At 74.2% G+C, this 57,365-nt stretch carries 47 protein-coding genes (1 of these 47 running past the window's edge); 16 read left to right on the top strand and 31 right to left on the bottom strand.

What is annotated here, in order from left to right; all coding sequences use genetic code 11:
- The 3 genes in view from PSD17_RS32790 to PSD17_RS32780 are tightly spaced (at most 9 nt apart) and all read right to left on the bottom strand, a layout consistent with a single transcriptional unit that may run on beyond the window.
- On the bottom strand, nt 1-384 hold the start of the coding sequence (locus tag PSD17_RS32790) for a hypothetical protein (RefSeq protein ID WP_339126114.1). 558 nt of this gene lie to the left of the window's left edge; only the first 384 of its 942 coding nucleotides appear in the window; its start codon is at nt 382-384; its stop codon lies off the left edge, out of view.
- Nucleotides 385-393: 9 nt separating this feature from the next.
- Complete coding sequence (locus PSD17_RS32785; RefSeq protein ID WP_013674043.1) at nt 394-1,605, bottom strand: glycosyltransferase family 4 protein; 1,212 nt, start codon at nt 1,603-1,605, stop codon at nt 394-396.
- Nucleotides 1,598-3,073 carry a sugar transferase gene (locus PSD17_RS32780; protein WP_158511302.1) on the bottom strand — a complete coding sequence of 492 codons (1,476 nt, stop codon included), beginning with the start codon at nt 3,071-3,073 and terminating at the stop codon, nt 1,598-1,600. Before PSD17_RS32780 ends, PSD17_RS32785 begins: the two co-directional genes overlap by 8 nt.
- Nucleotides 3,074-3,599: 526 nt before the next feature.
- Between PSD17_RS32780 and PSD17_RS32775 the strand changes: the two genes are divergently transcribed.
- The 3 genes from PSD17_RS32775 (at nt 3,600) to PSD17_RS32765 (ending at nt 10,228) form a co-directional block, all read left to right on the top strand.
- Complete coding sequence (locus PSD17_RS32775) at nt 3,600-4,643, top strand: glycosyltransferase family 2 protein (RefSeq protein ID WP_013674045.1); 1,044 nt, start codon at nt 3,600-3,602, stop codon at nt 4,641-4,643.
- Nucleotides 4,644-4,793: 150 nt separating this feature from the next.
- On the top strand, nt 4,794-5,933 hold the full coding sequence (locus tag PSD17_RS32770; protein WP_013674046.1) for a glycosyltransferase family 4 protein: 1,140 nt from the start codon (nt 4,794-4,796) through the stop codon (nt 5,931-5,933).
- Between the two features lie 164 nt (nt 5,934-6,097).
- Nucleotides 6,098-10,228, top strand: a complete 4,131-nt coding sequence (locus PSD17_RS32765; protein ID WP_339126113.1) for an oligosaccharide flippase family protein — start codon at nt 6,098-6,100, stop codon at nt 10,226-10,228.
- A gap of 919 nt (nt 10,229-11,147) precedes the next feature.
- Here PSD17_RS32765 and PSD17_RS32760 read toward each other — a convergent pair.
- From PSD17_RS32760 to PSD17_RS32715, 10 genes are all read right to left on the bottom strand, one after another.
- Entirely contained in the window at nt 11,148-11,960 is an 813-nt protein-coding gene (locus PSD17_RS32760; protein WP_013674048.1) for a polysaccharide deacetylase family protein, read from the bottom strand.
- Nucleotides 11,961-11,992: 32 nt separating this feature from the next.
- Nucleotides 11,993-13,093, bottom strand: a complete 1,101-nt coding sequence (locus PSD17_RS32755; RefSeq protein WP_103383661.1) for a glycosyltransferase family 2 protein — start codon at nt 13,091-13,093, stop codon at nt 11,993-11,995.
- Nucleotides 13,090-13,659, bottom strand: a complete 570-nt coding sequence (locus PSD17_RS32750) for an acyltransferase (RefSeq protein WP_339126112.1) — start codon at nt 13,657-13,659, stop codon at nt 13,090-13,092. Before PSD17_RS32750 ends, PSD17_RS32755 begins: the two co-directional genes overlap by 4 nt.
- A gap of 191 nt (nt 13,660-13,850) precedes the next feature.
- Entirely contained in the window at nt 13,851-14,960 is a 1,110-nt protein-coding gene (locus PSD17_RS32745; RefSeq protein ID WP_013674051.1) for a DegT/DnrJ/EryC1/StrS family aminotransferase, read from the bottom strand.
- A complete protein-coding gene (locus PSD17_RS32740) occupies nt 14,957-16,117 on the bottom strand; it encodes a DegT/DnrJ/EryC1/StrS family aminotransferase (RefSeq protein WP_339126111.1) in 1,161 nt (386 codons plus the stop codon). The genes PSD17_RS32745 and PSD17_RS32740 overlap by 4 nt, the downstream gene beginning before the upstream one ends.
- Complete coding sequence (locus PSD17_RS32735; protein WP_013674053.1) at nt 16,114-17,232, bottom strand: Gfo/Idh/MocA family protein; 1,119 nt, start codon at nt 17,230-17,232, stop codon at nt 16,114-16,116. The genes PSD17_RS32740 and PSD17_RS32735 overlap by 4 nt, the downstream gene beginning before the upstream one ends.
- Before the next feature lie 176 nt (nt 17,233-17,408).
- Nucleotides 17,409-18,368 (bottom strand): NAD-dependent epimerase/dehydratase family protein, encoded by a 960-nt coding sequence (locus PSD17_RS32730; protein WP_013674054.1) that lies wholly within the window; start codon nt 18,366-18,368, stop codon nt 17,409-17,411.
- Between the two features lie 11 nt (nt 18,369-18,379).
- Nucleotides 18,380-19,072 (bottom strand): phosphatase PAP2 family protein, encoded by a 693-nt coding sequence (locus PSD17_RS32725; RefSeq protein WP_339126110.1) that lies wholly within the window; start codon nt 19,070-19,072, stop codon nt 18,380-18,382.
- Between the two features lie 14 nt (nt 19,073-19,086).
- Nucleotides 19,087-21,678: an aminopeptidase N gene (pepN, locus tag PSD17_RS32720; RefSeq protein WP_013674056.1), complete on the bottom strand. Its 2,592-nt coding sequence runs from the start codon at nt 21,676-21,678 to the stop codon at nt 19,087-19,089.
- A gap of 85 nt (nt 21,679-21,763) precedes the next feature.
- Entirely contained in the window at nt 21,764-22,915 is a 1,152-nt protein-coding gene (locus tag PSD17_RS32715) for a class I SAM-dependent methyltransferase (RefSeq protein ID WP_143770413.1), read from the bottom strand.
- Here PSD17_RS32715 and PSD17_RS32710 point away from each other — a divergent pair.
- Nucleotides 22,914-23,456, top strand: a complete 543-nt coding sequence (locus tag PSD17_RS32710) for a dTDP-4-dehydrorhamnose 3,5-epimerase family protein (protein WP_013674058.1) — start codon at nt 22,914-22,916, stop codon at nt 23,454-23,456. The two genes, PSD17_RS32715 and PSD17_RS32710, sit on opposite strands and share 2 nt — an antisense overlap.
- Nucleotides 23,457-23,466: 10 nt before the next feature.
- Here PSD17_RS32710 and PSD17_RS32705 read toward each other — a convergent pair whose 3' ends face one another.
- From PSD17_RS32705 to PSD17_RS32695, 3 genes are read right to left on the bottom strand one after another with little or no spacing between them, the layout of a single operon-like run.
- A complete protein-coding gene (locus tag PSD17_RS32705) occupies nt 23,467-24,492 on the bottom strand; it encodes an NAD-dependent epimerase/dehydratase family protein (RefSeq protein WP_103383654.1) in 1,026 nt (341 codons plus the stop codon).
- A 21-nt stretch (nt 24,493-24,513) separates the two neighbouring features.
- On the bottom strand, nt 24,514-25,179 hold the full coding sequence (locus PSD17_RS32700; protein ID WP_013674060.1) for a PIG-L deacetylase family protein: 666 nt from the start codon (nt 25,177-25,179) through the stop codon (nt 24,514-24,516).
- Nucleotides 25,179-26,474, bottom strand: coding sequence for a class I SAM-dependent methyltransferase (locus PSD17_RS32695; RefSeq protein ID WP_339126109.1), 1,296 nt, complete (start codon nt 26,472-26,474; stop codon nt 25,179-25,181). The genes PSD17_RS32700 and PSD17_RS32695 overlap by 1 nt, the downstream gene beginning before the upstream one ends.
- 214 nt (nt 26,475-26,688) lie before the next feature.
- Between PSD17_RS32695 and PSD17_RS32690 the strand changes: the two genes are divergently transcribed.
- Nucleotides 26,689-27,315 carry a mycothiol-dependent nitroreductase Rv2466c family protein gene (locus PSD17_RS32690; protein ID WP_013674062.1) on the top strand — a complete coding sequence of 209 codons (627 nt, stop codon included), beginning with the start codon at nt 26,689-26,691 and terminating at the stop codon, nt 27,313-27,315.
- A 95-nt stretch (nt 27,316-27,410) separates the two neighbouring features.
- Here the strand turns inward: PSD17_RS32690 and PSD17_RS32685 are convergent, their stop codons facing one another.
- Nucleotides 27,411-27,845, bottom strand: a complete 435-nt coding sequence (locus tag PSD17_RS32685) for a CBS domain-containing protein (RefSeq protein ID WP_339126108.1) — start codon at nt 27,843-27,845, stop codon at nt 27,411-27,413.
- Between the two features lie 241 nt (nt 27,846-28,086).
- On the opposite strand from PSD17_RS32685, the gene PSD17_RS32680 reads away from it, so the two are divergent.
- Nucleotides 28,087-29,511 (top strand): aldehyde dehydrogenase family protein, encoded by a 1,425-nt coding sequence (locus tag PSD17_RS32680; protein WP_013674064.1) that lies wholly within the window; start codon nt 28,087-28,089, stop codon nt 29,509-29,511.
- 150 nt (nt 29,512-29,661) lie between these two features.
- Entirely contained in the window at nt 29,662-31,200 is a 1,539-nt protein-coding gene (locus PSD17_RS32675; protein WP_013674065.1) for a serine/threonine-protein kinase, read from the top strand.
- Nucleotides 31,201-31,224: 24 nt separating this feature from the next.
- Here the strand turns inward: PSD17_RS32675 and PSD17_RS32670 are convergent, their stop codons facing one another.
- The 7 genes from PSD17_RS32670 to PSD17_RS32640 all read right to left on the bottom strand — a co-directional run bounded on the left by PSD17_RS32670 (nt 31,225) and on the right by PSD17_RS32640 (nt 42,282).
- Nucleotides 31,225-33,156, bottom strand: a complete 1,932-nt coding sequence (locus tag PSD17_RS32670; protein WP_339126107.1) for a S9 family peptidase — start codon at nt 33,154-33,156, stop codon at nt 31,225-31,227.
- Nucleotides 33,157-34,938: an N-acetylglutaminylglutamine amidotransferase gene (locus PSD17_RS32665; protein WP_339126106.1), complete on the bottom strand. Its 1,782-nt coding sequence runs from the start codon at nt 34,936-34,938 to the stop codon at nt 33,157-33,159.
- Between the two features lie 37 nt (nt 34,939-34,975).
- Entirely contained in the window at nt 34,976-37,537 is a 2,562-nt protein-coding gene (locus PSD17_RS32660; protein WP_339126105.1) for a carboxylate--amine ligase/circularly permuted type 2 ATP-grasp protein, read from the bottom strand.
- Nucleotides 37,538-37,682: 145 nt separating this feature from the next.
- Nucleotides 37,683-38,273, bottom strand: coding sequence for a haloacid dehalogenase type II (locus tag PSD17_RS32655; RefSeq protein WP_013674069.1), 591 nt, complete (start codon nt 38,271-38,273; stop codon nt 37,683-37,685).
- Complete coding sequence (locus PSD17_RS32650; RefSeq protein ID WP_339126104.1) at nt 38,177-38,515, bottom strand: acetamidase/formamidase family protein; 339 nt, start codon at nt 38,513-38,515, stop codon at nt 38,177-38,179. The genes PSD17_RS32655 and PSD17_RS32650 overlap by 97 nt, the downstream gene beginning before the upstream one ends.
- Nucleotides 38,516-38,927: 412 nt before the next feature.
- On the bottom strand, nt 38,928-39,701 hold the full coding sequence (locus tag PSD17_RS32645) for an MBL fold metallo-hydrolase (RefSeq protein ID WP_339126103.1): 774 nt from the start codon (nt 39,699-39,701) through the stop codon (nt 38,928-38,930).
- 754 nt (nt 39,702-40,455) lie between these two features.
- A complete protein-coding gene (locus tag PSD17_RS32640; RefSeq protein ID WP_339126102.1) occupies nt 40,456-42,282 on the bottom strand; it encodes a hypothetical protein in 1,827 nt (608 codons plus the stop codon).
- Nucleotides 42,283-42,638: 356 nt separating this feature from the next.
- Here PSD17_RS32640 and PSD17_RS32635 point away from each other — a divergent pair, with 356 nt between their 5' ends.
- A complete protein-coding gene (locus tag PSD17_RS32635; RefSeq protein WP_013674072.1) occupies nt 42,639-43,181 on the top strand; it encodes a DUF937 domain-containing protein in 543 nt (180 codons plus the stop codon).
- Nucleotides 43,182-43,302: 121 nt separating this feature from the next.
- On the opposite strand, the gene PSD17_RS32630 is transcribed toward PSD17_RS32635, so the two are convergent.
- Complete coding sequence (locus tag PSD17_RS32630) at nt 43,303-43,971, bottom strand: DUF429 domain-containing protein (protein ID WP_013674073.1); 669 nt, start codon at nt 43,969-43,971, stop codon at nt 43,303-43,305.
- A 16-nt stretch (nt 43,972-43,987) separates the two neighbouring features.
- On the opposite strand from PSD17_RS32630, the gene PSD17_RS32625 reads away from it, so the two are divergent.
- Together PSD17_RS32625 and PSD17_RS32620 are read left to right on the top strand one after the other, a co-directional pair.
- Entirely contained in the window at nt 43,988-44,461 is a 474-nt protein-coding gene (locus PSD17_RS32625; RefSeq protein WP_013674074.1) for a ribose-5-phosphate isomerase, read from the top strand.
- Between the two features lie 3 nt (nt 44,462-44,464).
- On the top strand, nt 44,465-45,301 hold the full coding sequence (locus PSD17_RS32620) for an Fpg/Nei family DNA glycosylase (protein WP_339126101.1): 837 nt from the start codon (nt 44,465-44,467) through the stop codon (nt 45,299-45,301).
- 144 nt (nt 45,302-45,445) lie between these two features.
- On the opposite strand, the gene PSD17_RS32615 is transcribed toward PSD17_RS32620, so the two are convergent.
- Together PSD17_RS32615 and PSD17_RS32610 are read right to left on the bottom strand one after the other, a co-directional pair.
- Nucleotides 45,446-46,234, bottom strand: a complete 789-nt coding sequence (locus PSD17_RS32615) for a hypothetical protein (protein ID WP_339126100.1) — start codon at nt 46,232-46,234, stop codon at nt 45,446-45,448.
- A gap of 366 nt (nt 46,235-46,600) precedes the next feature.
- Complete coding sequence (locus PSD17_RS32610) at nt 46,601-47,590, bottom strand: DUF6925 family protein (protein ID WP_132975354.1); 990 nt, start codon at nt 47,588-47,590, stop codon at nt 46,601-46,603.
- Nucleotides 47,591-47,713: 123 nt separating this feature from the next.
- On the opposite strand from PSD17_RS32610, the gene PSD17_RS32605 reads away from it, so the two are divergent.
- From PSD17_RS32605 to PSD17_RS32590, 4 genes are all read left to right on the top strand, one after another.
- On the top strand, nt 47,714-47,899 hold the full coding sequence (locus tag PSD17_RS32605) for a hypothetical protein (protein ID WP_013674078.1): 186 nt from the start codon (nt 47,714-47,716) through the stop codon (nt 47,897-47,899).
- Nucleotides 47,900-48,095: 196 nt separating this feature from the next.
- Nucleotides 48,096-48,959: a HalD/BesD family halogenase gene (locus PSD17_RS32600; RefSeq protein WP_339126099.1), complete on the top strand. Its 864-nt coding sequence runs from the start codon at nt 48,096-48,098 to the stop codon at nt 48,957-48,959.
- A 2-nt stretch (nt 48,960-48,961) separates the two neighbouring features.
- Nucleotides 48,962-50,728 carry a choline/carnitine O-acyltransferase gene (locus PSD17_RS32595; protein ID WP_339126098.1) on the top strand — a complete coding sequence of 589 codons (1,767 nt, stop codon included), beginning with the start codon at nt 48,962-48,964 and terminating at the stop codon, nt 50,726-50,728.
- The gene (locus PSD17_RS32590; protein ID WP_013674081.1) at nt 50,721-51,605 is read left to right on the top strand and encodes a hypothetical protein; all 885 of its coding nucleotides are present in this window, start codon (nt 50,721-50,723) and stop codon (nt 51,603-51,605) included. Before PSD17_RS32595 ends, PSD17_RS32590 begins: the two co-directional genes overlap by 8 nt.
- On the opposite strand, the gene PSD17_RS32585 is transcribed toward PSD17_RS32590, so the two are convergent.
- Both PSD17_RS32585 and PSD17_RS32580 read right to left on the bottom strand, forming a co-directional pair.
- Nucleotides 51,567-52,502 carry an RNA polymerase subunit sigma-70 gene (locus PSD17_RS32585; protein ID WP_103382308.1) on the bottom strand — a complete coding sequence of 312 codons (936 nt, stop codon included), beginning with the start codon at nt 52,500-52,502 and terminating at the stop codon, nt 51,567-51,569. The two genes, PSD17_RS32590 and PSD17_RS32585, sit on opposite strands and share 39 nt — an antisense overlap.
- Before the next feature lie 39 nt (nt 52,503-52,541).
- Nucleotides 52,542-53,276, bottom strand: coding sequence for a DUF899 domain-containing protein (locus PSD17_RS32580; protein ID WP_339126097.1), 735 nt, complete (start codon nt 53,274-53,276; stop codon nt 52,542-52,544).
- Between the two features lie 211 nt (nt 53,277-53,487).
- Here PSD17_RS32580 and PSD17_RS32575 point away from each other — a divergent pair, with 211 nt between their 5' ends.
- Nucleotides 53,488-54,312 (top strand): class II aldolase/adducin family protein, encoded by an 825-nt coding sequence (locus PSD17_RS32575; protein WP_339126096.1) that lies wholly within the window; start codon nt 53,488-53,490, stop codon nt 54,310-54,312.
- Here PSD17_RS32575 and PSD17_RS32570 read toward each other — a convergent pair.
- Nucleotides 54,309-55,079 (bottom strand): AraC family transcriptional regulator, encoded by a 771-nt coding sequence (locus PSD17_RS32570; protein WP_339126095.1) that lies wholly within the window; start codon nt 55,077-55,079, stop codon nt 54,309-54,311. The two genes, PSD17_RS32575 and PSD17_RS32570, sit on opposite strands and share 4 nt — an antisense overlap.
- A 53-nt stretch (nt 55,080-55,132) precedes the next feature.
- On the opposite strand from PSD17_RS32570, the gene PSD17_RS32565 reads away from it, so the two are divergent.
- Nucleotides 55,133-56,302, top strand: coding sequence for an MFS transporter (locus PSD17_RS32565; protein ID WP_339126094.1), 1,170 nt, complete (start codon nt 55,133-55,135; stop codon nt 56,300-56,302).
- A 10-nt stretch (nt 56,303-56,312) separates the two neighbouring features.
- Here the strand turns inward: PSD17_RS32565 and trpS are convergent, their stop codons facing one another.
- Complete coding sequence (gene trpS / locus PSD17_RS32560) at nt 56,313-57,353, bottom strand: tryptophan--tRNA ligase (RefSeq protein ID WP_339126093.1); 1,041 nt, start codon at nt 57,351-57,353, stop codon at nt 56,313-56,315.
- Nucleotides 57,354-57,365: the final 12 nt, after the last annotated feature.

The following is a 57,365-nucleotide window of genomic DNA, read 5'->3' as shown; positions in this document are numbered from 1 at the left end:
CGCGGCGGCCTCCGCGCCCTGGGGGCTCGTCGTCGTCGCCGTGACGGTGATCAGGCTGGTGCTGGCCGTCGCGGCGGCCGTGACCGTGACCTGGTCGGGGGTGACGTTGGCGGCCTGCGCGGCGGGCGCGAGCCACTGCGACTGCTTGAGGACCTCGGCGCCGATCGTGGCGGCCTGGCCGCCACCCAGCGACTCCCAGTACGACGGGACCTGCTCGGCCGGCACCGTCGGCGCCGGCACGAGGGCGACCTGTGCGGTAGCCCGGTACGTCGGCTGCTCCGAGCCGACGACGAGGTGGGTCACGAGCAGGGCGACCAGTGCAGTGACCAGCCCCGTCGCGGCGATGACGAGAAGTGCGCGGCGACTGAGTCCCTGGTCGTTCACGTCGCCTCCTTAAAGGTCGGCGGTTGTTCGGTCGGCGACCCCGTCGGACCGGAGCCGCTGGACGCGCATCCGGCGGGAACCGGCCGCCGTCCGGGCGGTGAGGGCGTCGTCGTACAGATCCGCCAGCCGTCCTGCCCACCGGCGCAGATCGAATCGATCCTCGGCGAGTCTACGGGCCGCCCCACCGAGCTCTGCACGGCGTGCGTGGTCGGTGAGCAGCTCGACGACGGCGTCCCCGAGGGCGGCGTCGTCACCTGGGGCGACGAGCAGGCCGGTCCGGCCGTGGTCGACGATCTCGGGGGTGCCGCCGACGGTCGTCGCGACGGCCGTCAGCCCGGTCGCCGCGGCCTCGATGACCGCGGTGGGCAGCGCCTCGGTGAGCGAGGGCAGCAGGGCGAGCGTCGAGCCGCGCAGGATCGCGGGGACGTCGTCGCGGGAGCCCGCGAACACGACGCCCTCGCCCGCGAGGGACTCCAGCGTCGCGCGGTGCTCGCCGTCGCCGACGATCAGCAGCGTCGCGCCGGGCACGCGCTCGCGGACCGACGGCCACGCCCGCAGCGCGACCTCGTGGCCCTTCGGCTTGCGCAGCGCGGCGACGATCGTCACGACCGGGCCGTCGCCGGTGACGGCGAGATCCGCCGGGAGCGGCTCGGGCACACCGTCGGCGGGCGGGCGGTAGGCGGACAGGTCCACGCCGTTGTGCAGCACCCGCCACGACGGGCGGGGCGAGCCGTGGATGCGCTCGGCGGCCGCGCGGGCGGCCTCGGAGACGAAGATCAGCGAGTGGCCCCGGCCCGCCGAGCGGATCGCGAGCTTCTCCTTCGTCCGGGCCGGCAGTGGCCGGCCGGGGGCGGGCAGGTGGTGCAGCGTGCTCAGCACCGGCACGCCGGCCAGCCGCGCGGCCAGCGGCACCAGCACCGACGAGGTCCCGAGGTGCGCGTGCACGACGTCGGCCCGCGACTCCCGGATCTTCTTCGCGATCAGCGGGACGGCGTTGCGCTGGCGCATCAGCCGGACCCCGATGTAGCTGGGATCGAGCCCGGCGTCCTGCAGGACCGGGAAGCTCAGCGAGCGTTCCGGGGTCGGCGGCGCGAGGGACGCCGCCGACATGTGGAGCCCGAGGTCGGGGGCGACCCCGTTGAGGGTGGCGAGCAGCCGCTCGGCACCCCCGTAGGCGAACGTGTCGATGACCTGCAGGACGCGCAGCGAACGATCAGTCACGGGGCAGGGTGATCTCGTGGGTGATCTCGAGCGACCCCGAGCTCGGCTGCTCGGTCTCGGCGTTCTCCTGGGTGGGCCGGGGCAGCCGCGGGATCACGGCCGTCGGGGCGTCGTCCATCGGGGCGGGCGGCGCCGGGACCTCCGCGGGCGGGGACGGGACCGGGAGGACGGCCTCCGGCGCACGCTTCGGCACCAGCTGGGAGATCGTCCAGAAGGCGATCTTCACGTCGAGCCACAGCGACCAGGACTCGGCGTACAGGTTGTCGAAGTGCGCGCGCTGGTGGATGGAGGTGTCCCCACGCAGGCCCTGCACGGCGGCGTAGCCGGTCAGGCCCACCGGGACGCGGTGGCGGTAGCGGTAGCCGGGGATCGTCTCGTTGAACCGCTCGACGAAGTAGCCGCGCTCCGGCCGCGGGCCGACCAGGCTCATGTCGCCCTTGAGCACGTTGACCAGCTGGGGGAGCTCGTCGAGGCTGGTGGCCCGGATGAACTTGCCGACGCGGCCGAGCCGCGTGTCGGTGTCGATGTTCCAGCGGACGTCGCCCTCGCCGCCGACGGGGATCAGCGAGCGGAACTTGTAGAGCGTGAACGGGACGCCGTGCTGGCCGATGCGCTCCTGCTTGAAGATGACGCCGGGGCCGGTCTCCTTGCGCACGGCGGCGGCGATCACCGCGAGCACCGGGCTGACCATCAGCAGCGCGACGGCCGAGACGACGACGTCGATCGCGCGCTTGACGCGCCACGCGCCGCGCGGGTGGGTGATCGAGCGCAGCCGCTGCAGCGGGATGCCGTCGACCATCTCCGAGACCTTGTTGCGCTGGTGCAGCTCGAACATCCGCGGCACCACGAACACCTCGGCGTTGCTGCCGGTGAGCTCGCGGACGGCGTCGACGACCGCGTCGTCGCGGTGCGCGCCGAAGGAGACGAGGACGACGTCGATGCGGTGCTCGTCGACCAGCTGCGGGAGGACGTCGACGGACCCGAGCTGCGGGCCGAGGTCGGCGAGCAGCGGGCGGTCGTCGTCGACGAAGCCGACGACGCGGATGCCGTACTGCAGACCGTGGTCGAGGCTGCTGCCCAGCCGGGTGCCCGCCTCGTCGGAGCCGACGATCAGTGCACGCAGGTGGTCGCGGCCGTCCTTGCGGCGGTGCCGGATGATCGCGAACGCGACGATGCGCGCCGCGACGAGGGCGACCAGCACGGCCGCCCCGGTGAACAGCGCGTCGAGCGGGTGCGCCAGGCCGGTCGGCACGAGGACGGCCTCGGCGAGCACGGTCGGCACGGCGACGAGCAGCGCCGTCGCGGGGAGGTCGTCGAGCACCGAGAGACCCAGCCGCCAGGCGTTGCGCCGGCTCGCGGCGACGCCCAGCAGGACCGCCACCGCGACCACGGCGGCGGGCAGCGGCGCGAGCAGCCACGCCGACAGCCCCCCGGCCACGACCAGCGCTCCCACCTCGAGCCCGGTCACGATCAGGCCGAACCTGTTGCGAGCCGCGCGGCCCCCACGCGCATGCCTGCCCATCGCCGATGTGCTCCCCCCGGCGGACGATGCCGTCGGCGAGGCCGTCGGACGATTCGCCGATTCGAATACGTCGGTCAACTACGTTCCTCCTCGAGAAGGCACCGGGCCCCCTTGCTGCAGGGGGGCGCGAGGCGCTCCCTGCGACCCGGGCACTCACGACGGCCATCGCCGCTATCCCTAAAGACGTTTCACCGCCGGGGATGTTGCCTCCGGACTTCGAGCACTCCGTCGGGGTAGCCGATGCCCCCGTCAGTGGAACCTCTGTGACGGTGTGTTTCTGCTGTCCGCCGTTCGGCGTACACGTTCGGGCGATCGGCCCTCTGGTGAGCACGCGCTTCGTCGCGAAGGAGAACTCCCAGGTCGCGAGGGGGTTCCGGGAATGAGTGCAGGTCGGTGACAGGCCGCGGGCCGGGGTGTCGGTGCTCCCGAGTACGGTCGGGCCGCCCCGACGAACGGCCGGAAGGTGGAGTCCGTGACAGACCCGGATACGGTCGCCGAGACCGTGACGGAGACCACACTTGACGAGGCCGGGGACCTGGTGACCGTCTTCGTCCCCGCGCGTGACGAGTCCGGTTTCATCGGCGCCTGCCTCGGGTCGGTCCGTGCCCAGGACCATCGCAACATGCAGATCGTGGTGGTGGTCGACGGCGGCAGCCGCGACGACACCGCGGAGCAGGTCGCCGCCATGGCCGCCGAGGACCCCCGCATCGAGCTGCTGCGCAACGACCGCGGCGGCATCCCCGTCTCGCTGAACATGGCGGTGGCGGCCGCGCGCGGCCGATGGCTGGTGCGGGTCGACGCACACTCCACCGTCCCGGCCGACTACGTCTCCACCGCCGTCGCGCTGCTGCGCGAGGGGGAGTGGGGCGGTGTCGGCGGCCGCAAGGACGGACGTGGCGTGACGCCCGTCGGCCGCGCGATCGCCGCGGCCCTCGCCAGCCCCTTCGGCGTCGGCGGCTCGGTCTACCACCACGGCACCGAGCGCCAGGAGGTCGACCACATCCCGTTCGGCGCCTACCCGACCGCGCTCGTGCGCGAGCTCGGCGGCTGGGACGAGAACCTCGTCGCGAACGAGGACTTCGAGTTCGACCACCGGGTGCGGCTGGCCGGTCACAGGCTGCTGTTCGACCCGGCGATGACGATCAGCTGGCACAGCCGGCAGACCATCCGCGACCTGTTCCTGCAGTACCGGCGCTACGGCCGCGGCAAGGTCGCCGTCGCACTGCTGCACCCGCGCTCGATGCGCCCGCGTCACCTCATGATCCCGGCGTTCGTCGCCTACCTGGCCGGCGCGCTGCTGGTCGCGCTCCGCCGCCCGTCGGCCGGGGCCGCGCTCGTCGCGCCCTACGCGGTGGCCGTCGCCGCCGCCTCCGCGCGCACCGCCCGCGACCTCGCGGCGGGGGAGCGGAAGTACGTGGCGCCCGCGTTCCTCGCCATGCACCTGGGCTGGGGGATCGGGTTCTGGCAGGGCGTCGGCGACGAGGCCGTCGCCCGGCTGCGTGGTGGGGCGCGATGAACGAGCGTCAGCGAGTGAATGATCGTCACAGCGCCCGCGCGCAGCGCCGACCGAGCCCCGGCGAGGGAGTGCGATGAACGAGCGTCGGCGAGTGAATGATCGTCACAGCGCCCGCGCGCAGCGCCGACCGAGCCCCGGCGAGGGAGTGCGATGAGTGCGCAGGAGACAGGGGCGGCGCCGGAGGCGGGCGTGGGGCCCACCGGGCACCGGCTCAAGGTTCTCCTCGTCGGGAAGTCCTATCCGGACCGCGGCGGCATCCCGACGTTCCTGGAGATGCTGCGCGGCGGCGCGCTCGCCGAGCGGCACGACGTCCGGCTGCTCAACGTCGCGCACTCCGGGGTCCGCGAGGGTGGCCGGTTCACGACCGGCAACATCGGCCGCACGATCAGTGACGCGCTCGCCGTGCGGCGCAACGCCCGGCGTGCCGACGTCGTGCACATCCATTCCGCGCTCGCGCCCGCGGTGACGGTGATCCGCGCCGGGCTGCTCGCGCTCGCCGGCCGCAGCCGGGGCTGCTCGGTCGTGGTGCACGCGCACGGCGGCAACATCCAGACCTGGCTGACGACGCCGGTCCGTCGCATGATCATGCGGCTGGCGATGGCGCCCGCGCACAGCGTCGTCGCCGTGTGGACGGCCGGCGAGGACGCGCTGCGCGCGGTGCTGCCCGCGGGCAAGGTCCGGCTGGTCGACAACGGGGTGCCGCTGGAGAACGTCCCGGAGCCCGAGGCCCCCCACGATCCGCCGCGGATCCTCTACGTCGGCCTGCTGACCCCGCGCAAGGGTGTGCTCGACCTCGTGGAGGCGTCCCGGATCCTGCGCGAACGCGGGGCGGAACACGAGCTGCGGCTGCTCGGCGGCGCCCCCGACGAGGGACCGGAGGCCGAAACGGCCGTCCGCGACAACCTGCCGCCGTGGGTCACGCTCCTGGGCACGCGCGATCCCGCCGACATGCCCGCCGAGTACGCGGCCGCCGACGTCTTCAGCCTCCCGTCGTGGTGGGAGGCCATGCCGCTGTCGGTGCTCGAGGCCATGGCGGGCGGGCTCCCGGTCGTCGCGACCGACGTGGGCGACGTGGCGCGCGCCGTCGACGACGGGGTCACCGGCCGGGTCGTGCCCGTGCAGGACCCGCAGCGGCTCGCCGACGCGCTCGAGCCGCTCGTCCGCGACGTCGCGGCGCGCCGGGCGATGGGTGCAGCCGGGCGTCGCCGCGTCGAGGAGCGCTTCGCGGCCGACGTCACGGCGCGCAACCTCGACCGCCTCTACCAGGAGCTCGATCACCGGAAGCGGTGACGGGAACGGTGAGTTGCTCCGGCCGGCGCACCGTCGTTCGGACACGCCGTTACCCTGCTCGGGGTAATACATCGCCGAGGCCATCCGAGGACGACCAGTTGACCAGAGCACGTGGCGAGGCGCTGCGCCGTCCCGTCCCCGCCCCGATCGCCGGGCGGTGCTGAGTGCCTCTCGGGAAGCATCGGGCGAGTGTCGCCACCACCCGTGAGGCGACGAGCGACCCCGACATCTCGACGCTGGGCAGCACGCTCAAGCGCGGCGCGATGCTCTCGGGACTCGCGCTGGGGGTCGTGCAGGTCGTCTCGTTCGTCCAGACGCTGATCCTCGCCCGCATCCTCGATCCCACCCAGATCGGCCTCTACGCGGCCGGCACGGTGATGATGGGGTTCCTCCTCGGCTTCACCGAGGGCGGCCTGCGCGGCGCGCTGATCCAGCGCGAGGGCGACGTCGAGGACGCCGCCGACACCGTCTTCTGGGTCACGTTCGTCACCGGGCTCGGGCTGGCCGTGCTGTCGCTGGCGTCCGCGCCGATCATCGGGCTCGTCTTCCGGAGCGAGCTCGCCGGGACGATCGCCGCGGTGTCGTCGGGCGCGGTGGTGCTGCACGCGCTGACCAACGTCCCCGACGGCCTCATGCAGCGCCGCTTCAACTTCAAGCGACGGCTGATCGTCGACCCCACACGCGTGCTCGGGTACGCGATCGTCACGATCACGCTGGCGCTGTGCGGCTTCGGCGTCTGGTCGATGGTGATCGGCAACTACGTCGGCATCGGGATCTGGCTGTTCCTGAGCTGGCGGTACGCGAAGTGGCGGCCGGGTGTCGGGAAGTTCCACTTCGGGCTCTGGCGCGAGATGGCCAGGTTCGCCGCGCCGCTGCTCATCGAAGGCATCGTCGAGCGCGTCCGGACCGCCGCCGAGACCGCGCTGATCGGCCGCAGGCTCGACGCCAACAACCTCGGCCAGTACCGCTACGGGTCGAGCCTCGCCCAGCTGCCGGCGATGGTGATCGTCCAGATCGGCTCGTACGTCCTCTTCCCGGCGTTCTCCCGGCTCCAGTCCGATCCGCCGCGCTTCACCCGTGCGTTCGAACGCGCCCTGCAGGTCACGTGGGTCATCGCCGCGCCGCTCGCCGGCCTGATGATCTGCCTCGGCGAGCCCGCGGTCGTCGTGCTGCTGGGGGAGAAGTGGCGGGCCGCGGGCGTCGCGCTGATGGTGATGTCGGGCTACGGCGTCGGCATCGCGCTGCAGGCCGTCGGCAGCGAGGTGATCAAGGCCGTCGGCGCGTCGAAGATGCTCAACTGGACGACGGCGACCAGCCTCGTCCTCGGCATCGGCTCGTTGCTCGCGCTGCTGCCGCTCGGCCTGATCGGCGTCGGCATCGCGATGTCGATCACCGAGATCGCCGTCGGGCTCGTCATCCTGGTGCTGTCGAGGCGGATCGTCACCTACTCCGTGCCGCGGCTCGTCGGCATGCTCGTCCCCCCGCTGGTCGCGGCGGGCGTCGCCACGGTTGCGACGTGGTGGGTCGACCGCAACGTCCTCAACGCCGACGAGCACGGTGTGCTGCTCGGCGTCGTGATGCTCGTCCTCGACGCGATCGTCTTCGTGGTGGTGTACCTCGCCGTGCTGACGGCGCTCGCGCCGTCGCTGGGCCGCTCGCTGCTCACCGCCGTCCGGTCCAAGCTCCGCCGCGGCGGTGCGGACGACGAGGAGGACGAGGGCGACGAGGACGAATCGCGCGTTCCGGCGTCCCCGACCGACCCGGACCGCGAGCTCGTCGGGGCCGGGGTACCCGCGCCGACCGCGGCCGAGCAGACCATCCGGCTGCCACCGCTCACCGCGAGCGGTGTGTTCGGCATCGCGCGCGCCGTCATCTCCGAGGGTCTCGACGATGCGACCGTCCAGATGCGACTCATCTCGCCGACGAGCTCGCCGGGTCTCGGCGCCCCCCGCCCGCGACCGCGTCCCCAGCCGCACCCGCGGCCGCGGCTCGCACCGCTGCCGCAGGTCACGCCCGTCGAAGGCACCGCGTCGCCGGCGGAGCGGACCGTGCTGCTGCACCCGGCGTCGCCGGGTGCCGGCGGGTCCGGTCCCGGGCCCACGGACGGTCCGGTCGACCTGTTCTCCGCGCCCGACGACGCTGCCCGCGACGTCACGACCACCTCCGACGGCCGCCGCTGGGATGCGCCGCTGGAGAGCCTGCGCCCGTCCGGGGCCGGGGGCCGTCCTGCCGGTGGGCCGCCGACGGACGAGCCTGCTGTGGGTGGCACGCCGGTGAGGGGCGCGGGCTCCCACGACGGTTCCGCGCCGGTCGACCGTGCCGGGGCGCAGGGCGCTTCGGGTCCCGACGCGGCAGGTCGTCCCGAGTCCAGGGGTGCAGCGCCGAGCGGCCCGCCGGCCGCTCGGTCGAGCCGCCCCGGTGACGCCGCGAACGCTCGCCCGGACGTCCCCGGCGCCCCACCACGACCGCGGCCCTCGCCCCGGCCACGACCGACGCCGTCGCCCCCGGGAGACGAGTCGAGCACCGCCAAGGTCCCCGCTCGACCGCCGTCCGGTGGCACATCCGCGGGTCGACCGACGGGCGGTCCGTCCGCCGGGCAGGCCGAGCCGGCTCCGCCGAAGCGTGGCGCCGACGGTGGTCCCGTGGCCGACGCGCGGCCCTCGGATTCCGACCGGGCCCCCGCCGGCCCGACGGGTGGCGGCGGCCGGAGCGGGCGCGGCGCGGTGCCCGGAAGCGCGCCGAGCCGCCCGGGTCAGCCGGCCGAGTCGTCGGCGCCCGCGGGTCGAGGGAGCGGTGGCCCCGCCGGCAACGGCAACCCGACACCCCCGGCGCATCCCGACCGCGGCGATACGCACGGCGGTGGGCCGACCGCGACGGACGTCCAGCGGCCCGGCCCGAACGGCCCACAACCCGCCCCGACGCGATCTGGTCCGACGGGGTCTGGTCCGACGCGATCCGCCGCAGCGGGGTCCGGTCCGACAGGGTCTGCTCCGACGGAGTCCGCTCCCGGTCGGTCCGCGGCGCAGGAGCCGAACTCCACGGGCCCGGGTACCAAGGGCGTAGGCCCGAAGGGTGCGGGCTCGAACGGTCTTGCCCCGGATGCACCGAGCCCGAACGGCTTGGGCACGACGGGTTCAGGTTCTCGGGGGCCCGGTTCTCAGGGGCCGGATTCCCCGGGATCGCGCTCGCACGCGCCGGACTCGTCGCGGTCGGGCTCGCAACGGGCGGGCTCGAACGGCCCGGCCCCGAGCGTTTCGGGCTCGAACGGTTCGGGCTTGCAGGGCCTGGGTTCGCCGGGGTCGGGGTCGCAAGGTGCGGTCTCGAATGGTCTCGCTTCGAACGCTCCGGTCTCGAACGGCCCGCGTTCGCAGGGTCCGGGCTCACGGAGGGCCAGCACGAACCGTCCCGATCCGGACGCTTCCCGCTCCGGCGTTGCCGGCTCGCAGACGCCGGGTTCTCGAGGCGCCTCCTCGGCCGGCGCCGCGCCGACGAGGGGCGCCGGGAGCTCCGGACCTCAGCAGGGAGCGCCGCCGAGCGGTCCGGCGCCGAGTGGTGAGGTTCCGAGCGGGGCAACCCCGAGTGGTCGGGAGCCGAGCGGTCCGGCTCCGAGCGGTCGGGAGTCGAGTGGGCGGGAGCCGAGCGGTCCCGCTCCGAGCAGTCGGGAGCCGAGTGGTCGCGAGCCGAGTCGCTCTGGTCCAGGTGGCTCGGTCCCGGGTGGCTCGGTCCTGGGTGGCTCGGTCCCGGATGGTGGCTCGGCCCTCGGCGTCCCCGGCGGTCGGGCGTCGAAGAGCGCGATCCCCGGCGACCCCGCCGGCCACGGTCCGGCCCGCAAGGGATCGGTCCCAACCGGCTCGGGCCTCGCCGCGAACAACGCGGGCGAGACGGGCTCGTCCGGCCCGCCTGTCGGCAGCCGGGGCAGCAACGGCGCCGGCCCGGAAGGTGCGGCTCCTGCGGGGTCGCGTCCTGCCACCGGCACCAAGGGCGACTCGGCGGGCACGGGATCGGGAAGCACCGGGTCGGAGGCAGCCGCCGGGCAGTCCGACGATCCGCGACGTGGAGCGCCGTCGGCGGGCGTCGAGCAGACCCGCCGCCTGACCCCGACCGCAGCCGCGGGATCGCGCAGCGAGCCGCACCGCGGGGCGACGAGGGCGGACGGTGCGCCCAGCCGACGTGGTGACACCGCGGCGGACGGCCCCCCGGCCGACAGCGCCCCGCGACGCCCGTCGCCCCGACCCCGCCCACGGCCGGTCGAATCCGACTCCGGCGCTTCGTCCTCCGACGACCGCCGCGGCTGACCCCGACGCCGGTTCGTGGTCGTCGTTTGCGGGACGTGAGCGTCGCTGGTTGCGCTCAGGTCCCTCGTTCGACGATCACCGGGCGTGCGCGTCGACGGTGAGGGTCGGCTGCACCTCGGCGTCGGGGCGCGGATGCCTCGACGCCGGTGGCGCGTCGCGCTTGGCGGGCGTCCGCGGCCACGCCCCCAGCCCGGCCGGTGATCGTCGTACGCGGGACATGGGCGCACGTGGTTGCACTCAGGTCCCTCGTTCGGCGATCACCGGGTCGTGCTGGGCGCGACCGCGCGGCCCGAACACCTCCCCGTCGGCGCCTGTTCCCGCCGGTCCGGCGACCATCGCGGCCGCGCCGCGCCCTTCGATGGTCGCCCTTTGCGGGACATGGGCGCGTGTGGTTGCGCTCTGGTCCCTGGTTCGGTGATCACCGGGCGGGGCGGCGATGGTCGCGTGGGCGCTGAGGCGCCCCGGGGCCCGACGGGCGGGGCGGGGAGTCGGGGTTGGGCGCCGCGGCTGCCTTCTGATCGTGGTCGTCGTTCGCGGGACATGGGCGCGTGTGGTTGCGCTCAGATCCCTCGTTCGACGATCACCGGGTCGTCGGGGCGACCACGCGGCCGCTCATCGTGCCCGCAGGGCTCACCGCGCCGACAACGCTCCTCGCACCCGCTGCGCTCCCAGCGTCGGCGACGCGGACCGCGTCCGCGCACCGCGGCCGCAGCGCTCACCGCGTCCGCTCACCGCGTCCGCTCACCGCGGCCGCAGCGCTCACCGCGGCCGCAGCGCTCACCGCGTCCGCGACGCTCACCGCGTCCGCGACGCTCACGCGTCCGCGGACCGCGTCCGTGACGCAACCCCGGTCGACCGCTGCACAGGACGGTGCTCGCCCTGCGGACGGGACGGGCAGGGGCGGCGGGCAGGGGACGGCTCAGTACCACTCTTCCCAGCGGTCGAAGGCGCCGCCGAGGGCGGCGCGGAAGACGCGGTCGTCGTCGAACCGGGTGACGAAGGTGCGGGGGACGGTGCCGGCGGGGCGCCGTTCCATCGACTGTGCGTAGACGGTGGTGTAGCCCGCCTCCGTCGCGGCCTTGCGGGCCACCTCCGGCCAGTCTTTCGACTGTCCGAACGGGATGGCGAACTCCGTCGTCTCGATGCCCAGTTTGTCCCGGAGGGCCGTCCGCGACTGTTCCAGCTCGTCGACGACCTGCCCGGGGGACAGGGTCGCGAAGTTGGGGTGCGTCACCGAATGGCTGGCGATCGTCACACCGCGCTCCGCGAGCCCCGCGACCTCGTCCCAGTCGAGGAAGTCCTCGTGGCCCTTCTTCCCGTCGGCGAACCCGCTGACGATGAACGCCGTCCACGGGATGTCCAGCTCACGCAGCAGCGGCTCGACGGTGGTGAGGATGCTGCGGAAGCCGTCGTCGAAGGTGAGGGCGAGGCGCCGGTCACCGGGGGCCGGGTCGGTCGGCTCGGCGACCAGTTCGGACGCGGGCACGAAGCGGTAGCCCGCGATGCGCGCCATTTCGAGCTGGCGACGGATCCGCTGCAGGGAGACGTCGTTGAGCCCCATCTTGGGCATGCCGACGGTGTGGTAGCAGAGGATCCGGCTGGTCGGCGGCTTGGGCGCCCGCGCCCGCGCGATGAGCTGCCGTTCGGCGTAGGCGCGGCCACGGGCCACCCGGTCGCGGGCGGCCTCGGTCCGCCACTCGGCGGAGTGGCGGACACGCTCGATGAGCGACACGTTCTCCCTTTCGGACGGGCGGGTCGGGGCCCTCAGGTGCCGACGCGGACCAGGCGGGCGGTGCGGCCCTCCTGGCGCAGGCGACGGCCGGCCTTGCTCAGCACGGGCGGGCGGACGACCTGGCCCAGCGGGCCCAGCCGGCGGCGCAGCCGCATGGTGCGCCACTCGGGGATCGTCGTGACGTCGCCGGTGATCTCGGCGGCCCAGTTGGCCAGCAGCCGCGCGGCGTCGCCCAGCTCCCAGCCCTTCTCGTCGGCGCGCTTGACCCGCAGCATCGCCTCGCGGGCGAGGGCACGACGCATGCGCTGGTCGAGGTCGTCGGTCTGGGCGTCGCCCAGGACGGTCCGGCCGCGCTCGAGCACCGCGTCGAACGCGAGCTTGCGCATCTCCAGGTCGGGCAGTCCGGCGTCCTTGTCGTAGTAGGCCTGCGACATGTTCGCGCCGTGCACGCGGTACCAGGCCTGGTCGACGCCGGAGACGAAGCCGACGTCGGAGTAGAGGGCGAGCTGGAGCCACATGTGCAGGTCGGAGGTCTGCAGCATGCGGGCGTCGTAGCCGCCGACCCGCTTCTGCAGGTCGGTGCGGATGACCACCGACGGGGAGAACACCGGGTTGGAGCCCCGGCTGTAGATGCGCCGCAGCCACGACTGGCTGCTGTGCACCACGGGCTTCCAACGGCCGGTGCGGACCTGCGGGCGGGGGTCGCCGGTCACCCAGCGCACGGAGTGGCCGTAGACGAAACCGACGCCGGGGTTGTCCTCCATGACCTGCGTCGCGCGCTGCAGGGCACCGGGGGTGAGCTCGTCGTCGGCCGAGATCAGCAGCGTGTAGGGCGCCTGCGCCCAGTCGAGGATGCCCTCGTTGAACGTGATGATGTGGCCCTTGTTGGTCTCGTGGACCAGCGCCTCGACGCGCTCGTGCTCCGCGGCGAGCTCGCGGGCGACGTCGGCGCTGCCGTCGCCGGACGCGTCCTCGATGACCAGGACCCGGACGTCGACGCCGTCCTGCGCGAGGACGCTGCGCACCGCCTCCGGGAGGAGATGGCCGTACTTGTAGCAGGGGATGACGACGTCGACGCGTGGACCGGCGTCGACCTTCGGACCTGCTGATGCTTCGGCCGTGAACTCGCTCATGCCGGGACGAGCCCCCTGTCGCTCTCGCGGTAGCGCTCGCCGCACTCGGTGCATGCGAGCTCGCTGTCGAGACGGGCGCCGCATCGGCAGACCCATCCCTTCTGGACGGCGGGGTTGCCGGCGACGAACGCATGTGCCGGCACGTCGCGGGTGACGACGGCCCCTGCGGCGGCGAACGCGAATTCACCGATCTCCGTTCCGCAGACAACGATCGTCCCGGCTCCGAGTGACGCCCCGCGGCGCACGAGGGTCGGGAGGAGGTCGTCAGGGGCGATCTTGTTGGCCGACCGCGGTCGCATGTCGTTGGTGAACAGCACGTTGGGCCCGAGGAAGACGTCGTCCTCGCAGGTCACCCCGCGGAACACGAGCGTGCCGTTCTTCACCGTGACGTTGTCGCCGAGGGTCGCGCCGTCCTCGACGAACGCGCAGTCGCAGATGTTGCAGTCGCGGCCGACCTTGGCGCCGGGCAGCACGTGGGCGAACGCCCACACGCGGGTGCCCGCGCCCACGTCCTCGCTCTCGCACAGTCCCTGCGGGTGCACCCGCACCCCGGCCACCGTCGTCATCGCACTCCCTCGCCGGGGCTCGGTCGGCGCTGCGCGGGGGCGCTGTGTCGACTGTTCGCTCGCTGCCGCTCGCTCATCGCACCCCCTCGCCGGGGCTCGGTCGGCGCTGCGCGGGGGCGCTGTGTCGACTGTTCGCTCGCTGCCGCTCGCTCACCGCACTCCCTCGCCGGGGGTCGCCCGCCGCCGCTCGATCACCGGGCGACGGCCTTGGCCAGCACCTCGACGACCCGCTCCTGCTGCGCCTGCGTGATGCCCGGGTAGAGCGGCAGCGACAGGATCTCCCCGGCGAGCGCCTCGGCGGCGGGGAACGCGCCCGAGCCGTGGCCGAGGTGGGCGAACGCACCGGTCAGGTGCACGGGCGTCGGGTAGTGGATGCCGGCGCCGATGCCGCCGGCGTGCAGGTCGGCCAGCACCCGGTCGCGCTCGGCGACGCGGACGACGTAGAGGTGCCAGACGTGCTCGTTGCCCTCGGCGGTGACCGGGGCGACGACGCCGTCGACCTCGGCGAGCATCGCGGCGTAGCGATCGGCGGCCGCGCGACGCTGCTGGTTCCACTCGTCGAGCCGGCGCAGCTTGGCCGACAGCACGACGGCCTGCAGCGCGTCCATCCGGCTGTTGAACCCGACGACGGTGTGCTCGTACTTGCGCGGGGACCCGTGCTCGCCGAGGAGGCGGACTGCCGTCGCGAGCTCGGGGTCGGAGGTCAGGACGGCGCCCGCGTCGCCGTAGGCGCCGAGGTTCTTGCCGGGGTAGAAGCTGGTCGCGGCGAGGACGCCGAGCGTGCCCGCGGCCTCCCCGTTGCGCCGGGCGCCCTGCGACTGTGCGGCGTCCTCGACGATCGGGACGTCGCCGACGGCGGCGCGGATCGCCTCGACGGGGGCGGCCTGGCCGTAGAGGTGCACCGGGAGGACGGCCTTCGTCCGCGGGGTGACGGCGGCACCGGCGGCGGCGGGGTCGAGCAGCGCGGTGGTCTCGTCGCAGTCGGCCAGCACGACGGTCGCGCCGGTCCGGGCCACGGCCTCGGCCGTCGCGATGAAGGTGTTGGCCGGCAGGACGCACTCGTCGCCCGCGCCCACGCCGAGCGCGCGCAGGGCCATCTCGATCGCGTCGGTGCCGTTGCCGACCCCGATGCAGTGCGCGGCGCCGATGTACTCGGCGTACGCGGTCTCGAAGTCCTTGACCGCCGCACCGCCGACGAACGCGGTCCGGGAGAGGATGGCGGCCCAGCCCTCGGCGACCTCGTCGGCCACCTGGGCGTGCTGCGCGCCGAGGTCGACGAGCGGGACGGGGGTGTCGGTCACGATGCTCCAGACGGGTCGGTGATCGCGGCGGCGAGCGTGTCGACGACGCGGCGCTGGTCGGACTCGGTCATGTCGTGGTACAGCGGCAGGATCAGCGAGCGCGTCGTGAGGTGCTCGGTGACCGGCAGCGGGACGTGCGGGTGGCCCGCGTAGGCGGGCTCGAGGTGCGCGGCCATGATCCCGCGACGACCGGAGACGCCGGCGCGGGCCATCGTCTGCAGCACGTCGGGGACCGGCGGGGCGGAGTCGGGCAGCTCGACCCAGTAGGACTGGAAGTTGCTGCGGCCGAACGGCGGGTCGGCGACGGGGCGCACCCCGAGGTCGGGCAGCAGCGACGCGTACCGGGCGGCCAGCTCGCGACGGCGGTCGACCATGCCGGGCAGCCGCCGCAGCTGGACGAGGCCCATCGCGGCCTGCAGGTCGGTGAGCCGGAAGTTGTAGGCCTGCTCGACGTAGGACTCGATGATGACCTTGTCGCCCGCGGCGTGCCGGTCGGCGGCCGAGACCGACATGCCGTGCTCACGCAGGCGGCGCAGCCGGACGGCCCACTCGGGGTCGTCGGTGGTGATCATCCCGCCCTCGCCGGTGGTGAGCACCTTGCGCGGATGGAACGACCAGGCGGCCAGCAGCGCACCGCTGCCGACGGGCCGCCCGTGGGCCTGTGAACCGGCCGCGCAGGCCGCGTCCTCGACGATCGGCAGGTCGCCGCAGACGGCGGCGATCGCGGACACGTCGCAGGGCAGGCCGCCCTGGTGGACGACGACGACGGCGCGGGTGCGCGGGGTGATCACGGCCGCCACCGACGCGGGGTCGAGGTTGCCGGAGTCGCGCTCGACGTCGGCGAACACGGGGGTGCCGCCGCAATGGCGCACGGTGTTCGCGGTCGCGATGAACGAGAAGGACGGGACGACGACCTCGTCGCCGGGCCCGATGCCGAGCAGGAGCAGGCTCAGGTGCAGTGCCGTCGTGCACGACGTGGTGGCGATGCCGTGGCCGGCGCCGACCGACGCGGCGAACTCGCGCTCGAACTCGGCCACCTTCGGACCCTGGGCGACCCAGCCGGACCGCACGACCTCGGCGACCGCCTCGGCCTCCTCCTCGCCCAGCAACGGCCGCATCACCGGGATGGTGGGCAGCCGGGTGGGCGAGGCGGTCACGTGGTCACCTCGCCCGGGCCGCGCCGCGCGGGCTCGGTCGTCGGGCGGCCCGCCCGGGCGGGGCGGTGGTGGCTCATCTCGGCCACCGGGACGAACTCGCCGTCCTTGGCCAGGCTGTGCGCGGCGGCCTCGAGCATCGCGAGGACCCGCAGGCCGGAGCGTCCGTCGGTGAGCGGGGGCCGCTTCTCGTTGATCGCGTCGGTGAACTCGAGCATCACCGAGCGCAGCGCCTCGGTGTTGGCCAGCGCGGGCGCGACGGTGTCGCCCGTGCGGTAGGAGACGATCGTCCGGGCGCGCGACTCCGGCCCGCCGTCGGCGGTGTCGACACCGCGGTCGTGGACCGACAGCCGCTGCGTCGGGTTCAGGTCGTCCCAGACGATCATCCGGTTCGACCCGCCGACGATCATCGTGCGGATCTTGGTCGGCGAGAGCCAGTTGACGTGCACGTGGGCGAGCGCGCCGTTGGACAGCTTGATCGTGAGGTGACCCACGCAGGCGTGCCCGGCGCCGACCGGGTCGGACCCGTGCGCGGAGATCGCGACGGGGACCACGTCGTCGGGCAGGATCGCGTCGAAGATCGACAGGTCGTGCGGGGCGAGGTCGTAGAGCACGTCGACGTCGGGCTGGACGAGCCCGAGGTTGATCCGCACCGAGTCGAGGTACTGCAGGTCGCCCAGCTCGCCGTTCGCGATCGAGTCGCGGATGTAGCGGACGGCCGAGGTGTAGCAGTAGGTGTGGTCGAGCATGAGCACGCGATCCATGCGGTCCGCGGTCTCGACGAGCTTGCGGCCCTCCTCGTAGGTGGGCGCGAGCGGCTTCTCGACGAGCACGTGCTTGCCGGCCTCCAGCGCGGCGCTGGCCACGGCGAAGTGGGTGGCTGCCGGCGTGGCGATCGCGACGGCGTCGACGCGCGGATCGGCCAGCACGTCGTCGAGCGACGGGGTCGTCGCGACGGTCGAATACCTACCGATCACGCTGCGTGCCCGATTTTCGTCGATGTCACACAGGTAGTGGAGCTGGAGGCCAGGGGTGGCCTGCGCGTTCCGAACGAGGTTCGGGCCCCAGTAACCGGCTCCGACGACAGCGATCCCGATCGGTGGATGTGGCGTGGTCACGGTGGTCCTTCCTACGCCAACCCCCGGTGCGGGCCGCACGGGGGGCCGGGGAGCGGCGAGCCGGGGGCGGCGGACGGCGTCCACGATAGGTCCCGGGGCGCTCGACCCCGACGCCGCCCCCCGGCGCCGACGGCCCGGTCCGACGGCCGGCCGCCGCGGCGCCGGAAACGGGACGATCAGGCCGTCGGAGTGACGGTCCGGACCCAGCCGAGGGTCGTCGCGATGCCGTCGCGCAGCGGCGTCGGCGCGCGCAACCCCAGGTCGGCGCGGGCGCGGCTGACGTCGAGGCAGCTGCGCAGCACCTCGCCGGCGCGGGCGGGGAGGAACTCCGGCGCGAACGCGTCGGCGCCCACCCCGGCGGCCTCGGCGATGGCCGCGGCCAGCTCGACGACGTCGACCTCGGTGCCCGTTCCGACGTTGTAGTGGTCGTGGGCGGGGGAGCCGGCGTCGGCCGCGGCGAGGTTCGCGGCCGCGATGTCGCCGACGAAGACGTAGTCGCGGGTCTGCGTGCCGTCGCCGAAGATCGTCGGGCGCCGTCCGGTGAGGACCCGGTCGCAGAAGATCGCGATGACGCCCGCGTCGCCCGTCGGGTCCTGCCGGGGCCCGTAGACGTTGCCGTAGCGCAGAGTCACCACGTCGAGGCCGTGCGCCCGGCGGAACCAGGCGCCGTACTCCTCGGCGGTGCGCTTGGACAGCCCGTACGCCGACAGCGGCCGGGCGGGCTCGGTCTCGGGTGTGGGGACGGTCGAGGTCTCGCCGTAGATCGCGCCGCCCGTCGAGGTGTTGACGACGCGGCGGGCGCCGGCGAGCCGGGCGGCGTCGAAGACGTTGACCGAGCCGAGGACGTTGGTCGCGGCGTCGAACGCGGGCTCGGTCATCGAGCGCCGGACGTCGATCTGCGCGGCGAGGTGGAACACGACGTCGGGCCGGAACGCGGTGAAGGCGGCCGCGACCCCGGCGCCGTCGCGCACATCGAGCCGCTCGAGCCGGGTCCCGGCGGCGAAGGCGGAGGTCAGGTTGGCCTCCGACCCGTGGCTGAGGTCGTCGACGACCAGGACGTCGTCGCCGCGGGCGACCAGTTCGTCGACGATCGTCGACCCGATGAACCCGGCTCCGCCGGTGACCACTGCGCGCACGGCGGTCGACCCTATCCGCCCGGCGGCACCCCGGGACGGGCACGGGCCGTGACCGCGGGCACGACCCGGTCGACCAGCAGCGCGACGACGAGGACGACGACGAGCGCCGTGCAGAACCCGCCGACGGTGTCGGTGGGGTAGTGCACGTGCTGCGCGACCAGCGCGACCGCCATGGGCGCCGCACTGAGCAGGGTCACCACGACGACGACCGCGATCCGGGCCGCCGTCGCGCGCACCGCGGGTGCCGACGCCAGCAGCAGGCCCGTGACCAGGGCGAGTGACGTCGCGGAGCCGGTGTGGCCGCTCGGGTAGGAGTCCGCGCCGTCGAGGGTGCGGCCGACCAGGGGCTTGAGCACGGTCGTCACGACGCCGGTCGCGGCGGGCGCGAGCAGCGCGAGCAGGGCGTGCCGCGGCCGGCCCGCCGCGAGGCACACCGCGACGAGCACGACGGCGAGCACCGCGGCGGACATGACGTCGCCCACCGCGACCAGCGCGGCGAACAGGACCTGGCCGCGCGGCGCCGCCAGCGTGATCCGCTCGTCCAGCGTGCTCGCGTAGTCGTGGCCGGCGACGAGCACGGCGCCGACGACGAGCACGACCGCCGCCAGGCCGGCGACGACCGCCGCGACCGGACCGAGCGGGCGGGCCAGCACGGCCCGGTCCCAGCGCAGGGCCAGCACGGCCTCCGGGAGGCGGTCGCGCACCTGCCCGGGACCTGTCACGACCGGTCGAACTCGCGGGCGGCCAGCGCCCGCACGATGCCGGCCCGGCCCTCGGACACCAGCCGGCGCAGCGCCGGCGGGTGCGACTCGTCGGCCAGCCAGGCGTCGGCGGCGTCGACCGTCGACTTCGAGACGGCCCACGACGGGAACAGCCCCAGCACCACCGACTGGGCCCGCTCCGACGTCCGCCGCTCCCACACGTCGGCGACCTCGGCGAAGTACCGCTCGACGTAGGGCGCGAGCAGCGACCGCTGGCCGGGGTGGCTGAAGCCGCTGATGATCGCCTCGTTGACGGCGTTGGGCAGCTCGTCGTCGTGCACCGCGCGCTCCCAGGCCCGGGCCTTCGCCTCGGCCGTGGGGACGAGGGCACGGGCGCGCTCGGCCTGGCGCTGCCCGGTCGACGTCGGGTCGCGTTCGAGCTCGGCGTCGATCTCCGCGGCGCTCGCCCTGCCGTGCGCGGCGAGGGCGTGCAGCAGCCGCCAGCGCATGTCGGTGTCGACGGTGAGTCCCTCGGGCACGTCGACGTCGAGCAGCCAGCCGCGCATGCGCTCGAGCGTCGCGTCGTCGAGGACGCTCGCGGCGAGCGCGTTGACCACGGTCAGCTGGGTGTCCGAGCCGGGCGGGGCGGTGTCGAGGCGGAACCGCAGCGCGTCGACCAGCAGGGGCCAGCCGCGCTCGGCCGCCCACCCTTCGTCGGCGTAGGACGCGACCGACGTCTGCGCCTGCAGCAGCAGCCGCTGCACGACGCCGATCTCGGACTCCGAGCCGAACCCGCCCGCGACGAGCGAGACGAAGTCGCGCGCCTTGAGCTCGGCCTCGCGCGTCATCTCCCACGCGGCCGACCAGCACAGCGTGCGCGGCAGCGGTTCGGCGATGTCGCCGATGCGGTCGACGAGCACCGTCAGCGAGTCCGGGTCGAGCCGCAGCGCGCAGTAGGTGAGGTCGTCGTCGTTGACCAGCACGAGCTTGCCGCGCGGGACGCCGACCAGCTCGGGGACCGCGGTCCGCTCGCCGGTGACGTCGACCTCGACGCGGTGCGTGCGCACCAGCCGCGGGCTGCCCTTGGCGTCGTCGGCCTGCGGCTCGTCGTCGTAGATGCCGACGGCGATGCGGTGCGTGCGGGTCTCGCCCGCGCCGGGGCGGGCGCCGCCCTGCACGACGTCGAACCGGACGATGCGGCCCTGCTCGTCGACGTCGAACGACGGGCGCAGCATGTTGAGCCCGGTGGTGCGCAGCCACTGCGCGCCCCAGTCGGACAGGTCGCGGCCCGAGGCCTTCTCCAGCGCGCCGAGCAGGTCGTCGAACGTCGCGTTGCCCCACGCGTGCGCCTGGAAGTAGCTGCGCAGCCCGGTGAGGAACGCGTCGAGCCCGACGTAGGCGACCAGCTGCTTGAGCACCGACGCGCCCTTGGCGTAGGTGATGCCGTCGAAGTTGACCTCGACGGCCTGCAGGTCCGGGATGTCGGCGGCGACGGGGTGGGTCGAGGGCAGCTGGTCCTGCCGGTAGGCCCAGGACTTCTCCACGTTGGCGAACGTCGTCCAGGCGTTGGTGTACTCGGTGGCCTCCGCCTGGCAGATCACCGACGCCCAGGTCGCGAACGACTCGTTGAGCCACAGGTCGTCCCACCAGCGCATGGTCACGAGGTCGCCGAACCACATGTGCGCCATCTCGTGCAGGATCGTCTCGGCGCGCCGCTCGTAGAGGAACCGCGTGACCCGCGACCGGAAGACGTAGTCCTCCAGGAAGGTGACCGCGCCCGCGTTCTCCATCGCGCCCGCGTTGAACTCGGGCACGAACAGCTGGTCGTACTTGCCGAACGGGTACCGCACGCCGAAGTTGCGGTGGTAGAAGTCGAAGCCCTGCTTCGTCTCGGTGAAGATCCGCTCGGCGTCCATGTGCTCGCCCAGCGACGCCCGGCAGTACAGGCCCAGCGGGATGTCGGGGCCGTCGCCGTCGGAGTGGACGTCGGTCCACTCCCGGTACGGCCCGGCGATGAGCGCCACCAGATAGGTCGACATGACCTCGCTCGTGGCGAAGTGGTGCACGACCGAGCCGCCCGGGCCGGGCTCGGACCGCTCGACCGCCGCGTTGGAGACGACCTTCCAGCTCTCCGGCGCCGTCACCGTGACCGTGTAGCGCGCCTTGAGGTCGGGCTGGTCGAAGCAGGCGAACAGCCGCTTGGCGTCGGCCGTCTCGAACTGGGAGTAGAGGTAGACGGCGTCGTCGACCGGGTCGACGAAGCGGTGCAGGCCCTCGCCGGTGTTCATGTACCGGCCCGTCGCGACGACGGTGAGCTCGTTGTCCGCGGCCAGGCTGGGCAGGGCGATGCCGTCGTCCTCGCGGTAGCCCGACACGTCGAGCGGGGTGCCGTTGAGGGTCGCCGAGGTGACCGAGTCGCCGACGAAGTCGATCCAGCTGTCGGTGCCGGGCTGCAGGCCGCGGAACCGGACGGTGGCGGTCGTGGCGAACGTCGTCTCGCCCGGGGCGCCCGCGCCGTCGGTCAGGTCGAGGTCGACGACGTAGGACTCGACCGCGATCCGCGACGCGCGGAGCTCGGCGTCGGCGCGGGTGAGGTTGGGCGGGGCCATGCGCTCTCGGGACTCCTCCGGGGGGCGGTCGGGACGGTTGCGATCCAACCACGGAAGCCCGCGCGGCGTCGTGCGCGTTCGGGTCCTACCCGAGCTGCTCGGCCACGACCCAGCGCCCGCCGCCCGCCTCGACCGCCGGGAGGGCGCGGCGCACCTCGGCGAGCAGGTCGGGGACGAACAGCAGCACGACGTCCGGCCGCGCCGCGGCGAGGTCGTCCGGCGTGACGACGGGGATGCCGGTCCCGGGCATCCGGCAGCCCTGCTTGGCGGGCGAGGCGTCGGCGACGGCGTCGACGGTGCCGGGGCCCAGCCCGGCCAGGTGCAGCAGCGACACCGCCCGCGACGCCGCGCTGTAGCCGAGCACCCGCTCGCCGCGGGCGCGCGCGTCGTCGACCGTGCGGCGCAGCGCCTCCGTCGACGTCTCGACGGCCTTCTGCAGCCCCGCGACACGCCCGGGGTCGTGGACTCCCGCCGCCAGCTCGGACTCGACCAGCGCGGTGACCGACGCGCCGGGCGTCCCCCCGCGGCGGGCGGCCAGCAGGACCGTGCCGCCGTAGAGCGGGAACGTCCAGGCGTCGGTCGCGGTGAGCCCGCGGTCGGCGAGCATGGCGACGGCCGTCGGCGTCGAGTAGTAGGCGAAGTGCCCGTGCCGCACGGCGTTCCACTGCCCGTGGGTGACGATGGCGGCGAGGCTGTGGAAGCCGAACAGCAGCAGGCCGTCGTCGGCGAGCCGGGCGAGCAGCCCGTCGAGGGCCGCTGCCTGGTCGCGGGCGTGCATGAGCCCGAAGGACGCGTCGACGACCACGTCGGCGCGGCCGTGCGCGCCCGCGGGCGTGATCCCGAGCCCGGCGAGGTCGGGCAACCACGACCCGCCGTGCGGGGTGGGCCCCTCGGCGACCGTCGTCCGGCCGGCCAGCAGGCCGGCCTCGCGGACCGCGGCGACGGCGTCGCGACGCTGGTCGGTCAGGGCCTGCGGCTCGATCCCCACGGGCTGTTCGGGCACCTCGTCGTCGTCGGCGAGCTGGGCCAGCCCGCAGTGGCCGCACAGCCACAGCCGCAGCGGGAACAGCGGGTCGGGGCCGGGGTCGTCGAGCCGGGGGAAGAACTCGGACGTCGGCCGGCGGCCCAGGTCGAGGACGAGCTCTCCGGCGCCGGTGCCGCACCAACGGCAGATGGTCGTCACCGGATCCCACTCGGCCTCGGCGGGCGGCGCGTTACCTGCCAGAGTGTCCGTCATGGAGGTTCGCACGACCGACATCGACGGTGTCCTGCTCTTCGTGCCGACGCCGTTCCGCGACGGTCGCGGGTTGTTCACCCGCACGTTCGACACCGCGATCGCCGCCGAGCACGGGGTCGACCTGGGTCCCCGGGCGCAGGACAGCCAGTCCCGGTCGTGGCGCGGGACGGTCCGTGGCATGCACGGGCGCCGCGGCCGCGGGGAGGCCAAGCTGGTGCGGGCCGCGCACGGCGCGGTGCACGACGTCCTGGTCGACGCCCGGCCGTCGTCACCGACGTTCGGGGTCGTCGCGGCCTTCCGGCTCGACGACGAGGACTTCCACCACCTCTACGTGCCGCCGGGCCTGCTCCACGGCTTCCAGGCGCTGACCGACGTCGCGGACGTCTGCTACCGGATCGACCGCCCGCACGACCCGTCCGAGGACGTCGGGGTCGCCCACGACGACCCCGACCTCGCCATCGCGTGGCCGCTGCCGCTCGGCCCGATCTCCGACCGGGACCGGGCCGCGGGCAGCTGGGCCGAGCTGGTCGCGACGGGCTGAGCCGGGCCGCTCAGCCCACCGGGCGCAACGTCGCGTCGAGCGTGCCGGCGGCCTGCCGGTCGGCCAGCACCGCGAGCCGGGTGAACCGCCGGTCGAACGCCTCCTGCGTCAGGCCGTGCGCCCGGTAGGCCGCGGCGAGCTCGGCCGCCCCGTCGGCGACGCTCCAGCTCGCGTGGAAGTCGGGCAGCACCTTGCCGATCTTGGTGAAGTCGACGCGGTAGGAGCGGGGGTCGCCGCCGGTCTCGCCGGTGACCAGCAGCTCCGCCTCGGGCACGACCTTCTTCACCTCGGCCGCGATGTCGCTGACCTGCACGTTGTTCTCCGTCGAGCCGACGTTGAACGCCTCGCCGCGCACGACGTCGGCCGGTGCCGCGAGCGCGGCGACGACCGCCGCGGCGATGTCGCGGGCGTGCACCAGCGGCCGCCACGGGGTCCCGTCGCTGAGCACCTTGATCGTCCCGGACAGGATCGCGTGCCCGACGAGGTTGTTGAGCACGATGTCGGCGCGCAGCCGCGGGGAGAACCCGAACGCGGTGGCGTTGCGCAGCGAGACGGGGACGAAGTCGTCGTCGGCGAGGTCGACGAGGTCGCCCTCCACCCGGACCTTCGACTCCGCGTACGGCGTGACGGGCCGCATGGGCGCGTTCTCGTCGAGGATGTCGTCGGTGCCCGAGGCGCCGTACACCGAGCAGGTGGAGGCGTAGACGAAGCGTCCGACGCCGGCGTCCTTGGCGAGCCGGGCCAGCCGCGTCGAGGCGTGGTGGTTGATGTCGTAGGTGTGCTGCGGCGCGAGCGAGCCGAGCGGGTCGTTGGACAGCGCGGCGAGGTGCACGACGGCGTCGAAGCCGGTCAGGGCGTCCCTCCCGACGTCGCGCAGGTCCACGGCGATCCCCGGCGGGTCGGCAGGCGCCGGCCCCAGCACGGAGGTCGCGTACAGGCCCGAGTCGAGCCCGACCACGTCGTGCCCGGCGTCGGTGAGGATCGGGGCCATGAGCGTGCCGAGGTAACCCTGGTGGCCGGTGAGCAGGACGCGCATCGCGCAGTTCCCTTCTGACGGTCAGCCGACGCCCGGGGCGGCGGCGACATCACTGACGATCATGCGGGTGGGATGGAAGCCCTCGGCGTAGCGCCGTCCGCACTGCACTCCGCGGACCCGGGCGAGGCCGCGGAAGGTCTCCTCGTCGAACCAGTGCCGGGCCTTCTGCGACGGGTAGTGCTCGTGCAGCAGCCGCACCTTCTCGTCGACGACGTCGGCCTCGACCGGCCACAGGACGGCGGGCTGGGCGAGGTCGGGCTCGGCCTTGAGGATCTCGTAGCCCAGGATCAGGTGGTCGCGGAACACCGTCGGCGCGAGCCGGGCCAGGCCGCGGTGGTCCTGGTGGTCGTCGTGACGTGTGGTGCACAGCACCAGATCGGGCTCGCAGGTGCGGCGGAACTGCTCGAGCGCCTCCTTGGCGCGGTCCCAGTGGGCGGGCAGCCGCCCGTCGGGGACGTCGAGGATCGTGACGGTGAGGTCGGCGCCCGGGCAGAACGCGGCCAGCGCGGCCCGTTCCTCGTCCTCGCGCGCGGTGTCGGCACCGGAGAGCACGAGCGCGCGCACCCGCAGGCCCGGCCGCGCCCGGCACAGCGTCAGCACGGTCCCGCCCGCCCCGATCGCGATGTCGTCGCAGTGCGCGCCGAGCAGGACGAGCTCGTCGAGCGCCTCGGGGCGCAGCCCCCGCATCAGGTGCGCCCCACGGGGTCGACGACCTCCAGCGCGGGGATCGGGAACACGAGTTTCCCGCCCCACCGGCCGACGACCGGCGCCAACTGCGCGGTGATCTCCTCGCGCAGGTTCCACGGCAGGACGAGCACGTAGTCGGGACGGTCGGCCTCGATGCGCTCGGGGGCGTGGATCGGGATCCGGGTGCCAGGGGTGAACCGGCCGTGCTTGTACGGGTTGCGGTCGACGGTGTAGGCGAGCAGGTCGGGCCGGATGCCGCAGTAGTTGAGCAGGGTGTTGCCCTTGCCCGGCGCGCCGTAGCCGACGACGGTCCGGCCCGCGTCGGCGGCGTCGATCAGGAAGCGCATCAGGTCGTTGCGGATCCGGGAGACGTCGCGGGCGAAGCCTGCGTGCCCCTCGACGGTGTCCAGCCCGGCGGCGGCCTCCTCGGCGAGCACGGCGGCGACGGCCGGGCCCGGGGCCGCGCCGAGCTCGCGCGGCCGCGCCCACAGCCGGATCGAGCCGCCGTGGGTCGGGACGAGCTCGACGTCGACCAGGTCCAGGCCGCCTGCCGCCAGGGCCCGCTGCGCCGTCGCGACCGTGTAGTACTGGAAGTGCTCGTGGTAGATCGTGTCGAACTGGCGCAGCCGCACCAGCGTCAGCAGGTGCTGCACCTCGATCGAGACCCAGCCGTCGTCGGCGACCATGGCGCGCAGTCCCTGCGCGAACCCGACGACGTCGGGGATGTGCGCGAACACGTTGTTGGCGACGACGAGCGCCGCCGGCCCGTGCGTGGCGCGCACCGTCGCGCCGGTGTCGGGGGACAGGAACGCCGTCAGTGTCGGGACGCCCTTCGCCCGCGCCGCCTCGCCGACGTTGACGCTGGGCTCGACGCCGAGCGCCCGGATGCCGCGCGCGACGACGTGCTGCAGCAGGTAGCCGTCGTTGCTGGCGGCCTCGACGACCAGCGAGTCGGTCGTGAGGCCCGCGCGCTCGACCGCCGCGTCGACGAACCGGCGGGCGTGCTCGACCCACGAGGAGGAGAAGGAGGAGAAGTAGGCGTACTCGGTGAAGGTCTCGCCGGGGTCGATCAGCGGCGGCAGCTGCACGAGCAGGCAGGACCCGCACACCCTGGGGTGCAACGGGAACGTGGCCTCGGCGCGCTCGAGCGCGTCGGCGGTGAGGAACAGCTCGCACGGCGGCGTCGCGCCGAGGTCGACGAAGCTGCGCAGGTCGGTCGAGCCGCACAGGCGGCAGCTGAGCGTGACGTCGGGCGCCTGCGCGGCGGCGGGACGCTCGGTGGTCGACGACGTCATCTGTTCCTCCGGTCGGCGGATCGTCTCGCCACTGGTCTCGGATCGGCCGCCGATTACGTTTCGTGAGGGTCCGGCCCGGCACCCCCGTGGGCCGGCGGTCGTGTCGCGGCGCACGCCCCGGCCGCGGCGGGAACAAGTTAGCTTCCGCACCTGTTCGCGCTGATGGAGGAGCCGGCGCAGCAGAGGAGCCGGCCGCGAACCGATCGGAGTGCCTGTGAGCAGCACCGAGTCCACACGGACGCGCGTCGAGGTCTGGTTCGACCCCCGCTGTCCGTGGGCCTGGCTGACGTCACGGTGGATCCTCGAGGTCGAGAAGGTCCGCGACATCGACCTGTCGTTCCACGTCATGAGCCTGTCGGTCCTCAACGAGAACCGCGAGGACCTCCCGGAGGCCTACAAGGCCATGCTCGGCCCGGGTTTCGGTCCGGTGCGGGTGTGCATCGCCGCGGCGCGCGAGCACGGCCAGGAGATCCTGCGCCCGCTCTACACCGCGATGGGCGAGCGGATCCACAACCAGGGGATCAAGGACCTCGAGCTCGTCGTGAAGGAGTCGCTCGCCGAGCTGGGTCTGCCGGAGTCGCTGGCCGAGGCCGCCACCAGCACCGAGTACGACGAGGAGCTGCGCGCCAGCCACCACCGCGGCATGGACCCGGTGGGCATGGACGTCGGCACCCCGACCATCCACGTCGACGGCATCGCCTACTTCGGTCCCGTGATCTCGCGCGTGCCCAAGGGCGAGGAGGCCGGGAAGATCTTCGACGGTGCCCGGATGCTGGCCGAGTACCCGTACTTCTTCGAGCTGAAGCGGACCCGCACCGAGAGCCCGAACTTCGACTACTGAGCGAGTCCGGTCACCCGGCCCGACCGCGACGCGTCGACGGCCCGCCACGTTGCTCGTGGCGGGCCGTCGGTCTGCCGGGGTCGTTCGCCGTGGTGTCAGCGGGTCGCGATGTAGGCGTCGCGCAGGACGCCCGTCTGCAGCTCCATCTCGCGCACCCGGTGGTTCACCAGGTCGCCGATGCTCACCATCCCGACCAGCCGCCCGCCGTCGACGACCGGCAGGTGCCGGTAGCGCCCGCGGGTCATCTGCGCCATCGCGTAGGTGAGGGACTCGGTGGACGACACCGTCGCGACGTTGCGCGTCATGATGTCCTCGACGTTGCACGACAGCAGCCGGTTGCCGCGCCGGGCCAGCTCGCGGATCACGTCGCGCTCGGACACGATCCCCGTGATCCGGTTCTCGCCGTCGCTGACCAGCAGCGCACCGATCCGGTACTTCTCGAGGCGTTCGACCGCCTCTGCCACGGTCGCCCAGGGCACGACGCTGTGCACGGTCCGCCCCTTGGTGTCGAGGACGTCTGCGATGTTCATGAGTTCCTCCTCGCGGTGGCGAGGCCCCGGCCAGGGGGCCTGCGATCAGCGTGCGCCGGTCCGGGGTGAGCCGCCTCACCGACGCGGGTGAACTCAGGGGCACGTCGCCTCCACCGTCCGGGGGATGCGCGCCGATCCCCGCTTGCGAGTGGCGTGGATGTGACGGATCTCGTGCCGCCCGGGCGGGCGGAGCCCGGCCTCGGGACGGCGGGGACCCCGCGAACCGTGTGAGGATCGGGGAATGGCAGCACCGACGCTGAACACAACCGGACACTGGATCGCAGGAGAGACGGTCGCCGCCACGGGCGAGACGATCGACGTCGTCAACCCCGCGACGGGCGAGGTCGTCGGCACGGTTCCCGCGGGCACCGCGGAGGACGTCGACCGCGCGGTGCGCGCCGCGCGGGCGGTGCAGCGGGAGTGGGCCGACGTCGACGTCGCCGAGCGCGCCGCCGTCGTCCAGCGCATCTCCGACGGCCTCAAGGCCCGCGCGGAGGACGTCGCCACCTCGATCACCGCGGAGATGGGCTCCCCGGTCACGTTCTCCCGCAAGGTGCAGGCGACGATGCCGGTCGCCTCGTCGCGCGGGTTCGCGAAGATCGCGGCCGACTTCCCGTGGACCGAGGAGATCGGCAACTCCCTCGTCGTCAAGGAGCCGATCGGGGTGGTCGGGGCGATCACGCCGTGGAACTACCCGCTGCACCAGATCGTCGCGAAGGTCGCGCCCGCGCTGCTCGCGGGCAACACCGTCGTGCTGAAGCCGACCGAGATCGCGCCGCTGACCGCGCAGCTGCTCGCCGAGGTCGCGGCCGAGGCCGGGCTGCCGGCGGGCGCGTTCAACATCGTGCACGGCACCGGCCCGGTCGTCGGCGAGGCGATCGCGGGGCACCCCGACGTCGACATGATCTCCTTCACCGGCTCCACCCGTGCGGGCAAGCGGGTGTCGGTCGTCGCCGCCGAGACCGTCAAGCGCGTGGCGCTGGAGCTGGGCGGCAAGTCCGCCAACGTCATCCTGCCCGACGCCGACCTGGGCAAGGCGGTGAAGCTCGGCATCGGCAACGCCTGGATCAACGGCGGCCAGACGTGCACGGCCTGGACCCGCATGCTGGTCCCCGCCGACCGGCAGGACGAGATCCTGGAGATGGTCGAGGCCGCGGCCGCGCGCTACACCGTCGGCGACCCGACCGACGAGGCCACCCGGATCGGCCCGATGTCGTCGCAGACGCAGCGGCAGCGGGTGCACGGCTACATCGAGCGCGGCGTCGCCGACGGCGCGCGCGTCGTGTTCGGCGGCCCCGGCCCGGTCGAGGGCCTGGAGTCGGGCGCCTACGTCCGGCCGACGGTCTTCGCCGACGTCGCGCCCGACGCCGTCATCGCCCAGGAGGAGATCTTCGGGCCCGTGCTGTCGGTGATCCCGTACCGCGACGAGGACGAGGCGGTCGCGATCGCCAATTCGTCGGTCTACGGGCTCTCGGGTGCGGTGTTCGGCGAGGACGACCACGCGCTGGCCGTCGCGCGCCGGCTGCGCACCGGCCAGGTCGAGGTCAACGGCGGTGCGTTCAACATCATGGCGCCGTTCGGCGGCTACAAGCAGTCCGGCAACGGCCGCGAGCTGGGTCGCTACGGGCTCGAGGAGTTCCTCGAGACCAAGGCCATCCAACGCTGACCGGTCGGCGACGGCCTGATCGGGCGATTTCCGGGCGGCGAGCGTGACGAACCGTCGCGAACCGGGCGGGGTCCGGCCCCGCCCGGCTCGTCGGGGGTCGCTCGATAGGATCGCGGACACCCCGAACGCGACCCTCCACGCTGGAGTTCGATGACCCCGCCCGAGTCCGACGTCCGCCCCGAGAACCCCACGGTCCGGCGGATCGGGGGCCGGTACCGGCTCGACGAGCGGATCGCCGCCGGGGCCATGGGCGCGGTGTGGCGTGGGACCGACGAGCTGCTCAACCGGACCGTCGCCCTCAAGGAGCTGCTCGTCGCCGCGTCGCCGGGCGAGGAGGACACGCTCGAGGAGTCGCGGCAGCGGATCCTGCGCGAAGGCCGGATCGGGGCCCGGCTGCAGCACGCGCACGTCATCAGCATGTTCGACGTCGTGGTCCACGACGACCGACCCTGGCTGGTCATGGAGTACCTGCCGTCGCGGTCGCTCGCCGCGGTACTGGCCGAGAAGGGGCCGATGGGCGCCCGCGAGGCCGCCGCGGTCGGCGAGCAGGTGGCCGACGGGCTCACCGCCGCCCATGCGGCCGGCGTCGTGCACCGCGACGTCAAACCCGGCAACGTGCTCATCGCCGAGGACGGCACGGCCAAGATCACCGACTTCGGCGTCTCCCGCGCCGTCGACGACGTGCAGCTCACCCGCACCGGCATGATCGCGGGCACCCCGGCGTTCCTCGCGCCCGAGGTGGCCCGGGGCGGGCAGCCGACGCCGGCGTCGGACGTGTTCGCCCTCGGGGCGACGCTCTACGCGGCCGTCGAGGGGGAGCCGCCGTTCGGGCTGGACGACAACGCCTACGCGCTGCTGCACAAGGTGGCCACCGGCACGGTCCGCCCGCCCGTCGCCGCCGGGGCCCTGACGCCGCTGCTCGCGACGCTGCTGGCCCCCGAGCCCGCGAACCGGCCGACGGCGAGCCAGGCCCGCGCCGCGTTGGAGGCCGTCGCCGCCGGGCGCACCCCGACCGGTCTGCCCGCGGGCTCGGCGTTCGCCCTCGGCCCGGCCGCGCCCCCCGTCGAGCAGCCCGCCCGGCCGGTCGCCACCCCTGCGACGCCCACCCTCGCCTCGGCCCCGCCGCCGGCCGCGGCGCCGCCGGTGGCCCCGACCGCGGCCGCGGCGCCCGGGCAGCGCAGGCTCGTCGCCGTCGTGGCCGCGGTGCTCGTGGTGCTCGTCGTGGGTGCGGGTGTGATCATCGGGCTGGTCCGGTCGTCGGGCACGAAGGAACCGACGGGACCGCCGGCCGGCGCCTCCGCGACCGCCTCGCCCACGCCGAGCCCGACGCCCACGACCGCGCCGTCGACCACCACCGCGGCGCCCACGTCGGCCTCCGGCTCGGGGATGCCGGCCATCCAGTTCGTCCAGAGCTACTACGGCCTGCTGCCCGGCAACGTCGACCAGGCGTGGGCCCTGCTGAGCCCGCAGGCGCAGCAGCAGGCGGGCGGCTACCAGGCGTACAAGGACTTCTACGGCGGGCTCACCGCGGTGTGGGCCGAGACGCTGCGCGTGGTCGACGCCGACACCATCACCGCGACGATCGTCTTCACCCGCAAGGACGGGACCCAGACGCGCGAGCCGTACCGCTTCGACATCAGCGGCACCGACGGCAACCGCGTGATCCAGTCCTTCACCCAGGGCGGCTGACCCCGGCCGCCGATCGGCCTCAGCTCAGGCGGTGCGGGAGCCGACCTCGTTCAGGTGGCCCGCCACCCAGCTGACGACCTCGCGGACGAACGCCGCCCGGTTGGCGACGTCGTGCACCTCGTGTCCCTCGTCGTCGAACAGCAGGTAGCCGTGCGGGACGCCGCGCTCGCGCAGCGCGGCGACGACCTGCTCGGGCTCGCTGATCGGGACGTTGGTGTCGTGGCGGCCGTGCACGACCAGCAGCGGCGCGGTGAGCCGGTCGATGCGGTGCAGTGGGGAGAGCCTGCGCAGCAGGTCGCGGTCGGTCCGCGGGTCGCCGTACTTCGTCGTCGCGGCCTCGGCGATCCACGGCTCCGTGCCCGCGTAGAACGTCTCCAGATCGGCCATCCCGCAGACGTCGACGCCCACCCGGAACAGCTCCGGGTAGCGGACCAGCGCGGCGAGGGTCAGGTAGCCGCCGTAGGAGCGGCCCGCGACGCCGATGCGGTCGCGGTCGGCGAGCCCCGATCCCGCGAGGAAGTCGACGGCGGCGCTGACGTCGGCGATGGCGGCGAAGCGGCGATGCAGGTCGTCGGCCCGGGAGAACGTGCGGCCGAAGCCCGCCGAGCCCCGGACGTTCGGCGCGAACACGGCCACACCCGCGGCCGCCAGCGCCTGGAACAGCGGCTGGAAGACCGGCCGCTCCTGCGCCTCCGGCCCGCCGTGCAGCCAGATCAGGGCGGGTGTCGCGCCGAGCGTGCCGCGCGGCCGGAAGAGCCAGCCGGTCAGCGTGAGGCCGTCCTCGGCGAGGAACTCGTGCAGCGTGGGGGAGACGAGCACGTCCGCGGGGTCGGTGTCGTCGTCGGGGTCGTCGGACTCCGGGGGCAGCACGGCGGGCGCCTCGGTGCCGGGCAGCCCGTCGACGATCGGCACCAGCGACAGCCGCGGTGCGACGGTCGGTCCCTCGCTCGCGAGCAGCAGGCCGGCGCCGTCGCGGGTGAACGCGGCGTCGGTGACGACGTCGCCCGCCGGGTCGGGCAGCGGTGAGATCAGGCCGCTGCGCAGGTCGAGCATCTCGGGCTCGCTGCGGCCGTCGACGTTCCAGACCAGCACCGCGCGGGCGCCCGCCGGGTCGAGCGCGACGAGGTCGAGGTCGTCGTGCGCGCGTTCGGCGACCGGTGAGGACATGCCGGGCGCGCCGGTGCCGAGCGGGACCGCGAGCAGCGCGGCGCGTTCGCGGCCGGCATCGGTGTGCAGGTAGAGCAGCCCGCCGCTGACGCCGAAGCGGGCGTCGGCGACCGTCGCGCCGCCGCCGGGGATGAGGTCGGTGCGCCTGCCGGTGCGCAGGTCGATCAGCTCGAGGTGGCGGTCGCCGCGGCGGCCGTGACGCACCACGACGCGGTGCCCGTCGCCCGACACCGCGCACACCATCGCGGCCGGTCCCGACGCCAGCACCGTCGACGTGCCGTCGCGCAGGTCGACCAGGCACGCCTGGCCCTCGCCCTGCCCGGAGCCGTAGATCGTGACACCCAGGTGCGAGCCGTTGGGCGACCACGAGCCGAGCACGACGGCCGTGGCCGCGGGGGCGATCTCCCGGCGGCGCCGGCCGTCGGGGGAGACGAGCAGGACGCGGGTGCGCTCGCCGCCGCCCGGCGCGAGCTGGCAGGCCAGCCAGCTGCCGTCCGGGGACCAGGCGACGCCGGTGACGTCGGCGTGCGGCAGGTCGGGGTCGTCGGGCTCGGTGGGTAGTGCGGCCCGGGGTTCGACGACGGATGCCGGTCCACTGCCCAGCTCGCCGACGTAGAGCCGGGGGCGGCCGTCGCGGTCGGAGATCCAGGCCAGCAGCCGGCCGTCCGGGCCCGGCCGGGGCGACCGGAACGAGGCCGCGGACACCACGTCGGCGACCGGGCCGGCGTCGGCGACGAGCCGCTCGCCCACCAGCCTTTCGCGACGACGGTCGGCAAGGGTCGGTTCCATCTACAACCCCCTCTCCTGCAGCCACATCTCCAACAACGCCACCTGCCACAACGCGTTGGACCCGAGGTTGGTCCGCGCGGTGTTGGGGTCCGCCAGCATCCGCTCCAGCCAGTCTGCCCGCACCAGACCCCGTGCCTTCGCCACCGGGTCGGTGACCGCGTCGCGCACACGCTCCAGGAACGGGCCCTCGAGGTGGCGGATCGCCGGCACCGGGAAGTATCCCTTCGGCCTGTCGATCACCGCGTCCGGGACCACCCCGCGGGCCGCCTCCTTGAGCACACCCTTGCCGCCGTGGGCGAGCTTGAGCTCCGGCGGGCAGGCCGCGGCCAGCTCGACGAACTCGTGGTCGAGGAACGGGACCCGGGCCTCCAGGCCCCAGGCCATCGTCATGTTGTCGACGCGCTTCACCGGGTCGTCGACGAGCATCACGGTGCTGTCCAGCCGCAACGCGGCGTCGAGGGTCTCGGCCGCGCCCTCACGGGCGAAGTGCGCGGCGACGAACTCGCGGCTCGGGTCGTGGTCGAGCAGCCACTCCGGTTCGAGGATCGACGCCAGGTCGGCGTGCGGCCGGTCGGTGAACACCCGCGCGTACTCGGTGACGGCCCGCTCTCGCGGCACCCCCGCCAGCGGCGGGTACCAGTTGTAGCCGGCGAGCACCTCGTCGGCGCCCTGCCCGGACTGCACCACGGTGACGGACTTCGCGACCTCCTCCGAGAGCAGGTGGAACGCCACGCAGTCGTGGCTGACCATCGGCTCGGCCATCGCCGCGATGGTGTGGTCGACCGCCGGCAGCATGCGCGCCGGGTCGACGAGGATCCGCTGGTGGTCGGTGCCGAACTCGGCGGCGACGACGTCGGAGTACCGGAACTCGTCGCCGGCCTCGCCGCCCGCCGCGTGGAAGCCGACGCTGAACGTCTTCAGACCGGTCTGGCCCTCCTGCGCGAGCAGCCCGACGATCAGCGACGAGTCGAGCCCGCCGGAGAGCAGCACCCCGACCGGCACGTCGGCGACCATCCGGCGGCGCACCGCGACCCGCAGCGACTCCAGCACCGCGTCGCGCCAGTCGGCCGCGCTCATCCCCGCGTCGGCGGGCCGCCGCTCGTGGCGCGGCGACCAGTACTCGTGGACGGTGGTCGTGCCGTCCGCCCGGATCGTGCGGACCGTGGCCGGCGGCAGCTTGCGGACCCCCGTGAGGATCGTCCGCGGCGCGGGGACGACCGAGTGGAACGTCATGTAGTGGTGCAGCGCGACCGGGTCGATCGAGGTGTCGACCTCCCCGCCCGCGAGCAGCGCGGGCAGCGACGACGCGAACCGCAGCCGGTCGGGCCGCTCGGCGAGGTAGAGCGGCTTGATCCCCAGCCGGTCGCGGCCCAGGACGACCGTGCCCGAGTCCCGCTCGTGCACGGCGAAGGCGAACATCCCGAGGAAGTGCTCGACGCAGCCGGTGCCCCAGCGGTGGTACGCCTTGATCAGCGTCTCGGTGTCGGAGTCGGAGAAGAACCGGTAGCCGTGCCCCTCCAGTTCGGCGCGCAGCTCACGGAAGTTGTAGATGCAGCCGTTGAACACCGCGGCCAGGCCCAGCTCCGGGTCGACCATCGGCTGCGCCCCGCGCTCCGACAGGTCGATGATCTTCAGCCGGCGGTGCCCCAGCGCGACCGGGCCCGCCGCGTGCACGCCGTGCCCGTCGGGGCCGCGCCTGTGCATCGCCTCGGTGATCCGTGCGACCGCCGCGACGTCGGCACCGAGGCCGTCGAACCGGATCTCGCCGGCGATGCCGCACATGCGCGTCCCTACTTCCGCTCGCTACTTCGGTGACCGGTCACTTCAGCACCCAGGTGTCCTTGGCGCCGCCGCCTCGCGACGAGTTGACGACGAGGCTGCCCGCCGGCGCAACCCGGGACAGCGCGGCCGGTGCGACGTCGACGCGCGTGCGGTCGCCGACACGCGACTGGAACGCGAAGGCGCGCAGGTCGACGGCCCGCGGATGCAGGGCGCCGCCGGAGAACGTCGGGTGCGTCGACAGCTGGACGAGGTCCTGCGCGACCCAGCCTTCCGGACGGGCCCGGATCGCGGCGGCCGCATCGGCCAGCTCGGCGCGGGTGGCGTCGGGCCCGATCAGGATGCCGTGCCCGCCGTACCCGTCGACCGGCTTGACGACGAGCTCGTGCAGCCGGTCCAGCACCTCGGCGCGCCGGTCGGGATCCGCGCACGGGTACGTCGGGACGTTGTCGAGCAGGGGCGCCTCGCCGAGGTAGTGCTCGATCATCGCCGGCACGTAGGAGTAGACGAGCTTGTCGTCGGCGACGCCGTTGCCGGGCGCGTTGAGCAGCTGGACGGTCCCCGCGGCCGCCGCCCGGCACAGCGCACGCCCGATCGGCCGCTCGTCGGCGCCCGTCGCGTCGAGCAGGTCCTGCTCGTCGAGACGCCGGTAGAGCGCCGCGAGCCGCCGGCGGCCGCCCGGCCCCACCAGGTACACGCCGTCGCGGGTGACCTGCAGGTCCCGCGGCGTCACGACGGGCACCTGCATCCGGTCGGCGAGCAGCGTGTGCTCGAACCAGGCCGGGTCGACCGGCCCGGCCGACAGCAGCGCGACCTCGTCGGCGCCCGCCGCGTCGTGGTCGGGGACCGCGGACAGCAACGCGGCCCGCAGCGCACGCGGCACGTCGTCGAGCCCGACGACGCCCGCCGGGGGCTCCAGGTCCGGCAGCACGCTGCGCACCAGCCGCCGGGAGATGATCGAGAACCCGATGCCCGACGGCACCCGCAGGTTGTCCTCCAGCACGAACCAGTGGTCGGCCCGATCGCGGACCAGGTCGATACCGGCGACGGTGACGCGCACGGCGTCGGCCGGCAGCGTTGCGCCGATCCTGCTGCGCCCCGGGGCTCCGTCGACCACCGTCGCAGGGACGATCCCCGCGTCGACGATCTCACGCGGGCCGTAGACGTCGCGCAGGAACAGCTCCAGCGCCCGGACCCGTTGCGCGAGACCGGCCGAGAGCATCGCCCAGTCCTCCGCGGAGATGATGCGGGGGACGAGGTCGAGCGGGAACAGCCGGTCGGGCTCGTCGCCGACGCGGAAGGTGACGCCGCGGGCATGCTGCTCGGTGCGCAGCGCCGACTCGGCCGCCGTCATGCCGCGCGGGCCCAGCCGGTCGAGCACACGGAACATGAACCCGTAGTGCGGCAGCACCTGCCCGCCCTCGCTGACCGCCTCGTCGAACGCCTCCGGCCGGTACCCGGCCAGCAGCTCCGGCGGGGGCGGCGCGACCGGCGTCGTGATCCCGGTCAGGGCACGGCCCTGGGTCGTCTCCAGCAGCGCGTCGACGACGTCGGTCAGCTCGCCGCGCAGGCCGAACGCGCGCCGCTGCCGCGCCGCCGCGCTGCCCCGGGCCAGCGTCTGCCGCGACAGCTCCAGCACCTGCTCCCAGTCACCCGCCGCCTCCAGGTGCGCGCGCAGCCCGTCGACGAGCATGCCGACCATCAGCGCGGGCGACATCAGCGCCGGACCGACGAGATCGACCAGGTCGCCCTCCAGGCCCGACCGCGCCGCGCGCCAGTTGGCCGAGCGCAGCAGCTCGTGGCGCGACGTCGGCAGCGGCGTGCCCGCGAGCGCGTCCTCCGAGGCCCGCCGCACCAGCGCCCGGAACAGCCCCGCGATCAGCACGACGTCGTCGACGTCGGGGCAGGCGTCGCACACCCGCAGCTCGACCGTGGGCAGGTGCGCGCTGGGCCGGATGTCGAAGTACACCATCCCGGGGTCGCTGATCGTCCCCGACGCGATCAGCTCGTCGACCATCCCGTCGTAGTCCGCGGCCGTCTCCACCGCGCCCGGCGGCCCTGCCGTCGGCCAGCGCGACCAGACCATCGAGCGGAAGCTCGCGTAGCCGGTGTCCTCGCCGCGCCAGTAGGGCGAGCTGGCCGAGATCGCGAGCAGCACCGGCAGGTACGGCGCGACGCGACGGACCACCTGAACGGCCATGTCGCGGTCCGGCACGTCGACGTGGACCTGCGCGCCGCAGATGTGCTGCTCGCGCACCAGCATTTGGTACTCGTGCTGCATCTTCTCGTAGCGCGCGCCCGCGGAGATGTCGGTGCCCGAGAGCTCGACGAGCGGCACCGTCCCGGCGGCGACGACCCCCAGCCCCAGCGGGTGGGCGACCTTCTCCAACGTGCCGCGCAGCCGCCGGACGTGCTCGCGCAGGTCGTCGAGCGTCCGGCAGGGCGGGGTGTTGGTCTCGACGAGCGAGCGCTGCAGCTCCGGCGCGAACTCGTCGCCGCCGAGCTTGGACAGCAGCGCGTCGACCTCCGGCGCCGCACGTCTGGTCTCCAGGTCGACGACGTGGAACTCCTCCTCGACGCCGATCTGCGGCAGGTCGCCCATCTGCCCGACCGTAGGGGCCCGCTGTTACGAACACTTGTCTGCGGCGTCACCTCCATCCGCTTGCGCGGGCCGTGATCCGCCGTTCGGCCGAACGCTCCGGACCGTGCGGCCGGGCGCTGCCGGACGTCACCGGCCGGAACCGGTGTCAGCCGGCCGCCGGGGTCCGCAGCTCCGCCAGCTCGGACAGCTCCCGGACGACGACGTCGGGCAGGCGGCCCAGGGTGTCGAAGGTGCGCCCGGACCGGTCGATCCAGGCGGTGCGCATACCCGCGCGCGCCGCGCCGACGATGTCGAAGGGGTTGCACGAGACCAGCCGGATCGACTCGACCGGCCGCCCGGTGACGGCGGCGGCATGCCGGTACACCGCGGGGTGCGGCTTGTAGACGCGCACGTCGTCGACGCTGATGACGTGCGAGAACCAGGGAGCCAGCCCGGCCGTCCGCAGGCAGGCCGCGAGCATGGTCGGGCTGCCGTTGGACAGCAGTACGCACTCGGTCCCGGCCGCCGCCAGCGCCGCGAGCCCGGCGGCCACGTCGGGGAAGGTGGGCAGCCGGTCGTACGCGGACACGAGCCCGGCCCGCACCTGCGGATCGAGGTCGAGGCCCCGGTCGAGCAGGGCGAAGTCGAGCGCCCGCCGGGTCAGCCCGGCGAAGTCCTCGTAGTCGTCCATGATCGTGACCCGGAAGGCGTAGTCGAGCTGCGCACCCCGCCACACCGCCGCGACGTCGGCCGCCACACGGAGAACAGCGCGCCCTCGGTGGCGACCGGGATCAGCAGCGTGGTGCCGGCGGTGAGCTGTTTGACGTCGAGGTTGCCGCCGGTCTCGCGGGGCGGGATGGTGCGCAGCCCCTCGGCGGCGATCCGCGGGTCGGCCGGCACCGCGCTGTCGGCCAGCGGCGCCATGACGGCACCACCGCGCCCGAGCAGCTCGGCCTCCCGGGCCGCCTGGCGCACGCGCAGCTCGGTCGACGGCGCCACCGTGCCAGCGGTTGTGTCCGGTCCCCGGCTCCTCGGCGAGGCACTTCGTCAGGTCGACGGAGACGTGATGCGTGGCGCCGGCCATGGGCGGTGCCGAACCTTTCGACGGACGTCGGATGATCGAGAACGTACGAAGCCGGAACCGACGTGTCAATAGTTGCCGACATGTCGTCCCATCGGACGCGCGGCCGGTCAGCCCAGCGCGATGGCCGCCGTTGCATGATCATCCAGGGTGGCCCGCTCGGAGCGGCTGACCGAACGCCGTGGGTAGCCGGCACGCCCGTACCCGCCGTGCTCGTCACGATTCCGCCGCGTCACGTCCACGGCCGCGCGGTGCGCCTGCACCACTCGTCTCCGCGCGTGCGTGCGCGCCGGCCGCGACCGGGAAGCCCCGTCGCGGCGTCGACGGGTGTCAGGCCGGCCAGGGCACGTCGGGGAAGGGAGAGCGCGCGGTCGCCGTCGCCAGGTCCAGTTCGCCGCGCGCGACCGCAGCGTGCAGGGCCGCGACCTCGGCCAGCTCGTCCCGCTGCGTCGTGACCTCGGCCCGGTCCATCGGGTCGCCGTGGCCGGGGACGAACGTCGACACGTCGAGGGCGAGCAGCGCGGACACCGTGGCGGGCCAGTCCGCGACGACGGCGTCCCCGAGGTCGGGCGGCGCCCCCTGCTCGACGAGGTCACCCGCGAACACGACGTCCCCGGCCACCGCGACGACGTCATGGTCGGTGTGACCGCGACCGGGGTGCCGCAGCCCGACGGTGCGCCCGCCGAGGTCGACGTCGAGCACCGGGTCGACCGTCCCGCCGGGTAGCGGCGGATCCGTCGCGGCGAGGGCGTCGGCGGTGGCGTGGTCGCCTCGGTCGCGGTAGTGCCGGGTCCACTCGGCGCGCTGGGCGTCGGCCGTCGCGACGATCGTTGCGCGGCAACGAGGATGGGCGTGGACGGGGCCCGCGGGGAAGGCGCCGGTGCCGAAGCAGTGGTCGAAGTGCGCGTGGGTGATCACGATGATCAGCGGGAGCTTCGTGATGGTGCGGACCGCCGCGCGCAGTCGGGCGCCCTGCTCACGGTCGCCCGCGGTGTCGACGACCAGCGCCCGCTCCGCCCCGACGACCAGCCCCGTCGTGAGGTCCAGCTCGTCGTGGCGGCGGGCGAACAACCCGTCGCCGACCTCGAGCCATCTGTCCGCCACGCGAGCAGTCTGACGGGTGCGAGGGTGGCGGCAGGCTCCCGACGCGGGTTGATCGCCGAGTGCGGGACCTGGGCGCCAGGTGGTGCGCTCATGTCCCGAGGTCGGCGATCATCCGGGAGGGCGGGGCCGGGTGCCCGTTGATCGCCGAACGTGGGACATGGACGCAGGTTGGCGGCTGGTGGCGGGCCCGGCCGGTTCGAGGTGCGAGTCGCCGCGCTCTGCCCGGATCACAGCCCTGACCGTGATCACCAGATGCGGGACATGGGCGCAATCTGACGCGCTCATGTCCCCGGCTCGGTGATCACAGCCGCGGGGGCGCGCTGGCGGGGTGGGGCATGGTGGTGGCGGGTCTGGCCGGTTCGAGGTGCGAGTCGCTGCGTTCCGGTCGGATCAGAGGGCGAGGCCTGCCCTCGGGGTTGATCGCCAGATGCGAGACCTGCGCGCAAGGAGACGCGCTCATGTCCCGAAATCGACGATCACGGGCGGGGTGGCGCGGCCCGTGCCCGGCGCGCGGGGGTCTCCCCGGGTCGGGACCCGGCCCGGGGCGGGCATCGGTCCGCCGGTGGCAGACGTCGGAGAAGGCGGGGTCGCGGCTCCGGCCGGCGATCGGCGGTCGAAGCCGCCGCGGGCGCGTCGCGGAGGGCGGCGGAGGAGCGTCTCGGCGCCGTCCGGTGCAGGAGGGTGATCGCCGTTGTCGGGACATGGGCGCATGCCCCGACGCCCATGTCCCGCTTTCGATGATCACCCCGGGGGGTCAGCCGACGGGAGCTCCTGACCCGGCCGGGGCGGTCGAACCCGCCGGCCCGGAACCTACGGGCCCGGCGGCTGCCGGATCGGACACCGCAAGCCCCGAACCCACAGGCGTGGACCCCGCGGGCGCGGACCCCGCGGATGCGGAACCCGCGGGCGGCGAACCCGCCGGCGCGGAACCTACGGGCGCGGAACCTACGGGCGCGGAACCTACGGGCGCGGAACCGGTGGGCGCGGAACCCGCGGGCGGCGAACCCGCCGGCGCGGAACCTACGGGCGCGGAACCTACGGGCGCGGAACCGGTGGGCGCGGAACCTGCGGGCGCGGAACCGGTGGGCGCGGAACCCGCGGGCGCGGAACCCGCGGGAGCGGAGCCGGCCGGCGCGGAGTCGGCAGGGGCCGACGCTGTGCCCCCACCGGTCGTGCCCGGGAGCGCGGTCGGCGGGACGGTCGTGGGCGGAGCGGTCGTGGGCGGGGCAGTCGTCGGCGGGGCGACGCCGGCACCGCTGCCCGGCACGCAGGCGCCGGCGGCCGGGCCGTCGTTCTCCGCGGGGGCGGCCGCGGCCGTGCCCCCCGTCGTCGCCACGCCACCGGGCGCGGCATGTGGAGGCTGCGTCGTCGCGGGCGGGTCGGCCACGGCCTCCGGGCCACCCGTGTCCTCATCGGACGCATCCGCGGGGTCATTGCCGGGCGTCGGTCGCGTCCCGCCGCTCCAGTCGGACAGTACCCGCAGCTTGTCCCAGGGGATGTCCTTCAGCCCGACGAAGTCGCCGGACAGCCCGGCGTCCTCGTACGCGGTGGAGCCGGGTGCGTACTCGGCGATGAACGCCATCCGCGCGCCGCCGTTGTCGCCGACGTAGGCGCCGTAGGTCTGCAGCGCCTTGGCGATGGCGGCCTCGCCCTTGCCGATGCCCGGGATCGCGTCGACGTCGACGCTCGGGTCGAGCTGGACGCGGGCGCCCTCGGGAATCGGGGCGGAGGAGCCATCCATGTTGGACCCGTCGGTCTTGGTCGCCGGGTAGCGGACCTCCTTGGGCTTCACGATGTTCGTCGAGAAGAACAGGGCGTGCGGGATGTCGTGGTCGGCGATCTCCTGCGCCCGGACCACGGCGGCGTAGCGGGCGATGCCGGCGCCGGTGGAGCTGCCGTTGGTCTCGCGGCCGTCCCCGTCGAGGGGGGTCGCCGCACCCCAGGAGGCCTTGAGGCCGTTGCCCGACTTCTTCGTCACCCACAGGTTGACCACGGTGTTGGTCGAGGCGTCGGCGATGGCGACGTGGCCGTCGGAGCCGGGCGGGATCGGCAGGTCGGGCGGGACGGGGACGGTGATGCCCGCGAGGGGGTCGGGGCCCCAGTCCTTCTCCGAGAGCGGGACGGCGGATCGCGGGGCGTCGGCGGGAATGTCCTCGGGGTCGACGAGGGTGACGCCGAACTCGCCGGTGTTGAGGATGTGGTCGCCACCGGCGAGCGCGCCGGCCATCTTGGCGGACTGCGGGTCGAGCTTCGGCTCGGCGGGGATCGGGTCCCAGAGCCAGTCGGCCTTCTGGAAGTAGGGGCGGGTGACCTGCGCGCCGCCCGGGCAGGCCGCGACACCCGGCGCGGTGGCGGTGCCGGCGCCCGCGGACACGCCGCCTCCGTCCTCGGCGCAGGGCACCGCCGCGGTGCCCGCGGAGACGACGGGGGCCGAGCAGGACGCCCGGGCCACGTCGGTGGCGGCCGCGGGCATCAGCCCGGCGGTGACGAGCGCCGCGGCGGCGAGTGCGGTGAGCGGGATGGTGGTCCGGGCACGGTGGGGCGCTGCGGTGCGCCGGTGCCCGGGGGATATGGTGCGCATGGCGAAGACCCCTTTGTGACCGGAGGGGAGTGCGTCCCGGTTGGCGCCGGGACCGTCGTCGACGCCGGGGGTGCGACCCCGGCGACGAGTGCGATGAGGGTGGCGGGGCGGTTCTTGGCGGAACCGCCCCGTCGTCGTCTCGAACCGTCCTGCGGACCTCCTGAGGGGGTCGTCGGCTGGTGGCGTTGATCGGGACCGTAGCCCGACAGGCGGTGCTGCGGTCACGAATTGCAGTCACACCACTCACATTGGTCTCAACAACCCCACCACCGGGTGACCATCCGGCCGAGTCGACGGGGCCGAACGAGTACTCGCAGTGTTCGAGCGGACGTCGTGATCAACGCTAGGCTCGCGCCATGAGTCCCGTGGACGAGATCCTCTCGCAGATTCCGTTGCGCGACCTCGCGGCCCAGCTGGGGACCGACGAGGCCACGGCCGAGCAGGCCGCCCGGCAGGCGCTGCCCGCGCTCCTCGGCGGCATGCAGGCCAACACCGACGACCCGGGTGGCGCCTCCTCGTTCGCCCGGGCGGTCGACCAGCACAGCAGCTCGCTGATCGACGGCGGGGTGAACCTCGACGAGGTCGACACCGACGACGGGCGCAAGATCGTGAGCCACGTGTTCGGCGCGAACCAGGACCAGGTGGTCAACCAGCTCTCGCTGGGCGGTGCCGGAGGCAGCGGGCTGATCGGCAAGCTGCTGCCGCTGCTGGCGCCGATCGTCATGTCCTACCTGGCCAAGAAGCTGGGCGGCGGCACGGCCGCGGGCGGCGGGGGAGGGCTCGGCGACCTGCTCGGCGGACTCCTCGGCGGTGGGGGCGGCCAGGCGAGCGGTGGCGGGCTCGGTGGGGGTCTCGGCGACCTGCTCGGTGGTCTGCTCGGCGGCGGCACCCGCCAGTAGCGCGGTCGCCGCGGCGGGGAACGTCCACCCGGCCGCCTGAACGGACCATCGCCGCTCACAGCTGCCGTCCACACCGGACCGTCGGCGCCGCGCCGAACCGGCGCGGCGCCGGACGCTCGGCTCAGACGGCGACGAACATCGGGCGGCCGCGGTCGTCGAGCTCGGAGCCGAGCACCTCGGCCGCACCACACGCCCAGCGTTGCGCCGACCACGCGGCGGCCAGCGCGTCGAGGACGTCGTCGAGCCGGGCGCCCGACGGCAGGTCGGCGAGTGCCACGGCCGGGTCGAGCCACCGGGCCAGCGCCGCGATGCGTTGGCCCGCGCCGCGCGCGGTCTTCTTCGACGCGAACCCGACGTCGGGCGCGAGCGTGCGCAGGGAGAGCTCGGGGTGCACCTCGACGACGTGTCCGGGCCGGTCCGGGAGCGCGTCCCAGTCGAGGATGCGCGGTGCGATGTGGAAGGTCTGCAGGCTGATCGCCTTACCGGTGAGGGCGCGGGCGCGCGCGCAGGCCGCCGGATGGTCGGGCGCGGTGAGCACCGCGCGCGGCGGCGCCGGGAAGACCGACGAGCGGGCCTTCCCGAGCCGGCGGGCGGTGAGGTCGTCGCACTCGCGGCGCCCGGCGGTCGCGTGCACCCCCAGCGGGATGTCGACGCCCACCGCCGCGCACCCGGCGGTCACCGCGAGCACCCCGGCCGCGTCGGGAACGACGTCCCAGCGCACCGCACCTGGGCGCACCCGGGCGACCACCCACCCCGCGGGTGCCCCGTCGACACCGGCGACCTCCTCCATGCGGCAGGATTCTCCCGTGCGCGTGTATCTCGGATCTGACCATGCCGGTTTCGAGCTCAAGGCCGTGCTGGTCGAGCACCTGTCGGACGCCGGCCACGAGGTGGTCGACGTCGGGGCACTGGCCTACGACGCCCAGGACGACTATCCGGCGTTCTGTCTGGAGACGGCGCGCCGGGTCGTCGCGGACGAGGGCTCGCTGGGGGTCGTGCTCGGTGGCTCCGGCAACGGCGAGCAGATCTCGGCCAACAAGGTGCCCGGCTGCCGTGCGGCGCTGGCCTGGAACGTCGAGACGGCGACGCTGGCGCGCGAGCACAACGACGCGCACGTCGTCGGCATCGGCGCGCGGATGCACTCCGAGGAGGAGGCGAAGGCGATCGTCGACGCGTTCGTCGGCACGCCGTTCTCCGGCGAGCCGCGCCACCAGCGCCGGATCGACATCCTGGCCGAGTTCGAGAAGTCGCACGACTACCCGCCGCTGCCGGGCGCCTGACCGGTGCCCGAGGGCCACACGCTGCACCGGTTGGCGCGGCGGCACGGCCGACTGTTCGGGCGTGCCCCGGTGCGGGTGAGCAGCCCGCAGGGGCGGTTCGAGCAGGCGGCCGCGCTGCTCGACGGTGCGGTCCTCACCCGCGCCGACGCGCACGGCAAGCACCTGTTCCACCGCTACGGCCGTGACCGGGTCGTGCACGTGCACCTCGGCCTCTACGGCACGTTCGACGAGACGGAGCTGCCCGAGCCGGGCGGGGCGCCGCCGGAGCCGCGGGGCCAGGTGCGGATGCGCATCGTCGGCGCGACCCACGTCGCCGATCTGCGCGGCCCGACGGCGTGCGAGCTGATCACCGACGGCGAGGTGCGCGCGCTGCGCGCCCGGCTCGGTCCGGATCCGCTGCGCCGCGACGCCGACCCCGATCTCGCCTGGGAACGGATCCGGCGCTCGTCGTCGCCGCTGGCGACGCTGCTGATGGACCAGAAGGTCGTCGCGGGTGTCGGCAACGTCTATCGCGCCGAACTGCTGTTCCGGCACGGGATCGACCCGCAGCTGCCGGGGCGGGCCCTGCCGCGCGGGACCTGGGACGCGATGTGGGCCGATCTCGTCGTGCTCATGCGCGACGGGGTGCGCCGCGGCCGGATCGACACCGTCGCGCCCGAGCACGATCCGCGCCGCCGCGGCGAGCCCGGACGCAAGGACCGGCACGGCGGCGAGGTCTACGTCTATCGACGTCTGGGCATGCCGTGCCTGGTCTGCGGGACACCCGTGCTGCACGCCGAGCACGCCGCGCGCAACCTCTTCTGGTGCCCGACGTGCCAGCCGGCCGCGGGCGTCGCCTGACGTCGCAGGACGGTCGCGGGGCCCGGACATGCGTCGACCGGCCCGGGATTCGTACACCGGGCCGGCCGACGGGAGATCCGGACTAGTCCGGTCGTGTGTGGGGCGGGAGCGCCGTTGCCCCCACGATCCTGATGTTCCCCAAGATCAGAAGTCGAAACCCCCGCCGCCGAAGTCGCCGCCCCCGAAATCGCCGCCCCCGAAATCGCCGCCGCCGAAGTCGCCGCCGAAGTCGCCGCCGAAGTCGCCGGCCCCGGGGTCGCCGCCGTCGCCACCCCAGTCGCCGCCGCCGTCGGCGGCCATGCCGTCGGCGAACCCGTCGGCGTAGGCGACCCCGGACATCCCGGAGAACATGGCGCTGAACAGCAGCATCGATCCGAGGCCCCAGGCGCCGGCCACGAGCGCCGGCTTCCACCAGGGCTCGGAGTACCAGCCTGCCGGCACGGGCCGGCCCGCGACGTTGCCGCCGGGGTAGTAGTGCGGCGTGCGATCCGACGGGTTCGGCGAGGCGCTGTAGGCGTGGCCCTCGACCTCGACGTCGCGGTTCTCCGACACCGCGCCTGCCCGGTGCTGGCCGGGCAGCGGCGGCAGCTCGGGTCCGGGGTCCATGCCCATCGCGGTGCGCGCGGCACGGACGTAGTAGAGGCCCTCGTAGGCGGTCTCGGTGACCTGCCGGCACTGCGCGGCGGTGCGGGCCTGCTCCATCTGCGACCCGGCGGCGTTGTACCGCTCGGCCGCGTCGGCCAGCGCCTGCCTCGACGGCTCGTCGGTGCCGACGAGATTGAGCACCTGGCCGCCGAGGCGTTCGACCCAGCGCCGGGCCTCGGCCTTGGAGTCCTCGAGCTCACGCGCCTGCGCGACGGACCTCTGCCGGATCAGCCAGTAGGCGCCCGCGACGATCGCCACCAGGATGATGACGGTCACGACCGTACCCATGAGCCCTCCTCGTCGTGGGTCCTCGTGCGGAGGACCAGTCGTCCGGAGAACGGACGAGACGGGCAGAACGTTCCCCCGGGCGCCGCGCCGGGGCCGAGGCCCCGCGCGCGGCGCGCGTGCACGATGGGTGACCGGTCCCGCCCGGCGGTCCACGCCGGCGGGCACGCCGGCGTGGACCACGGGTCTTGTGGAGGGAGGGCGCCACACGACCCGCGGACGGACCGGCCACGGACGCGACCCACGATGCCACCAGCGCACCGCGGGTGCAGTCGCCCAACTGCGGTTTCTCCGTCCGCGGATGCACTCGGTGACGGTCAAGGCTTCGTTAGCGAATCCGGCGCGGCGGTCCCGACGCGCCGATCATGTTCAGCCGTCAGGGTGCAGGAGTCCGGCATCCGGAGGGTGTCGGGTACGCCAGACGTCGAGGGTCGGGGACGGCCCGTCGGTGTGGAGGAGCTGACGCAGTGTCACCGCCACGGCCGCGCGCGAGGCGGGGTCGCGCGGGAGCATCGTCAGGTCCGGCCCGACGCCGGCGCGGACCGCGGCGATGGTCATGGCCTTGTGGGCACCGGCGACGGGGTCGCCGAACGCGTCGAGCACCTTCTGGAAGGCGGCGTGCCGCGTCTCGTCGAAGTCGACGGCGTGCCCGTTCGCGTCGGTGACCGGGTGGGCCGGGTGCAGCGTGACGCAGGAGACCAGGTCCGGCCCGATGGGGGCAGCGTCCGGGTGGGTGTGGGTCGGGCGCAGCCGGTCCGCGTGCAGATGGGTGTGCGGGCCGTCGGGGGTCGGCGTGCCGGGGCGCGCGATCGGTGCGAACACCTCGACGCGCCCGCACCTGCCGGCGAACACCCGGTGCGGGCCGAGCCGGACCAGCGTGGCGACGAGCTCGTCGGACATCGGTTCGCCCGCGGCGTCGTCGAGTGCCTCGCGCAGCGCCGGGTCGGCGGTGCGGACGCAGGCGTCGACGGTCGGGATGCCCAGGCCGAGGTCGTAGCGGACGGCGACGCGGTCGCGCGGGCGGATCGCCTCCTCGTCGGGCCCGAGCGGGGTCACGACGGTCCGCGCGGCCATCCGCGCGGCCCCTGCGTCGAGGCAGAAGGCGACGGCGTGGTTCCAGCGGTTGTCGGGGCCCGAGGGGACCTCGTAGGCGATGACCTCGGTCGTGTCCGGCAGCTCGAGCCGCACGCCGCCGCGGCCCGTGACGACGCAGCGCGGGCCGCGCGCCGCGGGCTCCCCGGGACGGCGGCTGAACTCGGCGACCGCCCCGGTGACGCCGATCGTCCACGTCGCTCCGGCGTCCGCGAGCTGGGCCTCCACGAGATCGGCGACGGGGTCCGCTGCGTCCGGGCCTGCCATCGGAAGAGCGTCGCAGCCCGGGGTGTGCCGCGGCAAGACGGCGAGGGGGGTCGGGCGGCACGCCACCCGGATGTCGGGCGCGCCGGGTGCCGAATGACACAGCTGTAGTTACCATCGGAGCCCATGGATGCCGGAACGAGCGCGATCGGGTGGTGGAGCTGCGTCGACTGCGGCGTCGACGCCGAGCTGCCCGGCATCGACGGGCTGGGGTTCCTCGTGCCGTGCCCCGAGTGCGGCGAGGCGATGACGGAGCAGTGGCTCTGGGACGGCGCCTCCCGCGCGGACCACGCGGGCAGATCGGCCGCCTGACCCCGTCCGGCGGGGTCGTCGCGCACCTACGCGACGGGTGAGTGGCGCCGCGCCCCCACATACCGTCGTTGACCTGCACTTTCTCCCGTCACGACGGGTTCGTCGTCCCGGCCGCGCCCTGCGCGGGGGCCGGGTCCTCGGTTCGATCGGTCCCGGACGGCCCGGCGCGGCGCCGGGGGCTCCGACCGGAGGGCACATGCTCGGCGCGCTGGACGACCGGGACGTGATCGAGCAGGTCGTCGACATCGGTGCCCATCCCGTCGCCCGGCCGGGGCCCGAACGCGACGCGATCGTCGCCCGGGTGCGTCGCGAGCTCGCGGCGGACGGGTGCTGCGTGCTGGCGGGGTTCGTCCGGCCGGGGCTGCGCGAGACGCTGCGTGCGGAGGGGGCGGCGGTCGCCCCGCGGGCGCACCGCGACGTCGACGTCGTCAACGTCTACAACACCGACCCCGACCCGACGCTGCCCGCGGGCCATCCCGCCCGGCGGACCATGATCCGCGGCAACGCGTTCGTCGCGCGCGACCTGCTGGGGTCCGACGCGCTCGTCCAGCACCTCTACACGAGCACGGCGCTGCAGGAGTTCGTCGCGGCATGCGTCGGGGCGCCTCGGGTGCACGTGCTGGCCGACCCGCTCGCCGGGCTGACGCTCAACGTCGTCGCGCCGGGGCGTGGGCATCCCTGGCACTTCGACACCAACGAGTTCACGATCAGCGTCGTCACCCAGGAACCCGAGGCGGGCGGCGTGTTCGAGTACTGCCCCGGTATCCGCTCCCGCGGGGACGAGAACCTCGCCGAGGTGGCCGCGGTGCTCGACGGCCGCGCCGAGCACCTGGTCCGCCGGGCCACCCTGCGGGCGGGCGACCTGCAGATCTTCGCGGGCCGCTACGCGCTGCACCGGGTCACGACGGTCGAGGGCGCCCGCGAGCGGCACTCCGCGATCCTCGCCTACAGCGCCAGGCCCGGCGTCGTCGGCAGCCCCGCGCGGACGCGTCAGCTCTTCGGCAGGCTCACCCCGGCGCACGGCGGGGACCCCGTCCGCGTCGACGGCCTGCTGGACTGAGGATGCGCACCTTCGACGCCGAGGACGCGCTGGCGCGGGTGCCGTTGCCGACGCTCGCCGAGAGCTGCGCGCGGTTCCTCGACTGGTGCGCGCCGTTGCTCACCCCCGACGAACTGGCCCGCACCCGTGCGGCGGTCGCCGCGTTCGTCGCCCCGGGTGGCGCCGGTGAGCGCCTGCACGCCGAGCTCGTCCGGTACGACGCCCTCCCGGGCGTGCAGAGCTGGCTCGACACGTTCTGGGCCGACCGCTACCTGGGCAGGCGTGACCGGATCGCCCTCAACGCGAACTTCTTCTTCCTGTTCGAGGACTCGCGGTTGGGGCAGGTCGACCGGGCGGCGGCGCTCGTCGAGCAGGTGCTGGGGTACAAGGCGAGGATCGACGACGAGACGCTCCCTCCGGCGCGGCACGGCGGCGAGCCGCTGTCGATGGTCCAGCACCGCCATCTGTTCTCCTCGACGCGCATCCCGGGTGTCGACCGGGACCGGGCGCGCACCCCCTACAGCGACGCCCACCCCGGTCCCTCCCGAGCACGGCACGTCGTCGTCCTGTTGCGGGGCAACGTGTTCAGGCTCGACGTGATCGGCTCCGACGGGCGCCCGCGCACCCGGGCGGAGATCGCAGCGGGACTGCGCGCGGTCCAGGCGGCTGCGGGCCCGGGCGACGGGGTAGGAGCGCTGACGACGATGGCGCGCGCCGACTGGGCCCGCGCCCGCGAGGCGCTGCGCGACCACGACCCGGCCAACGCCGCGGCGCTGGAGATCGTCGAGTCGGCGCTGTTCTGCGTCTGCCTGCAGGACGAGGTCCCGGAGTCGCCGCTCGCCGCCTGCGACGCGCTGCTCGCCGGGAACAGCGCCGACCGTTGGTTCGACACCGCCGTCTCGCTGATCGTGTTCGGCGACGGCACGGCCGGCTACAACGGCGAGCACTGCAACCTCGACGGCACGACGGTGATCGCGCTGCTCGACGAGGTCCTGGCCGGCAGTGCGGCGCTCGCCCCGGCGCCGGTCGCCGACACCGTCCCGGAGTTCGCCGCCGTGCCCTGGGTGCTCGACGACCGGCTGCGCGCCACCGTCACCGACGCCGCCAAGGCCTTCGCCGACCACGCCGCGGCCACCGCGACGACCACCGTCCGCATCGACTTCGGCAGCGACCGGGCCAAGGCACTCGGGATCTCGCCGGACGCGTTCGCCCAGCTGGCCTTCCAGGTGGCGCACCACCGGGCCACGGGCCGCGTCGGCGCCACCTACGAGTCGATCGCGACGCGGCACTTCCGCCACGGCCGCACCGAGGCGATGCGGGTCGTCACCCCCGAGATCGTCGCGTTCACCGCGGCGATGGCCGACCCGGCGGTGCCGGCCGTCGCGCGTCGCGACGCCCTGACCGCCGCCGCCGACGCCCACGTCCGCCGCGTCCGCGAGTGCCGGGCGGGGCGGGCCCCCGAGCAGCACCTCTGGGAGCTGCAGATGATCGCGACCCGGCGCGGAGAACCCGCACCGGCGCTGTTCGACTCCCCGGGCTGGCGGATCCTGCGCGACGACCGCCTCTCCACCAGCTCGGTCCCGTCGCCGCACGTGCGGTTCTGGGGTTTCGGCTCGACGGGCGCGCAGTGCATCGGCGTCGGCTACGCGCTGATGCCCAGCCGGTTCGACCTGTACCTGAGCACCCCGCGGGCCGTCGCCGCGACGATGGCGGCGTTCGCCGCGGAACTGCCGCGTGCCGTCGCGCAGATGGAGTCGCTGCTCGCCGACGAGGGGGACGACCGTGGCTGACGCGGGCTCCGGCAAGGCCGACTTCACCGACATCTACACCGCGGCCGACCCGCGGCCCTACTTCCGCGCGCTCACCCCGCTCGGCTACCAGGTGCCGCGGCACGCGCTGCCCGTCGTCGAGACGGTCCTGGCGGCGGCGCCCGGTTCGCCCACGGTGCTCGACGTGTGCTGCTCCTACGGGATCAACGCCGCCCTCCTGCGCACGACGGCGGCCTACGACGAGCTCGCCGCCCGGCACGCCGACCCCGGCCGCGCCGCCCTGCCGTCGGTCGAGGTCATCGCCGCCGACACCGTCTTCTACGCCGCCCGTCTCACGGACACCGGGCGCGAGCTGCGGATCCTCGGGCTGGACGCGTCTGCGCCCGCCGTCGGATACGCGACGGCGACCGGCCTGCTCGACGCGGGGTTCGCCGAGGACCTCGAGACCGCGGACCCGTCGCCCGCACTGGCCGCGGCGCTCCGCGGGGTCGGTGTCGTCGTGTGCACCGGCGGGGTGGGCTACGTCGGCGCGACGACGTTCGCCCGGATCCTGCGCGCGGTCGACCGGCCGGACCGCACGCGGCTGGTCGTCTACGTGCTGCGGGTCTTCGACTACACGCCGGTCGCGGACGTCCTGGCCGGGTTCGGCCTGGTCACCGAACGGATCCCGGCGCTGGCGTGCCGGCAGCGCCGGTTCGCCGACGCCGCGGAACGAGCCGCGGCGTGCCGCGACGTCGCCGCCCGCGGCCTGGACCCCGTCGGCCGCGAGGCCGACGGCTGGTACCACGCCGACTGCTTCGTCAGCCGCCCCGCGGGCACGACGTCGCCGTTCGGCGCCCTCGCCGCCGTGCGCGCCGGCTCACAACGACGCGGGCAGGCCGTGGCCGGCGAACCCTGACGGCCCGAACGTCGTGATCTCGGCGATCCGCCCGTCGACGATGCGCAGCACGTCGAGCTTGAAGGGCAGGAACTCCGTCGCGCCGGGGGCGCGCAGGTAGCTCGCCGCCGCCGGCATCCGGTTGGCCGCGGTCGGCAGCAGCCGCCACTCGCCGTCGACGCCCGACGTAGCCCGGTCGAACAGCGGCCGCAGCGCGTCCAGCCCGGTGAACTCCATCGGGTAGGGCGGCATCGTGACGCGGATGTCGTCGCGCACCAACGCCACCAGCTCGTCCGGGTCGCCGGTGGTGTGCGCGCGGACGAACCGGTCGAGCAGGGCCCGTTCCTCGTCGGTCGGCGCGGGTGCCTGCCACTCGCCGTGATGAGCGGGCAGCTGCGCACGCAGTGTCGCCCGGGCCCGCTGCAGTGCGCTGTTGGCGGCGGCGACCGTCATCTCCAGCAGGTCCGCGGTCTCGGCGGCCGACCACTCCAGCACGTCGCGCAGCACCAGCACCGCACGCTGGCGGGCGGGCAGCAGCTGGATCGCCGCGAGAAACGCGAGCCCGATCGTCTCGCGCGCGACGGCCAGGACGTCGGGCTGTTCCGCCGTGGGCGCGACCGCGTCGAGCAGCGGGTCGGGATAGGGCTGCAGCCACGGGATCTCCGCGGGGCTGTCGGTCCTCGGGAGACGACGGGCCTTGCGGCGCAGGACGTCGAGGCACGCGTTGGTCGCGATCCGGTAGAGCCACGCTCGCAGGTTCGTCGCGTCGTCGAACGAGTCGCGCCCCCGCCACGCCCGCATCAGGGTCTCCTGCACCAGGTCCTCGGCGTCGTCGAACGAGCCGAGCATCCGGTAGCAGTGCACATGGAGCTCGCGGCGGTGCTGCTGCATCCGCGCGCCGAGGTCGGTCTCGTCCATGTCCGGTTCAACGACGCGGGGCGGGGGTGCTCATCGGTGTCACGACGAGAAGTCCGGCTGGTTGGACCGCACGTGGTCGGCGCGACCCGCGGGCTCCTCCCAGTCCTCCTGACGGCCGAGCGCGGTGAGGTCGAGGTAGTAGTACGACCCGCCCGTCGACTCGGTGCCCCGCGCGTACTGCGAGTACGTGTGGAAGACGCGGTCGCCGTCGCGCAGGAAGCAGGACAGCCCCGGCATCTCGAACGGCTGGGCGTCGCCGGTCCACGTGGGGCCGTACGCGGCGGCCGGGCGGTAGTTGTACTCCGCGGGCAGGACGCCGTCGTCGAGCGTGACGTGGAAGTCGTGGTTGAAGTCGCTGCCGTACGAGGAGTACCAGGGGAACGTCCAGCCCATCTTCGCCTTGTACCGCTCGATCTTCGGCAGCGGCGCCCGCGAGACGTGGACGAGGGAGGTGTCGCGCACGGCGAGGTGCTCGAGCAGGCCCTGCGACCGCTCGGCGGCGCCCGCGGTGCAGCTGGGGCAGCCCTCCTCCCACGACGGGTCGAACATGAAGTGCACGACCACGAGCTGGCGGCGGCCCGCGAACAGGTCGGCCAGCCCCACCTCGCCCTCGGGACCGGTGAAGCGGTAGTCCTTGTCGATCTCGACCATGGGCAGCTCACGCCGCTTCGTGTTCAGCGCGTCGCGGGCGCGGGTGAGCGCCTTCTCCTCGGCGAGCAGGTCGATGCGTGCGGCCAGCCACTCGTCGCCGCTCGCGATCCGGGGCAGTGCCATCGTCTCTCCCTCGGTCGGGGTGTCCGTCCTGTGGTGGTGACTGCGGCGCGGGCCCGGACTCATCGGGGACTGTCGGTCGGCTGTGGTGTGCTGCGGCACTCCGATGCGCGTTCGTCGGGCGCCGCTGAGGGCCGCTGCGGTCATGTCCCGCTCTGCCGCGTCGCGCGTACGCCGTCTTGCTTTCGGCCGCGAACCGGCGCACGGTCGTCGTATGGCTGCGCCCGCTGACACGACCCCCGCCGACGCCACGATGACGGCCTTCGAGCCCGGACAGCAGGGCATCTCGCTGCCCCGGCCGCCGGTCTTCGCGACCAGCGCGGAGGAGCGCAGGCACCGCAAGGAGCAGGTCGCCGGGGCGTGCCGGATCTTCGGCCGGTTCGGCTTCGGCGAGGGCGTCGCCGGGCACATCACCGCGCGCGACCCCGAGGACCCGGACATGTTCTGGGTCAACCCGTTCGGCATGTCGTTCCGGCACGTCCGGGTCTCGGACCTGCTGCTCGTCGACCACACGGGCCGCATCCACCACGGCACCCGGCCGGTCAACCGGGCGGGCTTCGTCATCCACTCCGCGATCCACGAGGCGCGTCCCGACGTCGTCGCGGCGTGCCACGCGCACGCGGTGCACGGGAAGGCCTGGTCGTCGCTGGGGCGGGTGCTCGACCCGATCACGCAGGACGCCTGCGCGCTCTACGAGAACCACGTCGTCGTCACCGACGGTGCGGGCGCCGTCGTCGTCGACGAGGAGGCCGCGAGGCTGCTGGCCAAGGGCCTGGGCGACAAGCGCGCCGCGATCCACCAGAACCACGGCATCTTCACCGTCGGGGACACGGTCGCGGAGGCCGCGTGGTGGTTCGTGCAGATGGAGCGCAACGCGCAGGCGCAGCTGCTCGCCGAGGCCGCGGGCACGCCGAAGCTGATCGACCCGGAGAACGCGCGCTTCACCCGCGAGCAGACCGGTAGCCCCTACGCGGGCTGGTTCTCCTTCCAGCCGCTGTGGGACGAGATCGTCCGGACCGACCCCGACCTGTTCGACTAGCGCCCGTCGTGCGGTGACCGGTCCGCCGCGGCGGACCGGTGCGTGCCGGGGGTGTGGCCCATCGTGCGCGCGAAGGTGTCGACGAACGCGCTCGTCGTCGCCCATCCGCAGAGGTGCGCGGTCTCGGTGACGGTCGCGCCCTCGGCGAGCCGGATCATCGCGTGGAAGACCCGGACCCGGGTGCGCCACTGCGGGTAGGTCATGCCGAACTCGGTGCGGTACAGCCGGGTCAGCGTCCGTTCGCCCGCCCCGACGGCCCGCGCCAGCTCCGCCAGCGAGCGTGGCGTGCGCAGGTCGTCCTCGACGATGCGGCAGGCGTCGGCCAGCCGGGGATCGCGAGCGGTCGGCAGCCGCAGCGGCTGGACCGAGGCACGGCGCAGCCGGTCGCCGAGCACGGCCCGGATGCGCGCCGACTCCGCGGCGGGGAGCCCGTCCTCGGTGCACGCGACGATCAGCTCGCGCAGCAGGCCGTCGACGGCGACGACGGTCGGCGAGTTCCCGGTGAGCGGTGTGGTCGCGACCGGGAAGCCGACCGTGTGGAACGACGCGCGCCCGTAGAACCGGTGCTCGTGCCAGACCCCCGCCGGCACCCAGACCGCGCGGTCGCTGGAGGCCACCCAGTCGCCGCGCGCGGTGCGGATCGCGAGTACGCCGGTGCTCAGGTAGATCAGCTGGTGGTCGTCGTGGCGGTGCCGGTCGATCACGTCCCCGGCCTCGTGTGCCGCGGAGTGGGTGGGCGCCTCCGGCATGTGGCGGATGTCCGACATCGAACGGCAGATTATCGGAAGCCCGTCGGCGTCGCGACGATGATCGTGGAGCGGTGAGCACGTTCGAGACCACCGCCGTCGCCGCACCGGCGTCGCACTGGCGGCGCATGCGGGTGTGGGCCGCCGCGCACGCCGTCGACGACTTCTACCAGGGCCTCGTGCCCGCCGCCGTGCCGTACTTCGTGCTGCAGCGTGACATCGGCTACCTCGGCGCGTCCGGGCTCGCGCTCGCGGCGACGCTGGGCAGCGCGCTGCCGCAGATCGCCGTCGGCGTGCTCGCCGACCGCCGCAGGCTGCCGTGGATGTCCCCGCTCGGGATCAGCCTGGCCGGGATCGGCGCGGGTGTCGCCGGGCTCGTCCCGGCCTACCCGCTCATGTTCGTGTCGCTGCTGGTCTCCGGCCTGGGCGTCGCGATGTTCCATCCGCCCGCCGGCCGCGACGCGCGGCGGGCCGCCGGGGGCAGCGCGACCGCGATGAGCTACTTCGCGGCGGGCGGCAGCGTCGGGTTCTTCGTCGCTCCCGCCCTGGCGACGCCGGCTCTCGACGCCTTCGGTGTCGGGGCCACGGCACTGTTCGTCCCACCCGCCGTGCTCATGGGGTTCGTGCTGCTGCGCCACCAGCGCCGCACCCTCCCCGCCACGTCGGCCTCGGTCCGCCGACCCGGCGTCGACCGGCCCCGGCTCTTCGCGACGCTGACCGCCGTCGAGGTCGTCCGGTCGACCGTGTCCTTCGGGGTCAACACGTTCATCGCGCTCTACTGGATCCGCGACCTCGGGGCGACGAGCCTGCTCGGTGGTGTCGCGCTGACGCTGCAGCTGGCCGGGGGCGTCCTCGGGACACTCGGCGGAGGCCGGATCGCCGACCGGATCGGCATGGTCCGCACCGTCCGGCTCGGCAACGCGCTGCTGGTCCCCGCGCTCGTCGCGATGCTGTTGTGCGACAACGAGTTCGCGGCCCTGCCGCTGGCGCTGCTCGTCGGGCTGGTCACCAACATCCCGTTCGCGGTGCTGGTCAAGCTCGGCCAGGACTACCTCCCGACGCGCCCGGGCACGGCCGCGGGCGTCACCCTCGGGCTCGCGGTCAGCGCGGGTGGCCTGGTGCTGCCCCTGCTGGGCCTCGTCGCGGACGCGCACGGGCCCCGCGGGGTGCTGGTGGTGCTCGCGGTCGTCCCCGTCGTGGCGGTCGTCCTGTCGGCGTTCCTGCGGGAGCCCGACCCTCAGTAGCGCATCCCCATCAGTAGCGCATCCCCATCGCCTCCCGGACCTCGTCGAGGGTCGCCGACGCGATCATGTTCGCGCGCTCGTTGCCGCGGCTCAGGACGTCCTCGACCAGGCCGGGCTCGGCCGCGAGCTCGGCGCGGCGGGCCCGGTGCGGCGCGAGGAACGTGTTGACGGCCTCGGTCGCCACCTTCTTGAGCAGGCCGCTGCCGCCGTCGCCGATCTCCTCGGCGATCTCCTGCGGGGTGCGACCGGTGCAGAGCGCGGCCGTCGACAACAGAGCCGACACCCCCGGACGGCCCTGCGGGTCGAACGTGATGCGCCGTTCGCCGTCGGTGCGGGCGCGGCGGATCAGCGCGGCGGTCTCGTCGGCGGTGCTGTCGAGACCGATGGCGTTGCCGCGTGACTTCGACATCTTCTGCCCGTCGAGCCCCGGGATGTCGGGGGCGTCGGTGAGCATGGGCTCCGGGACGCCGAACACGGGGCCGTAGCGCTCGGCGAAGCGGCGCGCGATCACGCGGGTCAGCTCGACGTGCGGGAGCTGGTCCTTGCCGACCGGCACCAGGTCGGCCTTGCAGAACAGGATGTCGGCGGCCTGGTGCACCGGGTAGGTGAGCATCAGCCCCGACAGCGCGCGCCCGGAGAGCTCGTGCTCGGCGCGCACCGTCGGGTTGCGGTGCAGCTCGGCCTCCGAGACCAGGCTCAGGAACGGCAGCAGCAGCTGGTTGAGCGCCGGCACGGCCGAGTGCACGAAGAACGTCGTGGCCTGCGGGTCGAGCCCGGCGGCGAGCTGGTCGAGCACCGCGCCGCGCACGTACTCGCGCAGGTGCACGGCGACGTCGCGGTCGGTGGTCACCTGGTAGTCGGCCAGGACGACCATGATCTCGACGCCCGAGCGCTGCAGCCGGACCCGTTCGACGATCGTGCCCAGCAGATGGCCCAGGTGCAGCGGGCCGGTCGGTCGTTCGCCCGTCAGCACACGATGGCGCTGCGGGTCGGCGGCGACGGCGGCGCGCAGGGCGGGCATGCGCGCGACCGTGGCGGCGTAGGAGTCCATCGGTCGTCTCTC

The sequence above is a fragment of the Pseudonocardia sp. D17 genome (assembly GCF_036984265.1).
Classification (GTDB): domain Bacteria; phylum Actinomycetota; class Actinomycetes; order Mycobacteriales; family Pseudonocardiaceae; genus Pseudonocardia; species Pseudonocardia benzenivorans.
This window is presented reverse-complemented; position numbering and strand designations above follow the sequence as displayed.

What these genes read in the sequence shown, in the direction of transcription:
- PSD17_RS32575 (WP_339126096.1), top strand. Translation starts at nt 53,488, where the DNA reads ATGGCTGCGCCCGCTGACACGACCCCCGCCGACGCCACGATGACGGCC.
- PSD17_RS32700 (WP_013674060.1), bottom strand. Translation starts at nt 25,179, where the DNA reads ATGCGGGGGCTGCGCCCCGAGGCGCTCGACGAGCTCGTCCTGCTCGGC.
- PSD17_RS32660 (WP_339126105.1), bottom strand. Translation starts at nt 37,537, where the DNA reads ATGGGCGACCTGCCGCAGATCGGCGTCGAGGAGGAGTTCCACGTCGTC.
- PSD17_RS32595 (WP_339126098.1), top strand. Translation starts at nt 48,962, where the DNA reads ATGCGCACCTTCGACGCCGAGGACGCGCTGGCGCGGGTGCCGTTGCCG.
- pepN (WP_013674056.1), bottom strand. Translation starts at nt 21,678, where the DNA reads ATGGCCCCGCCCAACCTCACCCGCGCCGACGCCGAGCTCCGCGCGTCG.
- PSD17_RS32710 (WP_013674058.1), top strand. Translation starts at nt 22,914, where the DNA reads ATGGAGGTTCGCACGACCGACATCGACGGTGTCCTGCTCTTCGTGCCG.
- PSD17_RS32580 (WP_339126097.1), bottom strand. Translation starts at nt 53,276, where the DNA reads ATGGCACTGCCCCGGATCGCGAGCGGCGACGAGTGGCTGGCCGCACGC.
- PSD17_RS32615 (WP_339126100.1), bottom strand. Translation starts at nt 46,234, where the DNA reads ATGGGTACGGTCGTGACCGTCATCATCCTGGTGGCGATCGTCGCGGGC.
- PSD17_RS32705 (WP_103383654.1), bottom strand. Translation starts at nt 24,492, where the DNA reads ATGCGCGTCCTGCTCACCGGCCACCAGGGTTACCTCGGCACGCTCATG.
- PSD17_RS32755 (WP_103383661.1), bottom strand. Translation starts at nt 13,093, where the DNA reads ATGAGCGAGTTCACGGCCGAAGCATCAGCAGGTCCGAAGGTCGACGCC.
- PSD17_RS32715 (WP_143770413.1), bottom strand. Translation starts at nt 22,915, where the DNA reads ATGACGGACACTCTGGCAGGTAACGCGCCGCCCGCCGAGGCCGAGTGG.
- trpS (WP_339126093.1), bottom strand. Translation starts at nt 57,353, where the DNA reads ATGGACTCCTACGCCGCCACGGTCGCGCGCATGCCCGCCCTGCGCGCC.
- PSD17_RS32600 (WP_339126099.1), top strand. Translation starts at nt 48,096, where the DNA reads ATGCTCGGCGCGCTGGACGACCGGGACGTGATCGAGCAGGTCGTCGAC.
- PSD17_RS32685 (WP_339126108.1), bottom strand. Translation starts at nt 27,845, where the DNA reads ATGAACATCGCAGACGTCCTCGACACCAAGGGGCGGACCGTGCACAGC.
- PSD17_RS32695 (WP_339126109.1), bottom strand. Translation starts at nt 26,474, where the DNA reads ATGACGTCGTCGACCACCGAGCGTCCCGCCGCCGCGCAGGCGCCCGAC.
- PSD17_RS32635 (WP_013674072.1), top strand. Translation starts at nt 42,639, where the DNA reads ATGAGTCCCGTGGACGAGATCCTCTCGCAGATTCCGTTGCGCGACCTC.
- PSD17_RS32770 (WP_013674046.1), top strand. Translation starts at nt 4,794, where the DNA reads ATGAGTGCGCAGGAGACAGGGGCGGCGCCGGAGGCGGGCGTGGGGCCC.
- PSD17_RS32585 (WP_103382308.1), bottom strand. Translation starts at nt 52,502, where the DNA reads ATGGACGAGACCGACCTCGGCGCGCGGATGCAGCAGCACCGCCGCGAG.
- PSD17_RS32610 (WP_132975354.1), bottom strand. Translation starts at nt 47,590, where the DNA reads ATGGCAGGCCCGGACGCAGCGGACCCCGTCGCCGATCTCGTGGAGGCC.
- PSD17_RS32605 (WP_013674078.1), top strand. Translation starts at nt 47,714, where the DNA reads ATGGATGCCGGAACGAGCGCGATCGGGTGGTGGAGCTGCGTCGACTGC.
- PSD17_RS32640 (WP_339126102.1), bottom strand. Translation starts at nt 42,282, where the DNA reads ATGCGCACCATATCCCCCGGGCACCGGCGCACCGCAGCGCCCCACCGT.
- PSD17_RS32750 (WP_339126112.1), bottom strand. Translation starts at nt 13,659, where the DNA reads ATGACGACGGTGGCCGGGGTGCGGGTGCACCCGCAGGGACTGTGCGAG.
- PSD17_RS32570 (WP_339126095.1), bottom strand. Translation starts at nt 55,079, where the DNA reads ATGTCGGACATCCGCCACATGCCGGAGGCGCCCACCCACTCCGCGGCA.
- PSD17_RS32680 (WP_013674064.1), top strand. Translation starts at nt 28,087, where the DNA reads ATGGCAGCACCGACGCTGAACACAACCGGACACTGGATCGCAGGAGAG.
- PSD17_RS32675 (WP_013674065.1), top strand. Translation starts at nt 29,662, where the DNA reads ATGACCCCGCCCGAGTCCGACGTCCGCCCCGAGAACCCCACGGTCCGG.
- PSD17_RS32630 (WP_013674073.1), bottom strand. Translation starts at nt 43,971, where the DNA reads ATGGAGGAGGTCGCCGGTGTCGACGGGGCACCCGCGGGGTGGGTGGTC.
- PSD17_RS32670 (WP_339126107.1), bottom strand. Translation starts at nt 33,156, where the DNA reads ATGGAACCGACCCTTGCCGACCGTCGTCGCGAAAGGCTGGTGGGCGAG.
- PSD17_RS32665 (WP_339126106.1), bottom strand. Translation starts at nt 34,938, where the DNA reads ATGTGCGGCATCGCCGGCGAGATCCGGTTCGACGGCCTCGGTGCCGAC.